Consider the following 57173-nt stretch of genomic DNA (forward strand, 5'->3'; position numbering starts at 1 on the left):
CGGTGGCGCCGGCCGCTACCGCGGCGGCCTCGGTTACGAGAAGCAGATCCGGATGCTCAAGGACGCCCACTTCATGTGCATCGCCGACCGCTCGATCCTCGCCTGCTGGGGGGTCAAGGGCGGCAAGGCCGGGATGCCGTTCAACGTCACCATCGACCTCGGCGGACCCGACGAGCGTGAGGTCGACGCCCTCGCCGACGCCGAGCCGGTCAAGGCCGGTCAGGTGATCCGCATCCGCACCACCGGTGGTGGCGGATGGGGCGACCCGCTCGAGCGCCCGTACGAGGACGTCGAACGCGACCTGCGCTGGGGCAAGGTGTCCTTCGAGGGTGCCCGCACGTCATACGGCGTCGTGGCGTCGGGGACCAAGGACGAACCCGTCATCGACAGGGCGGCGAGCGACGCGCTGCGCGACTCGATGCGCGCGGAGCGGCCCGACGCGGAGCCGTTCTTCGACCGCGGCCCGGGCTACGCTCGCCTCGCCGACGGCAGGACCGCCGCCGACGTCGACTGGCTCTGAGGACCGCTGTGAACGCACCACTGCACGACATCACCGTCATCGACCTGTCGCGCGCCCTGGCCGGGCCGCACGCGGCAATGATGCTGGGAGACATGGGCGCTCGCGTCATCAAGGTCGAGTCGCCGGGCACCGGCGACGACACCCGAGGCTGGGGCCCGCCGTTCGTCGGGCCCGACGACGACCCGATCTCGACGTACTTCCTGGCGGCCAACCGCAACAAGGAGTCGATCACCCTCGACCTCAAGTCCGACGACGGGCGCGACGTCCTCACCAGGCTCGTGCGGCACGGCGACGTCCTCGTCGAGAACTTCAGGCCCGGGGTCCTCGACCGGCTGGGGTTCTCCGCCGAGCGGCTGCACGAGCTCAACCCGAGGCTGGTGCTGCTCAGCATCAGCGGGTTCGGCCACGACGGGCCGCAGGGCGGGCGGGCCGGCTACGACCAGATCGCCCAGGGCGAGGCGGGGCTGATGTCGGTGACGGGGCCCGACGCCGACACCCCGCAGCGGGTCGGCGTCCCGATCGGCGACCTGCTGGCTGGCATGTACGGCGCTTACGGCGTCGTCACCGCCCTGCACGAGCGCCACACCACCGGAGTCGGCCGCGTGGTCCGCACCAGCCTGCTGGCTGCCCTCGTCGGCGCCCACGCCTTCCAGGGCACCGCCTACACCGTGGCCGGCCACGTTGGGCGCGCGCAGGGCAACCACCACCCGTCGCTGTCCCCCTACGGCCTGTTCCACTGCCAGGACGGCGACATCCAGGTCGCCTGTGGCAGCGAGTCCCTGTGGCGCAAGCTCGCCGAGGCGTTCGGCATCGACCCCGACACCCCGGGCATGTCCACGAACCGCGAGCGCACCGTCAACCGCGACCAGGTCACCTCGGCGCTCAACGCCGCCTTCGCGTCGCACCCCCTCGACGAGCTCCTCCCCCGGCTGGCGGCCCTGGGCATCCCGGCCGGGGAGGTCCGCACCATCGACCGCGTGTACGACTGGGACCAGACGCGCTCGCAGGGCCTGGTCCTCGGCGTGGAGCACCCCGTCCTGGGTCGCATCGAGCTGCCCGGGCCGCCGATCCGCTTCGACGACAACGGGTATGCCGGTGGGCGCGCCCAGCACGTCGCCCCGCCGACGCTGGGTCAGCACGACACGAGCATCCGCGCCTGGCTCGACGAGATGGACGCACTGCCGGACTGAGGCGCGGACGCGGCCGTACCATCGGTGAGGTGGGCGCGCAGCCGCGGGAGCCGAGGCAGGAGATCCGCTTCTGCCGCGCCCCCGACGGGGTGCGCATCGCGTATGCCGTGCACGGCAGCGGGCCGCCGATGGTCGTGGACTCCTGCTGGTTGAGCCACCTGCAGTACGACTGGCAGTCCCCGGTCTGGCGGCACTACCTGCAGGAGTGGGGTCGCGACCACACGGTGATCCGCTTCGACGAGCGTGGCCACGGGCTGTCCGACCGGGGCGTCACCGACCACAGCCTGGAGGCCCGGCTCGGCGACCTCGAGGCCGTCGTCGAGGACTCCGGGGTGGACCGGTTCGCGCTGCAGGCCATGGCCCAGGGCGGCCCGGTGGCGATCGCCTACACGGTCAGGCACCCCGAGCGGGTGTCCCGCCTGGTGTTCTACGGCAGCTACTGCGGCCAGCAGTCCAAGGACCCGACCGAGGCCGAGATGAACGACACCCTGGACAGCCTGATCAAGGTCGGCTGGGCCCGACCGGACTCGGCCTTCCGCCGGGTGTTCACCTCGCTGATGATCCCGCGCGCCACGGAGGAGCAGCACACCTGGCTCGACGAGCTGCAGCGGGTCGCCACCGACGCCGAGACCGCCCGCACCTCACGCCGGCAGCGGCTCGCTGCGGACAGCAGTGCGTTGATGGGTCGGCTGGAGCTGCCGACCCTCGTCATCCACTCCCGCGGCGACCGGATGAACGACTTCGAGGAAGCCCGGCACCTCGCAGCCGGCATCGAGGGGGCCAGGCTCGTGGCGCTCGAGAGCGACAACCACATCGTCCTCGAGGACGAGCCCGCCTGGGCGGTCTACTGCGCCGAGCTGCGCGAGTTCCTCGCGGGAGACGCTGAGCCCGCACCGACCGGTGTGAGCGCACCCTCGAGGGACACCGCCCAGGACGGCGCGACCGCCCTCGACCTGCTCTCCCCGCGGGAGGTCGAGATCCTGCACCTCGCGGCCGAGGGGCTCGACAACGAGGCGATCGCCGGCACCCTCACGCTCAGCGTGCGCACGGTCGAGCGCCACCTCAGCAACGTCTACGCCAAGCTCGACCTGCGCGGGAAGTCCGCCCGCACGGCAGCCGTCGCGCGCCTGCTCACCCGAGCCTGACGGCATACACGCAGGCGCGCAGCCGGACTCGGCCGGTGCGGCCGCGAGCCAGCCCCGAGATGGGTGACAGCACCGATGCCGGGCCACGCCGCCCGGACCTAGCGTCGTCGTCGCAGGGAACCACCATCACCACCACCAAAGGGGATCCAGCTCATGACCACACAGACCTCCGGGCCTGCCATCACCGACACCGCAGAGGACCGGGCCCTCAAGGGCAGGCACGCCGCCATGTGGGCGCTCGGCAACTACGCAGCCGTCGCCAGCGACATCATCGCGCCGCTCGGGCCGGTGCTCGTCGAGGCGGCCGGCATCACGGCCGGCCAGCGCGTGCACGACGTGGCTGCCGGCTCGGGCAACGTCGCCCTCCCGGCCGCCCGCACCGGCGCCGAGGTGGTCGCGACCGACCTCACGCCCGAGCTGCTCGAGCGCGGTCGCCAGGACGCCGAGGCGGTGGGGCTGTCCATCAAGTGGGTCGTCGCCGACGCCGAGGCACTGCCCTGCGACGACGGCGAGTACGACACCGCGGTGTCGTGTGTGGGCGTCATGTTCGCGCCACACCACCAGCTCGCAGCCGACGAGCTGGTGCGCTGCGTCCGCCCCGGCGGCACCATCGGGCTGCTGAGCTGGACGCCGGAAGGCTTCATCGGCCAGATGTTCGCGACCATGAAGCCCTATGCCCCCGCGCCGCCGCCCGGCGCCCAGCCCCCGCCGCTGTGGGGCCACGTCGACCACGTGCGCGAGCTGCTCGGCGACCGGGTCGAGGCCTTCACCGCCCGCCAGGCGGACCTCGTGGTCGACCAGTTCCCGACCCCCGAGGCGTTCCGCGACTTCTTCAAGACCAACTACGGCCCGACGATCGCTGTCTACACCGCGATCGCCGACGACCCCGACAAGGTCGCCGCCCTCGACCGTGACCTCGTGGCGCTGGCCGAGCGGTTCGACCGTGGCGAGGACCAGACCGTGCTCGACTGGGAGTACCTCCTGGTGACCGCCCGTCGCTGCTGACCGCACCGCAACGTGGCCCGCACCGCGACGCGGGCCGCACCGCGACGCGGCCAGCGCCGTCATACGGGGAGGCACAGACCGACGGCCCACGTCCTGGCGAGAGGAGGTGGGCCGTCGGCGTTCTGGGGTTGCCGCGTCAGCGGGCTGGCGATCCGCTCAGGCGGTACGGCGCGGGGCCGAGCGACGGAGCTTGCGCTTGACGCGCTTGCCCACGGCCTCGGCGGCGATGGCCACGCGGGTCCGGCCCGGCTGCGGGTTCGGCAGCGACAGGACGACGACCTGCTTCCAGGCCGAGGCGACCTGCTTGGGCAGCGGGCCCGTCGTGTAGGTCAGGCCGTAGCGCTCGCAGATCTCCTGGATGCGCGGGGCGATCTCCTTGTACCGGTTGCTGGGCAGGTCCGGGAACAGGTGGTGCTCGATCTGGTGCGACAGGTTGCCGGACATCAGGTGCAGCGCCCTGGAGCCGGAGATGTTGGCCGAGCCGAGCATCTGGCGCAGGTACCACTCACCGCGGGTCTCGCCGTCGATCGACGCCTTCGCGAAGGTCTCGACGCCCTCGGGGAAGTGGCCGCACATGATGATCGAGTGGGTCCACACGTTGCGCACCGTGTTGGCGACGAAGTTGGCGCCCAGGGTGTGGAAGAACGACGGCCCCGACAGGATCGGGTGGATCAGGTAGTCGCGCCGGGCCTGGCGGCCGATCTTGCGCAGCACCTTGTTTCCGTCCTTGCGGAACTCCTCCTTGGACTTGCCGCGTCCCTTGAGGTAGGCGCCGACCTCGAGGTCGTATGCCGCGATGCCGTATTCGAAGAACAGCATGTTGGCGAAGTTGTAGACCGGCTGGCCGAGGTAGGCCGGGGTCCAGCGCTGGTCCTCGTCGACGCGCATGATGCCGTAGCCGAGGTCGTTGTCACGGCCGATGACGTTGGTGAAGGTGTGGTGCAGCTCGTTGTGCGAGTGCTTCCAGAACTCCGACGGGGAGGCGTTGTCCCACTCCCACTCCTGCGAGTGGATGCGGGGGTCGCGCATCCAGTCCCACTGCCCGTGCATGATGTTGTGCCCGAGCTCCATGTTCTCGAGGATCTTGGCGACGGACAGACCGGCCGTCCCGACGAGCCAGGCCGGCGGGAAGATCGAGAACAGCAACACGGCGCGGCTGCCCACCTCGAGCCCGCGCTGCCACTTGAGGACCTTGCGGATGTATGCCGCGTCGCTGGCTCCGCGGGAGTCCAGGACCTCCTGGCGCAGCGCGTCGAGCTCGGCGCCGAGCGCCTCGATGTCCTCGGCCGTGAGGTGTCCGGCGGGGTCCGGCTTGCCGGACGCCTTGGGCGCGTGGGTGCGCTCGGTCGTGGCGACCGAGAGGCGGTTGTTGACCGGCTTGGTGCGCTGCGGTGCGCGCGGGGTGCCGGCGGCGGACCCGTCGATGGTGAGGTCGAACTGCTCTGCGGTGGCGGTCATGCGAACTCCTTGGTCAGAGGTTCAGGTCAGTGGTTCAGGGGGTAGACCGGCGGCGCTGCCGGTCAGAGGTCGATCTCGCAGGCGCCGGCAGCGGCCGACACACAGGTCTGGATGCGCACGTTGTCGCCCTCGGTGGCGACGGTCAGCTCGCCGTTGCGCAGGTCGCGGACAGCGCCCTCGCGGAGGGGGACGACGCAGCCGAAGCAGATGCCCATGCGGCAGCCGGACGGCATGAGGACGCCGGCGTCCTCGCCGGCGTCGAGGATCGGGGTGGCGCCGTCGGCGTCGACGACCTTGCCCTGCTTGCCGAAGGTGACCGTGCCACCCTCGCCCTCGGAGATCACGACGGGGCGGAAGCGCTCGGTGTGCAGGCGGTCGGCGAGTCCGGCCTCGGCATACGCGGCCTCGAAGGCGTCGAGCATGCCGGTGGGGCCGCACGCCCAGGTCTCGCGGAAGCGCCAGTCGGGGACGAGCTCGTCGAGGGTGTCGGGGCCGACCATGCCGTGGGCGTCGGTGTGCCGCTCGACCAGCGTGAGCCGGCCGTCGGCCGCGAGGGCGCGCAGCTCGTCGCGGAAGATCACGTCGGCCTCGGTGGGCGCGGAGTGCACGACCACGACGTCGCGCAGCTCGTCGAGGTGGTTGCGGAGCATGCCCATCACGGGCGTCACACCGGAGCCCGCGGTCACGAAGAGCGCCCGCGCGGGCAGCCTCTCCGCCATCGTGAAGTCGCCGGTGGCCTGGTCGAGGTGGATGACGGTGCCGGGCTGGAGGGCGCGGACGACGTGGTTGCTCACCTTGCCGTCCGGGATGGCCTTGACGGTGATGGAGATGAGGCCGTCGGGCGACTCGACGGGACAGGTGAGCGAGTAGGCGCGCCAGTTGCGCACCCCGTCGACGTCGACGCCGATGCGGATGTACTGGCCGGGCAGGTGCCCGCGCCACGAGCGGCCGGGCTTGATGCGGACCGTGGCGGCGTCGCGGGTCTCGGGAGTGACCGAGACGACGCGGCCCCGCAGGTCGGCGCCCGCACGCAGCGGGGCGACCAGGTCGAGGTAGTCGGCGGGCAGGACGGGGTGTGCCACGGCCTCGGCGACGCGCCACAGGGCAGCGCGCAGCGAACGCCTCGTGGGCGTGCCGGAGGCGGTGCGGAGTGGGAGAACTGCGGTCATGGTTCCATCATCGATGGTCGGGTAGTCTAATTTCCTGACCTACCCGAGTGAGACTCGCCGCTTCTTTTGTTCGCAAGGAACAGATATGACCATCGAACGCCCCACGGGCACCGCCCGTCCCGCCACGGCCCGAGCCGCCGGGCTCACCCTGGACCCGGAGGTCGTCACCCAGCTCAAGGATGCCCTGCCCGGGGTGGCCAGTCACGCCGTCGAGGCGATCATCGAGGAGGTCCCCAGCTACGCGAGCGCGCGGGACTACCTCGTGGGCAACATCGAGGCAGCCGTCCAGGTGGCCCTCGGCAGCTTCCTGACGATCGCCGCCCGCGCCGCCGACCCCAGCACCCCGCTCGGTCCGGCGCTGGAGGCCTCCTACCGCCTCGGCCGGGGCGAGGCGCGCAGCGGGCGCAGCATGGACGCCCTGCTGTCGGCCTACCGCATCGGCGCCCGCGTCTCGTGGCGTGGCCTGTCGCAGGAGGCCGTCCGCGCCGGCATGGGTGCCGACGTCCTGGCCCAGTTCGCCGAGCTGGTGTTCGCCTACATCGACGAGCTCTCCGCGGCCAGCGTCTCCGGGCACGCCGACGAGCTCGCCTCGGTCGAGCGCATCCAGCAGCGCCAGCTCGAGCGGCTGGCCATCGACCTGCTCCGCGGCTCGTCGGATGAGGAGGTCACCCGTCGAGCCGAGCGCGCCCGTTGGGAGCTGCCCAAGACCCTCGCCGTCCTGCTGGTCGCCGAGCGGGAGCTGCACCACGCCCGCTCGCTCGTCGACGCGAAGTCGCTCGTCCTCGCCGAGGACGTGCCGGGCGTCACGTCGGGCGAGGACGTCGTGGCCATCCTCGTCCCGCGGCTGACCGCAACCGCCCGGGCACGGCTGCTGCGCGGGCTGGCCGACCACGACGCCGTGCTCGGGCCCACCCGACCCTGGCGGGCGGTCGCGAGCTCGCATGCCCGCGCGCTGCGGGGGCGGGCCGCGCRCGGCCCGGGCGGCACGGCATACGACACCGAGGCGCACCTGGCCGAGATCGTGCTCGACGCGGACCGCGACGCCCTCGCCGACCTGCGCTCACGCGCCCTGGCCCCGCTCGACGACCTGACCCCGGCCACCCGCGAGCGGCTCGCCGAGACGCTGCGGCTCTGGCTGTTGCACCGCGGACGCCGCGAGGCCGTCGCCGAGGCGTTGTTCGTTCACCCGCAGACGGTGCGCTACCGCGTTGGCCAGCTGCGCGAGCTGTTCGGCGACGTCCTCGACGACCCGCGGTCGGTGGCCGAGCTGGTCATCGCACTCGGCCCCGGGCCGGCGCGCGAGGAGTCCGCGGGATCCTGACCCGGGCACACCCTGCCGTCGCTACGCTGCTCGCCTCGGACCCGGGGAGGTGTCATGACCAACGACGCGACCATGCCGCGCGCCACGCGCCGTCTCGGCGGCCTGGAGCTCGTCCAGACCGTGCTCGACACGGACAGCTGGGTCGGCTGGGACACCCCGCCGCCCGCCGTGGCCCCCGATGGGTCGCCGTATGCCGCGGAGCTCGCCGCCGCTGCCGAGCGCTCCGGCGCGGATGAGGCCATCGTCACGGGCGAGGGGCGGATCCGGGGCCGCCGGGTCGCCGTCATCGCCGGCGAGTTCGCGTTCCTCGCGGGCTCGATCGGGTCGACCGCGGCGGAGCGGATCGTGCTGGCCTTCGAGCGGGCGAGGCTGCAGGGGCTGCCGCTCTTCGCCGCCCCGGCGAGCGGCGGCACCCGCATGCAGGAGGGCACACCGGCCTTCGTGGGCATGGTCAAGATCAGCGCCGCTTGCGCCGAGTTCAAGGAGGCCGGGCTCCCCTACCTCGTCTACCTGAGGCACCCCACGACCGGAGGCGTCTTCGCGTCCTGGGGATCGCTCGGGCACGTCACGGTGGCCGAGCCGGGGGCGACCGTGGGGTTCCTCGGCGCGCGCGTCTACGAGGCGCTCTACGGGCACGCGTTCCCCGACGGGGTGCAGACGGCCGAGAACCTCTTCGAGCACGGCCTCATCGACGCGATCCTGCCGGCCGAGGCCCTCGCCGACGTGGCCGACCGCGCGCTCACGGTGCTCAGTGGCCCGCGCGAGGACCTGCCCGACGTCCCGGAGCTGCCCAGGGAGCAGCTCGCCGACGTCCCCGCCTGGGAGTCGATCACCCGCTCCCGCCGGCCCGACCGCCCCGGGGTGCGCGCCCTGTTGCGGCTCGGCGCGACCGACGTGCTCCCGCTGCACGGCACCGGTCAGGGCGAGTACGACCCGGGGATGCTCATGGCCCTGGCGAGGTTCGGCGGCGCTCCGTGCGTCGTGCTCGGCCAGGACCGCGACCGGCAGACGGTCGACGAACCGTTGTCCCCCAAGGGACTTCGCGTCGCCCGCCGCGGCATGAAGCTCGCCCACGAGCTCAAGCTGCCGCTCGTCTCGGTGATCGACACCGCCGGTGCGGCCCTGTCCCGCGAGGCCGAGGAGGGCGGCCTCGCGGGCGAGATCGCCCGGTGCCTCGCCGAGCTCGTCATGCTCGACGCACCGACCGTCTGCGTCCTGCTCGGCCAGGGCACCGGCGGAGGGGCGCTCGCGGTGATGCCGGCCGACCGGGTCATCAGTGCCCAGCACTCGTGGCTGTCACCCCTGCCACCCGAAGGCGCCTCGGCCATCCTGCACCGGGACACCACGCACGCCCCCGAGCTGGCGGCCTCGCAGCGGGTGAGGGCGCTCGACCTGCTCGACGCCGGGATCGTCGACCGGATCGTGGCCGAGCACCCGGACGCCGCAGACGAGCCCGAGGACTTCTGTCGCCGGATGTCGCAGGTGATCCAGCACGAGCTCGCCGTGCTGGCCCGCCAGGACCCGGCCCAGCGGCTCGCGGACCGGCTCGCGCGCTACCGCCGCCTCGGCTGACCGCCGCCTCGGGCTGACGGCCGCCTCGGCTGACCGTCGCCTCCGCCCACGGCAGACTTCTGCCAACGGGTGGTCGGCCATTGGGCAGGTCCTGCCAACGTCACGCGCGCACCCGGCTCCCTAGGCTCGCCGCACGACGACAGTGTTGGGAGGTGGCATGCGGGTCCTGATCGCCCTCGGTGGCAACGCCATGACCGGACCCGACGRCAGCGCCACCCCCGAGGCCCAGCGGCATGCCATCGGCGAGGCGATGCGACACGTCGCCACCGTTGTCGCGGCTGGCCACGAGGTGGTCCTCACCCACGGCAACGGCCCCCAGGTCGGCAACCTGCTCGTCAAGAACGAGCTCGCCGCCCAGGTCGTCCCGCCGGTCCCGCTGGACTGGTGTGGCGCCCAGACCCAGGGGACCATCGGCTTCACCATCCTCGACACGCTCGAGGCCGCCCTCGCCGCCCGGAGCCTCGAGCGACCCGTGGCCGCAATCGTCACCCGCACGCTCGTCGACCCGGCCGACCCCGGGTTCGCCACCCCCACCAAGCCCATCGGCCGGTTCCTCCCGCACGAGCAGGCGCTACCCCTCATCGAGCACGGCGAGACCTGGGAGGACCGCGGCGAGAAGGGCTGGCGCCGCGTGGTCGCCTCCCCCGAGCCCGTCGAGGTGCTCGAGACGCACACGCTGCTGACCCTCGTGGCCGCCGGTTACGTCGTGGTCGCCGCAGGCGGCGGGGGCATCCCCGTCGTCCGCGAGGCCGATGGCACGGTGCACGGCGTCGAGGCCGTCATCGACAAGGACCTCACGGCCGCGGTGCTCGCTCGCTCGGTCGGCGCCGACGCCCTCGTCATCGCCACCGACGTCGAGAACGCCGTCATCGGCTTCGGCACCGACCAGGCGCGAGCCCTCGGCCGGGTCTCCCTCGCCGAGATGGAGGCGTATGCCGCGGACGGCCAGTTCGCGTCCGGCTCGATGGGGCCGAAGGTCGAGGCAGCCCTGCGGTTCGTCCGCGGCGGCGGCAGCATGTCGATCATCACCGCCCTCGACCGCATCGCCGACGCGCTCACCGGCGAGGTGGGCACCGTGATGACCACCCGGCATACCGAATCGTCAACAAACACAACGTCATCGGAAAGGTGAACGAGCATGCCTGAACCCATCGAGGTCCGCAAGGTGCCGATCCACGGCGTCTCCGACGCGAGCGAGCTGGCCAAGCTCATCGACGACGGGGTGATGGATGCGAGCCGCGTCATCGCCATCATCGGCAAGACCGAGGGCAACGGTGGCGTCAACGACTACACCCGCATCATCGCCGACCGGGCCTTCCGTGAGGTTCTGGTCGCCAAGGGGGCTCCGGCCGATCAGGTCAGGCAGGTCCCGATCGTCTGGTCCGGCGGCACGGACGGTGTCATCAGCCCGCACGCCACCATCTTCGCGACCGTGCCTGCCGACCGGGCGGAGCAGTCCGACGACCTGCGGCTCACGGTCGGCTTCGCCATGAGCGAGCCGATCCTGCCCGAGGAGATCGGCTACACCGGCATGGTCGAGAAGGTCGCCGCCGCGGTCAAGGTCGCGATGGAGCGGGCCGGTATCACGGACGCCGCCGACGTCCACTACGTGCAGACCAAGACGCCCCTGCTGACGATCCACACCATCCGCGACGCCAAGTCCCGCGGCATGAAGGTCTGGACCGAGCACACCCACGAGTCCATGGACCTGTCCAACGGCACCACCGGGCTCGGCATCGCCGTCGCCCTGGGCGAGATCGAGATGCCCAGCAACGAGGACGTCATGCACAACCGCGACCTCTACTCGTCGGTCGCGTCCTGCTCGTCCGGCGTCGAGCTCGACCAGGCGCAGGTCGTCGTCGTCGGCAACACCCGCGGCATCGGTGGCCGCTACCGCATCGGCCACTCCGTCATGCGGGACGCGCTCGACGCGGACGGCATCTGGGCCGCCATCAAGGACGCCGGGCTCGACCTGCCCGACCGACCCCACAGCAGCGACCTGGCCGGCCGGCTGGTCAACGTGTTCCTCAAGTGCGAGGTCAGCCAGGACGGGCAGGTGCGCGGACGCCGCAACGCCATGCTCGACGACTCGGACGTGCACTGGCACCGCCAGATCAAGTCGTGCGTCGGCGGTGTGACGGCCGCGGTCACTGGTGACCCGGCGGTGTTCGTGTCCGTGTCGGCCGCCCACCAGGGCCCTGATGGTGGAGGCCCTGTCGCGGCGATCGTCGACCTCGGCTCGGGCGACCCCACCGGATACGCGGCTCCCGGAGCCCCCTGACCCTGCACACTGGGGCGCGTGACCGCGCCTCCCACCCGACGCCTCGACGGCCTGGACGCAGCCCGCGGCCTGGCCGTCGTGTCGATGCTCGTGGCACACCTGTGCCCGGTCGGTGGTCCGTTCACGCTGAGTGAGTACCTCACGGCGCCGCTGTTCGCGGTCGTCGTCGGCGTCTCGATGGGACTCGTCCTGCGCGAGCGCCGGCCGCGGCCTGCGAGCTTCCTCCGTGACCAGACGCAGCGCGGACTCGTGCTCGTCGTCCTGGGCCTGGTGCTCCAGCCGATGTACCGCCAGATCGACGTGGTCCTGCCCTACCTCGGCGTGCTCGTGATGGTCCTCGCGCCGCTCGCCCTGCTGCTCCACCGGCTGCCGAGCGTGGCCGTCGCCCCGGTCACGCTCGGCCTGGCCGCGGTGGTCGCGGCGGCAGGGCCCGCGGCGACGACGTGGGGGCGGGACGTCCTGGTCGAGCACCTCGAGACGTGGCCGCACTGGTGGCTGGACGTGCTGCGGTGGCTCGTCGCGGGCGGGTCCTACCGGGTCGTCTCGTTCCTGCCCATGGCGCTGGCAGGGCTCGCGCTTGCCGGGGTCCTTCGCCGGGCGACCCGGCCGGCCGTCGGGCTCCCCGTCGTGGCTGTCCTCGCGGTGGCGAGCGCGGCGTCATACCTCCTCGGCCGACGCACGGCCACGGGCTCCGCGCCCTACTCCGGGACGACGGCCGAGGTCGTCGGCGCCACCCTCCTGGCCGCAGCGGCCGTCATCGCCGCCTTCCTCGTCCTCGAGGTGGCCAGGCGGCTCCGGGTGGGCCAGGCCCTTGCGCCGCTGCTGTCCACGGGTCGGCTGGCCCTCACCGCCTACGCGCTGCAGGTCCTCGTCCTCGTGGGCCTGGGAGTCGCGCGGGGGCACGCCCGCGACGACTCGTGGCTCGTCCTCGGGGTGACGACGGTCGCCGTGGTCGGAGGGTGCTGGCTGCTGGAGCGGTGGCTGGGCACCGGTCCGCTCGAGTGGCTCCTGCGCCGGCTCCGCCCGGCCGACGACCGGGCTGCGCCCGAGGGGGCGCCGGTCGTCAGTGGGCGAAGTGCCGTGTCCCGGTGAAGTAGAGCGCCACCCCGGCCGCCTGCGCGGCCGCGATCACCTCGTCGTCGCGCACCGACCCACCCGGGGCCACGACGGCACGGACCCCGGCGTCGATGAGCACCTGCAGCCCGTCGGCGAACGGGAAGAACGCGTCGGAGGCCGCGACGGCACCGCGAGCGCGTTCGGCACCCGCGCGGGAGACCGCGAGGTGGCACGAGTCCACTCGGTTGACCTGGCCCATGCCGATCCCGACCGAGGCAAGGTCGCGGGCCAGCAGGATCGCGTTGGACTTCACCGCCCGCACCGCACGCCACGCGAACTGCAGGTCGGCCAGGGTCGCCTCGTCGGCTGCCTCACCGGTCACCAGCCGCCAGCGCGAGGCGTCGTCGCCACCGGGCACGTCGCCCTCGACCACGGCGTCCACCCGGTCGACGGTCTGCACGAGGACTCCCCCGCTGACCGCGCGGAACTCCACCGGGTCGGCGTGGTCGGCCAGGTCGGCGGGCAGTCTCAGCAGGCGGCGGTTCTTCTTCTCGCGGAGCACCTCGAGCGCGTCGGCGTCGAAGTCCGGGGCCAGGATGACCTCGCTGAAGGTCTCGTTGGCGGCGAGCGCCATCGCCCGGGTCACCGGGCGGTTGGTGGCGATGATGCCGCCATAGGCGGAGACGGGGTCGCACGCGTGCGCCGCGGCATACGCGTCCTCGATGGTGCCGCCGACGGCGATGCCGCAGGGGTTGGCGTGCTTGATGATCGCCACCGTCGGCTGGTCACCGTGGTCGTGGGCCGCCCGCACGGCGGCGTCGGCGTCGACGTAGTTGTTGTAGGACATCTCCTTGCCGTGCAGCTGCTCGGCCTGGGCCAGGCCAGGGCGCCAGTGGGCGTAGAGGGCGGCCTGCTGGTGCGGGTTCTCGCCGTACCGCAGCACGGCCTTGCGCTCCCAGGTGGCACCGATGAAGTCGGGAAACCCCTCCTGGGCGGGCGAGAGCTCCTGGGCGCACCACGAGGCGACGGCCACGTCGTAGGCAGCGGTGTGCGCAAAAGCCTGGGCTGCCAGGCGCCTGCGCTGAGCGAGGGTGAACCCGCCGCCCGCGACGGCAGCGAGCACGTCGCCGTAGGACGACGGGTCGGTGACGATCGCGACGCTCGGGTGGTTCTTGGCGGCGGCCCGGACCATCGTCGGGCCGCCGATGTCGATCTGCTCGACGCACTCGTCAGCGGTGGCGCCCGACGCGACGGTCTCGCGGAACGGGTAGAGGTTGACGACGACCAGCTCGAAGGCGGCGACACCGAGGTCGGCCAGCTGCTGGACGTGGTCGGGCTTGCGGGTGTCGGCGAGGATGCCGGCGTGGACCTTGGGGTGCAGCGTCTTGACCCTGCCCTCGAGGCACTCCGGGAACCCGGTGAGGTCGGCCACCTCGACCACGGGGAAGCCCAGGCCCTCGATCAGCGCGGCGGAGCCACCCGTGGAGACGATCTCGACCCCGGCCTCGTGCAGCCCGCGGGCGAGGTCGGCCAGCCCGGTCTTGTCGTAGACGGACACGAGGGCGCGCCGGATCGTGCGCTGGTCCTCGCTGGGTCCGGGCTTGCTGACGGTGCTCACGGAATGCTGGCCTTCCCATCGGTGACGGTGATTCCTTCGCGGGCCGCGCGACCCACGTACTCGACGAGCAGGGGGTGCTCGACGGCCTTGATGCGTTCGTGCAGCGACTCCTCGGTGTCGTCTGCGAGGACCGGCACCGTGGCCTGGGCCAGGACCGGTCCGGTGTCGACGCCGGCGTCCACGACGTGCACCGTGCAGCCGGTCTCGGCAGCGCCCGCCTCGAGCGCGTCCCGCACCGCGTGGGCGCCGGGGAACTCCGGGAGCAGCGCCGGGTGGGTGTTGAGGACGGTCCAGCCGCCCAGGACCGCAGGGCCGAGGAGCTTCATGAACCCCGCCGACACGACGAAGGCCGGACGGTGGTCGGCGATGCGTGCCGCGAGCGCCTGGTCCCACTCCGCGCGGGTGGAGTGGTCCTCGACGCGGCACACGAAGGTCGGGATGCCCGCCGCTGCGGCCCGGTGGAGACCGGTGATGCCGGCCCGGTCCGCGCCGACGGCGACGATGCGGACCCCGTATGCCGGGTCGGCCGACGCGTCGACCAGCGCCTGGAGATTCGTGCCCGACCCCGACACGAGGACCACGATCCCGGTCGGCTCAGGCACAGTCACGGCCGAAACGATACCGAGCCCGCGCGGAGCGACCGCAGCCGCGTCCGCCAACCGGTCCAGCCACGGGTCTTTGATGGATGTGCGACGTCAGGGCGTGGCAAGGCCATCAAAGACCCCGGTCGTGCGGGGTGGGGCCACCAGGGTCCGGGTCAGCGGCGGAGCTTCCAGCGGTCCCAGGCCAGCACCAGCCCGGCGCCGAGGCCGAGCTCCACGAGCAGGGCCAGGGTCAGCCAGCCGGCGGGGGCACCGATCGAGGACATGCGCCTCATGCCCAGCGACGAGCCCGCCACGACGTCGAGCAGGCCGATGGCCGCCGCGGCGACCACGACGGCCGAGGCGGTGACGGTCAGCTTGGTGCGGGTGGTCGACAGGCGGGCCACCGCCTTGAGCGAGCGCCACCCCACGATCGCGCCGACCGCCACGGGTACCAGGGCGAGCAGCGGCAGGTAGCCGGGAAAGGCCCCCGGCTCGGGCAGCGCGCCGAACCCCGGGACCATCGGGAGCAGGGTCGTGCGGCTGCCGGTCCAGGTGGCCGAGGCCCCCTCGACCGGCGAGAAGCCGGTGCCGGCCATGAACGAGACCGCCCAGAGGGCGACGTTGGGCAGCACGAGCACCTGCGCCAGCGCGAGGACCACCCCACCCACGAGGCCGGGCTCGAGCTGGCCCTGCAGGTGGCTGACCCGGTCGAAGTGCAGCGCCACCAGGAGGACGCAGGTGGCCGTGCCGAGGAACAGGAGCGCGGCCGCGCCCTCGAGCCCGGGACGCAGGCCCCGGTGCACCGCGCCCGGGACCCAGTCGGGCCGGCGGACCCGAGGACCGAGGAGCTCGGGTCGGCGGCGAGCCAGCCTGCCCAGCGCCAGCAGGGCAGCCGAGATCGGGACGACGAGGACGGGGAGCAGCAGGCTCAAGAGGACAGGCCTCGGCCCGGCCGCGCCGGCGACCACCGCCCACAGCGCGGCGCACGCGGCATACCCGGCCGTCCAGGCACCGAGGACGTGCGCGAGGCGGCGGTGGACGAGGTCTGCGACGAGGCGGACCGTGCGGTCGTCGGCCGCGTCGCGGGCGGCACGGACGGCCGCCCACGTCGCCCCGGCCACGGCCAACGCGAGGAACAGCAGCGGGACGACCGTGATGTCCGCAGCCCCCACGTGCAGGTGGGCCCCGGTGCCCAGCAGCCACAGGCTCGCACCCACGCCCAGGGACGCCGTCCACGAGACCGAGCTCTCGGGCGAGGCCACCCACACGACGAGGGCGGGGAGGACGACGGCACACGCGGACGCGGCGGCCGCACCGGCACCGGCGAGCCCGGACCGGACCAGCGTCTCCCGGTCCGGTCCTCCGTCGTCGGTCGACGTTCCCCCGCGCAGCAGCTCCATCACACTCATGTCCGTCCCATCGTCGCCGACTGCCGCGCCAGGACCGACGAGCAACGCCGGGCAACCGCCGAAAATGTCCGAACGCGCCGCAACCAGTCCCCCTGCGAGTGCGTCTGCTGCGGTGTGATGGCCTTGAGGAGCGCGGGCACTGAGCCCGAGACGCGTGAGGGTGAGGTGACGGTGGCAGGCACGCGCGGGCAGTCCGCGGAGGCGGAGTTCGACGCCTTCTACCGTGACACCGCCCGCCGCGTAGTGCACCTCGTCTACGCCTTCACGGGCGACCTCACCGTCGCCCAGGACGCCACGCAGGACGCGTACGCCAAGGCCTGGCAGCAGTGGTCGACGGTCCGGACGCACGACGACCCTCTCGCGTGGGTGCGCACGGTGGCCCGGCGCACCGCCATCTCGGGATGGCGCAAGCGCACCACCCAGGCAAGGGCCCACGAGCGACACGGCGCACACGAGACGACCGGGCCGCCGAACGAGGACCGGGTGGCGGTGGTCGCAGCGCTGCGCACCCTGCCCGAGCCGGTCCGCGAGGCCGTGACCATGCACTACATCGGCGACCTGTCGATCGACCAGATCGCCCACGAGACCAACACCCCCGCAGGCACCGTCAAGGCCCGCCTGCACCGGGGCCGCGCACTGCTCGCGCAGGCCCTGCAGCACCAGGAGAGCGACCATGGCTGAGCACGAGGACTGGACCGCGGCGGACGACGCCCGGGTCCGCGCTGCCCTGGGCTCGCTGCGCGTCGACGTGGAGTCCGCGCCCCTGCCCGACGTCCGCTTCGTCAGGGCAAGGGGTATGGCGCGTCGTCGCCGCCGGTATGTCGCGGTAGGTGCCGCAGCGGCTGCGGCGCTCGTCGTGGCGGGCACGGTGGGCTACGCCCAGCTCGGTCGCACCGACGCCGGGCCCGTGCTGCCAGCCACCCGCACGAGCGCGACGCCGACGCCGACGCCGACGCCGAGCGTCACCGGACCCAGCTCACTGCTCCCCTTGGCGGCTGACTGGGAGTCCGCCCTGGCATTGCCCACCGGTTCGGTCACCGTCACGCCGGTCACCAAGGGCGGCGGCGTCGAGTGTGGACCGGACCTCGGGACGCCCGTACAGCAGGACGAGATGCGCCAGGCCAACTCGCCCGTCAGCGGCTCGGGTGCCTACTGGATGGTGTCCGGCAACCCTGCCGCTGGAGAGCACGTGGCACGAGCGGCCATCGAGTCCTGCGAGGCCGGACCGGGATTCGTCGTCACCAAGGCACCCACCACCGAGTACCCGATCTACTCGTACGCCACCCCGCAGGCTGGCTCTGGCTGGTTCGCGGTGGTCACCGGGCGCGCCGGGGTGGCCCTGCTGCAGCTGGTCGACCCAGCCTTCAACGACGTGAAGTCCGGCGGCTTCACGCAAGACCAGATGCTGGCACTGGCGCGAGCCACGCACGCCCACCTGGCTGCGGGGCCGCCGTCGGCCAACACCGGTTCGGCGACGTCGACCACCACCCAGCCCACCTACTCCGGCCCCAAGGCGCTGAACGAGGACATGACCGTCACCGGACCCGATTCCGTGCCGTCCTCGAAGCTGTTCGTCGCCGCCTCACAGTGGGCCTCCGAGGGGCTGACGAGTGGGGCGAAGACCTCCGACGGTCCAGGCGCGCTCGAGGGGTCGACGGCGGTCGCCAGCTGCGAGACCGACGACCAGCAGGCCGGCATCGGGGGCCGGGTCGGGGTGGTCTCCATCCGCACCGGCAGCGGCACGACGGGCTACCTCGGGCGGCAGCGCGTCCAGCTCGACGACGCCACGGACCCCGCCATCCAGGCGGACTACGTGGCCGCCCGGCTCGTCGATGCCGAGGCGCTCTACGGCAAGGGCTGCAAGGGGTCCAACTACACGGTGAAGTCGACCTCCGGACCGACGGATGGGACCTTCCGCCTCGACACCGTCTTCACCGACGGGTCGCCCAGCCTCTCCGAGTGGGTCGGCGTCACCGCCCAGCGCACCCCCGGCGCGATGAGCACCGTCGTCCTCACCAAGGTGGCCGCCCCCAAGCAGGGCTTCGCCGAGCTCGACCGCCTGCTCGCCCTCGCCCGCCAGAAGTAGCCCTCCCTGAGGCGAGTCTTTGATGGGTTGACCACGCCCTGGCGTGGTCAACCCATCAAAGACTCCCGCTCACCACGGCACACCGCGGACGCGCGACGGCCGCCACCCACCAGGGTGACGGCCGTCGCGAACCTCGTTGCGGCAGAGGCTACTTCTGCAGGCCCTGCATGATCTCGCGCATCAGGTCGGCCGCTGCGGACGGCGTCTTTCCGACCTTGACCCCGGCGGCCTCGAGGGCCTCCTGCTTGGCCGCCGCGGTGCCCGCGGAACCCGACACGATGGCGCCGGCGTGACCCATGGTCTTGCCCTCGGGCGCCGTGAAGCCCGCGACGTAGCCGACGACCGGCTTGGTCACGTGCTCCTTGATGTAGGCCGCAGCCCGCTCCTCGGCGTCGCCACCGATCTCGCCGATCATGACGATGGCGTCGGTCTCGGGGTCCTTCTCGAAGGCCTCGAGGCAGTCGATGTGGGTGGTGCCGATGATCGGGTCACCACCGATGCCGACGGCGGACGAGAAGCCGAACTCCCGCAGCTCGTACATCATCTGGTAGGTCAGCGTGCCCGACTTGGAGACCAGGCCGATCCGTCCGGCGCCCGCGATGTTGGCGGGGATGATGCCGGCGTTGGACTTCCCGGGGCTGATGAGGCCGGGGCAGTTCGGGCCCACGATGCGGGTCGCCTTGCCCTTGGAGTAGTTGTAGAACTCGGCGGTGTCCTTGACCGCGATCCCCTCGGTGATGACGACGGCCAGCGGGATCTCGGCGTCGATCGCCTCGACCACGGCGGACTTGGCGAACGCCGGCGGCACGAAGATGACCGACACGTTGGCGCCGGTGGCGGCGACCGCGTCAGCCACCGTGCCGAACACGGGGACGCTGGTGCCACCGTCGAAGTCGACCGTCGTGCCCGCCTTGCGCGGGTTGACGCCGCCGACGATCTGGGTGCCCGAGGCGAGCATGCGCTGGGTGTGCTTCATGCCCTCGGAGCCGGTCATGCCCTGGACGATGACCTTGGAGTTCTCGTCGAGAAAAATAGCCATTGGTATGCCGTTCCTTCGGTCAGTTCGTCGCGGCCGAAGCCAGCTCGGCGGCCTTGCGGGCCGCGCCGTCCATGGTCTCTTCGATGGTCACCAGCGGGTGGTTCGCCTCCGCGAGGATGCGACGACCCTCCTCGACGTTGTTGCCGTCCAGCCGCACCACGAGCGGCTTGGTGGCCTCGTCGCCGAGCGCGTTGAGGGCGCCCACGATGCCGTTGGCCACCGCGTCGCACGACGTGATGCCGCCGAAAACGTTCACGAAGACCGACTTCACCTGCTCGTCGCCGAGGATGATGTGCAGCCCGTTGGCCATCACCTCGGCCGACGCGCCACCACCGATGTCGAGGAAGTTGGCCGGCTTCGGCTGACCCGGGAACTCCTCGCCGGCGTAGGCCACGACGTCGAGCGTGGACATGACCAGCCCCGCGCCGTTGCCGATGATGCCGACGGAGCCGTCGAGCTTGACGTAGTTGAGGTCCTTCTCCTTGGCCGCTGCCTCGAGCGGGTCGGCCGCGCCCTTGTCCTCGAGCGCCTCGTGGTCCGGGTGGCGGAAGTCGGCGTTCGCGTCGAGGGTGACCTTGCCGTCGAGGGCGACGATGTCGCCGTCCTCGGTCTTGACCAGCGGGTTGACCTCGACGAGCGTCGCGTCCTCGTCGCGGTAGACGGTCCACAGCGACTGCAGGACCGGGACGATGGCGGCACCGGTCTCGTCGTCGAAGCCTGCCGCGCCGACGATCTCGCGCGCCTTGGCCTCGTCGATGCCGGTGTTGGGGTCGACCTCGATGCGGGCCAGCGCCTCGGGGCGCTCGACGGCCAGGGTCTCGATGTCCATGCCGCCCTCCTTGCTGCACATCGCGAGGTAGGTGCGGTTCGCCCGGTCGAGCAGGATCGAGAAGTAGTACTCCTCGGCGATCCGTGCGCCCTGGGCGATCATCACGGTGCCCACGGTGTGGCCCTTGATGTCCATGCCCAGGATGGCCTCGGCGTGCGCTTGCGCCTCGTCGGCGGTCTTGGCGACCTTGACGCCGCCGGCCTTGCCTCGACCACCGGTCTTGACCTGCGCCTTGACGACGGTCACGCCGCCGCTCTTGGCGCCGATCTCCTCGGCGGCCGCGCGGGCCTGCTCGGGGGTGGTGGCGGTGGCGCCGGCGAGCACGGGCACGCCGTGCTTCTCGAACATGTCTCGGGCCTGGTACTCGAACAGATCCACGTCTGACGTCCTCGTCTACGGATGGGTGTGGTTCGGGCCCGAGACTAGTCCTGTCGACGACGGCTGGCTCCCCCGGGTGGTGGCCGGTGGGAGCAAGATCACCACGCGCGTCCGTATGCCGGATGGCCGGCTCACGGAGTGGGCGTGCCGACCGGGTGGCCGGCTCACGGAGTGGGTGTGCGCCCCGCGAGGACGGTCACCAGGATGTCGGCGTCGCAGTTGCCGCCCGTCAGCACGGTGGCGACCCGCCGACCGGCGACCCGGTCCCGCTCGGACAGCAGACCCGCGAGCGCGATGGCGCCGGAGGGTTCGGGCAGCTGGTGGGTGGTGCGCAGCATGACCCGCATCGCCTCGGCAGTCTCGTCCTCGGAGACCGTGAGGACACGGGCGGCGCCGGCGACGATCTGCTCGACTGCCTCGGCCATCGGCGCCCGGCAGGCGACCCCGTCGACGAACGTGTCGGCCGTCGCGGTGTCGACGACCTCGCCGGCCTCGAAGGACAGGGCCGTGGCGGGCGCCCGGTCGCTGACGACGCCGACGACCTCGGTGGGCAGGCCGAGCAGGTCGCGGGTGGCGATGAGGGAGCAGATGCCCGAGCCCATGCCGACCGGCACGTACACCGTGTCGAGCGCTCCCGCGGCGTCGAACAGCTCCTTGGCGTAGGTCGCGACCCCCGCCACGAGGTCGGGGTGGAAGGGCGGCACCGGCTCCAGCCCGAGCTCCTCCCCCAGCCCCATCGCGTGCTCGCGCGACTCCTGGAAGTCCCGGCCGTGGACGATGAGCTCGGCGCCGAACCCCTCCATGGCCGCGTTCTTGTCGGGGCTGTTGCCCTCGGGAACGACGATGACGACGCGCAGCCCGGCCGCTCGCCCGGCATACGCCAAGCTCTGGCCGTGGTTGCCGCGGGTGGCGGAGACGAGCCCGCGCACGTGCGGGCGTTCGCGCACGAGGCGGTCGGCGTAGACCAGCCCACCGCGCACCTTGAACGCCCCCGTGGGGGTCTGGTTCTCGTGCTTGACCCACACCTGCGCACCGACCTCGCGGCCGAGCAGCGGCCACTCGAACTGCGGGGTTGCCGGGAAGTGGCGGCGGACGACGCCGGTCGCCGCGTCGAGCTCCTCACGGGTCAGCGTCATGCCACGCAGTCTGCCCCAGCCGTGCGCCCCCGACTGCTCAGCGGCACCGCGACCGGTTCCCACCCACCGCAGCGATGAGGTCCGTGACCACGCGGGGGTTGTCGCCGGTCCCGAAGCGGGTCGTCCCTCCCCGGGACTCGATCTCGTAGTGGAACGCGTCGGAGATGTCGTCGTCGACGGTCGGGGTGCGTCCAGGGCGGCTCCGCGCGGCGAGGTCGGCGAGCTCCTCGAGATCGGTCGCGCTGAGCCGGCAGCTGCCGGCGGGCCCCTTCCTCGTGCTGAGGGTCACGTCACCGGTGGCCGTGACGACCGCCCGGTCGTCGACCCCGGCGATCCCGCCCGTGCGGCGCACGGTGACGGGGAAGATCGCCGCTGTCCCGGCCTCGGTGCGGGGGTCGCTGCCGCGTGCCCACACCGCCGCGACGGCTGCTGCCGCCACGTGGGCGAGGACGACCAGCACGACCCCGGCGACCTTGGATCGGGGGTGCAGGAGTGAGGTATCGGTCACCTCTGGACCCCCGATCCGAAGAGTGCGAGTGAGGTTGTGGCGGTGAGGCGGGGCCGGAGGTTCCCCGGCTCACCGCCACGGTCTGGGTGTCCTCAGCTGGTGGCCAGGGACGTGTCGTCGACGACGAACGACGTCTGCAGCGTGGAGTCCTCGTTCATGAGGAACTTCACCGAGATCGTCTTGCCCTTGTAGGCCGTGACGTTGAACGACTTCTGCGTGTACGTCGCGTTGGTGCCGACGTTCGAGTAGGTCGCCAGAGTGGTCGTCGTCGCGCCGTCGACCACCTGGACCTTCATCGTGTCGTAGGCGGTGCTGCCGGACTCAGCGGTGTCGGTGCGGAGCCAGAACGACAGGGTCGCAGCCGTGACCGTGGACGGGATCGTCACGCTCTGCTGGACCGTCTCGGTCGAGGTCGACCCGTTGCCACCGAGCCACGCCTTCCAGGTGCCGGTACGCGCCGGACGGCTGGCGTTGTTGGTGATCGGGCCCGCAGTCCCCGTCCAGTTCACCGCGCCCGACTCGAAGCCCGGGTTCTGCAACAGGTTGCCGCCGGTGGGCGGGGGCGTGGTGCCGCAGGTGGCCGAGCCTGCCGGGACGGCGATGGCGGTGAAGGCCGCCTCGACCGACTTGCAGGTCTGGCTCGTCGCACCGTAGAGCTCGATGGCGGAGTTGATCGCCCCGTTGCGTGCGGCGGCGTAGTTGCTGTTGCTGGTGAGCTTGGTCGACAGCGTGCGGTACCAGACCTTCTCGATGTTGGCCCGGCCGGCGCCCGTCACGGCTGCGGCGGTGCCGCACACGGGGCTGTTGTAGCTGACGCCGTTGATGGTCTTGGCCCCGCTGCCCTCGGAGGCCAGGTAGAACCAGTGGTTGAGCGGGCCCGAGGAGTAGTGCGGGTTGAGCTGGCCGAGGGTCGAGGACCAGCAGTCCTTGGACAGGCCGTCCTTGCTCGGCTTGTCCATGTAGCGCAGCGGCGTCCCATTGCCGTTGATGTCGATCTCCTCGCCGATGAGGTAGTCGCCCGGGTCGCTGGCGTTGGCGGCGTAGAACTCGACGGCGGTGCCGAAGATGTCCGACGTCGCCTCGTTGAGGCCGCCCGCGTCGCCGCTGTAGACGAGCCCCGCGGTGTTCTCGGTGACACCGTGGGACATCTCGTGGCCGGCCACGTCGATCTCGGTCAGCGGGGCCGCGTTGCCCGCGCCGTCGCCGTAGGACATCTGGGTCCCGTCCCAGAAGGCGTTCTCCATCGCGTTGGCGAAGTGCACTCGGGACGGAGCGCCGCGACCGTCGTTCCAGATGCCGTTCCGGCCGAGGACGTTCTTGTAGTAGTTGAACGTCGTGGTGGCGCCGTAGTGGGCGTCCACGGCGGCGGAAGCGCGGTCCGAGACCGCCCCGTTGCCCCAGACGTCGTCGGAGTCGACGAACAGGACACCCGCAGGGCCGACGCCCGTGTTGGGGTCGCCCTGGTTCTGGGCGTCGCGGGTGTTGTTGCCGTGGGTGTCGGTCAGCTCGTAGCCGCCGCCGGTGTGCGCCTTGGTCTCGAGGGAGGCGTTGTAGAAGATGCCGCTGCCCGTGCCGGTCTGCACCTCGTCGTAGCTGATGAGGACCTCACCCGACTTGGCGTCCACGAGGGTGTGCATCCGCGACGGCACCTGGTCGGCCCGGACGCTCTTGACCAGCACGTCGTAGGCCAAGACGGGCTTCGCGCCACCGGCCCAGACCACCAGCTCGCCGGACGGGGACTCCGTCTGCCGCCCGGCCGACTTGCCCTCGGACAGGGCCTTGGACTTCGTCACCGTCGGGGTCGTCGATGCGACAGCGACCTTTCCGCTGGCGTTGTAGTGGACGTCCTTCTCCTGACCGGCCGCGGTCCTCGCGACGATGAGGTCGCCTCCCACGACGCGCAGGCCCTTGTACGTGCGGTCGTAGCGGACGTGCTGGGTGCCGTCACCGTCTGTGAGGGTATTGCGGACCACGAGCTTCTCGTCCTTGGACAGGCCCAGGGCCGCGTGGTCCCGGTCGGCGTCAGCCGAGGCCGCCGCCTGTGCGTGGCTGGGCGCGGCGACGGGTGCAGCTGTTGCGGCAGACAGTGGGGTTGCCACTGCGGCCGCGACGGCGACGCCCAGAGCGGCGCCGGTGGACAGTCGGAACACGACTTACCTCTTCTCGACAGGGTTGCCCACGGGTGGTGGCAACCTGGGATTGGCAGACGTCGAGCCCCCTCCAGTGCGGCACGGACAGCCACGGGTTTCGGCGCGTCCTGACCCAACCCTCGGCGGTTGCACCGGGTCAACCAAACTGGCCAAGACTTTGCCAAAACAGGGCAACCTGCGGGGCTGGAACGTTCCGACCCGTGGTTTCTTCAGCCATTTGCCAAGCGCTGGTCAACATTTCGCTGCGTAACCCGCCTCCGGTGCATCTCGTTGAAGGGGTACAGGGCGCAATGACGTAGGTCGCGCCACCCCGTCAGTGCACCGGAGGTGCACCTCCAGGAGGACTCAGTGCCGAGCTCCGTCGCACCCCGCCCCGGCCGATCCGTCGTGGTCGCCCTGACCACCCTCGCCCTCGGGGCCGTCGTCCTCGCCACCGCCGGCTCGGCCAGCGCCGCCAGACCGGGACCGGCCGCCGACGCGCTCGACACCGTCGACACCTTCACCGGCCTGACCTTCACGGTTCCCGCCGGGACGAACGACCTGGGGCAGCCGCAGACCTGCACCATCGACGCCGACCTGTACAAGCCGCACCGGGCCTCGCCGTCCGCGCGCGTGCCGGCGATCCTGACCACCAACGGTTTCGGCGGCAGCAAGGACGACCAGGCCGGACTGGGCCGTGCCTTCGCCCAGCGCGGCTACACCGTCCTGTCGTACACCGGTCTGGGCTTCCCCGACAGCGGCTGCAAGATCTCGCTCGACGACCCCGGTCGCGACGGCATCGCGGCCACCTCGCTGGTGACGTACCTCGGCGGTGGCGGCGCGACCGCATACGACTCGGCGCTGGTGGGCGGCGTGCCCCGCGGCGCCGGCGAGCTGACGGTGGACTTCACGGTCCTCGACGATGCGGCCACCCACGACCCGCGCCTCGGCATGATCGGAGGCTCCTACGGCGGCCAGATCCAGTTCGCTACTGCTGCAATGGATTCGCGCGTCGACACCCTCGTGCCGCTCATCACGTGGAACGACCTGCGCTACTCGCTGGCGCCGAACAACACGAGCCTCACGACCGGTGTCACGTATGCCGGGTCCAACCCCGGCACCGAGAAGATCGGTTGGGCCGGGCTCTTCTTCGGCGTCGGGATCGCCGACGGAGTCCAGGGTGCCGCGATCGACCCCGCACGCAACGTCGGCTGCCCGAACTTCGTCGTCGAGGCGTGCACGGCCAAGGCCACGCTGGACACCCTGGGCTATCCGACGTCGTCCACCCTGTCGCTGACCGACCGGGTCTCGGTGGCGCACTACCTCGACAAGGTGACGGTGCCGACCTTCCTCATCCAGGGCGAGAACGACACCCTCTTCAACCTGCAGGAGGCCGTGGCGACCTACCGCGGGCTCAAGCAGCGTGGCGTCCCCGTGACGATGGCCTGGCAGTCGTGGGGACACTCCGGCGGCGCGAACGGGGCCAGCGGCGCTGCCCCCGGCGAGCTCGACCTCAGCGGCGAGCACATCGAGGACACCTACCTCGGGCTGCGCATCAAGAACTGGTTCGACCACCACCTCAAGGGGTCGTCGGTGGGCACCGGCCCGGAGTTCGCCTACTTCCGCGACTGGGTGGGCTACTCGGGCAGCGCCGCCCCCGCGTACGCGAGCGCCTCGTCCTACCCCGTGGGCTCCGGCCGGACCTTCTACCTCTCGGCGGCGGACCAGCTGGTGACCTCACGCACGAGCGTCCAGCCGGGCAGCACGACCTGGACCAACCCGGGCGCCGGGGCGCCGGCCTCCTACTCCGAGGTCTCGGGGCTGGAGGGCCAGGTGGACCTGCCCGACGGTGTCACCACCCCCTACGACACCCCCGGGACCTTCGGCGCGTGGACGACCCCGGCGCAGACCAAGCCGCTCACCGTGGTCGGGTCGCCCACGCTCGACGTCCGGTTCGACTCCCCCGCCGTGGCGCTCACCCAGAAGGCCGGTCCGAGCGGTCAGCTGCAGGTGTTCGCCAAGCTGTACGACGTGGCTCCCGACGGCTCGAAGACGCTGGTGCACAAGCTCATCAGCCCCGTGCGGGTCGCTGACGTCACCCAGCCCGTCCACATCGAGCTCCCCGCGGTCGTCCACCGCGTGGCCGCCGGTCACCGCTTGCAGCTGGTGCTGGCCAGCACCGACGCCGCCTACAAGAACGCGTATGCGGTGCAGCCCGTGACGGTGCACACCTCACCCGCCGCGCCAGCGGTGCTCCGGGTCCCGGTGGTGATGTAGCAGACAGTCCACGACGCCTCCCGGCAGGACGAAGGGCCCTGTCCGGCCGACCGTCCCGGTTCGAGCATGGAAGTGCACACAACCGGGCCGTCCGGCCCACATAGGAGGACGCAGTCATGACAACGATCCAGCGCCACCCCCAGCTCGATGTGCTCGTCGAGCACGACGTGGTCACCCACTCCACGGCCCGCAGGGCGCTTGCGGTGCTGCGGGTCGCCTTCGGGCTCACGTTCCTGTGGGCCTTCTTCGACAAGCTGTTCGCCCTCGGCTTCCACACCGGCGTCAACGCTGACGGCGTGACCGACCGCTTCGGTCCGGCCGCGTGGATCCACGGTGGCAGCCCCACCACGGGGTTCCTGAAGTTCGGGGTCCCGGAGAACAACCCGTTCCATGGCTTCTTCAACGGCATGGCCGGCCAGGCTTGGGCTGACTGGATGTTCATGGCCGGCCTGCTGGGCATCGGTCTCGCACTCACGGTGGGCATCGGCATGCGGATGGCCGCAGCCGCCGGCGCCCTGCTCTACGCGCTGATGTGGACTGCCTCGCTGCCGCTGGAGAACAACCCGGTCATCGATGACCACATGATCGGCGCCGTCAGCGTCGTCGTCCTGGCACTCCTTCTCGCCGGCGACACCTGGGGCTTCGGCCAGCTGTGGGCGCGTACCGGGATCGTCCGACGCCACGCCTTCCTGCGGTAGCGCGGACGGGTGACCGAGGGGCCGGGCAGCACGCCTGGCCCCTCTCTTGCGCCTACTGGGGGGTGACGTTGCCCCGGACCCACTCGACGATCTCGGTCGTGGTGGCGCCGGGGGTGAAGACCTTGGCGACGCCGATCTTCTCGAGCTCGGGGATGTCGCCCTCGGGGATGATGCCGCCGCCGAAGACGACGATGTCCGTCGCGTCGCGGGCTCGGAGGAGCTCCATGACCTTCGCGAAGAGGGTCATGTGGGCACCCGAGAGCACCGAGAGGCCCACGGCGTCGGCATCCTCCTGGATCGCCGCCTCGACGATCTGCTCGGGCGTCTGGTGCAGGCCGGTGTAGACGACCTCCATGCCCGCGTCACGCAGTGCGCGGGCGACAACCTTGGCGCCACGGTCGTGTCCGTCGAGCCCGGGCTTGGCCACGACGACGCGCAGGGGAGAGTCAGTCATGGCCGCAGACTAGCCAGTCCGGAGCGGTGCCCGGCACCACGGGTGACTGCGCCCACACGCGGCAACACGCCGAATCGTGACGTACGACACTCGATTGTGGTCGTTTCAACGACTAGGTTCGCGGTGTCATGACGTTGAGCGTCCCGCGCCCTCGCCGACCCGTCGCACCGCAGCGGCCAGTGTCGGGGGAGCCCGCGCGTGCAGGGGACCTGGTCGCCCGTACCGTCGGTGGGGCCGCCGCCTCGGTCGCCACCCGGGTGTCCCGGGCAGGTGGGGCCGCCGGCGACATCGTCGGGGGTGCGATCAAGGCGCTCGCCACGCCGACCGGTGTGGTCGGGGCAGCCGTCGAGGCGGCCTGGCTCACGACGCACCTCGCGCTCTACCCCTGGGGTGTCCTGGGCCGCCACGGACGCGACAGCGCCCTCGGGTTCCGGGTCGAGCACCTGCCCCCGATCCAGCGCGGGCTGGTCATCTCCGACGTCGAGGCCGCGGGGACGCCGATCCTGCTGGTGCACGGGATGGTCGACAACCGCTCCATCTTCACGCTGCTGCGCCTGGGGCTGCGCCGGCGTGGCTTCGGCCGCGTGACGAGCATGAACTACTCCCCGTTCACCGCCGACGTGCGCGTCGCGGCGGCTCAGCTCGCCGAGGAGGTCGAGGCGCTCGTGGCCGAGACCGGCTACGAGCGGATCCACGTGGTCGGTCACTCCATGGGCGGCCTCATCGCGCGCTACTACGTGACGCGGCTCGGGGGCGACGAGCGGGTCCACACCCTCGTCACGCTCGGCACGCCCCACCAGGGCACCTACACGGCATACGGCTGGCACAGCCAGCTGACCCGGCAGCTGCGCCCGGGCAGCGGGCTCATGCGCGAGCTGGAGCAGCCGGTCCCAGGCTGCCGGACGCGATTCGTCGTCTACTGGTCCGACCTCGACCAGATGATCTTCCCCCAGCGCAACGCTGCGCTCGAGCACCCCGATCTCTCGGTCCGCAACATCGACCTGCACGGTGTAGGACACATGTCCCTGCCCATCATCGGCAGCGTCGTCCACGGCATCTCGTCCACGCTCGCCCTGCTGGACTCCGAGGGTCACACCGTCACTCCCGGAGTGACCGAACTGCGTAGAAAGGGCTCCTGACCAGCGTGGTTTTGTATAACGAACAGATCACGCTACCCTCGTGGCTTCCGTGTCCCCCCGCACGTGAGGCATCTACTCAGTGAGCTCACCTTCCTACGAGGGCCGTCACCGCGCCCCCGGCCGTCACCGCGCGCCCAWGCGGGGACCCCGCTTCCCCGTGGCGCTGCGCAGTGGCTTCGTGCTGCCCAGCGCAGCCGCGGCCGCGCTCGTGGTGACCGCGACCGGCGCGACGGTCGCCGAGTCGGCACCTGCCGCCTTCGACCTCACGGCGGCGAGCAAGGCCTCGGAGGCCCGGCAACGCAGCTCCGCGCAGGCCGAGCGGGCGCTCGTCGAGACCGAGCAGCAGCGTGCCGTGCAGGCAGCGGGCCGGGCCCGCGCCGCCGAGGCCCAGCGCGTGGCCAGGAGCGCCGAGCGCGCCGCCGTCGCCAAGAAGACGGCCGCAGCCGCCGCCCTCCGCAAGGCCGAGGCCCAGCGCAAGGCCCGCGAGAAGTGGGTCCAGCCGATCAAGGGCGCCGCCTTCACCTCCGGCTACGGCTGGCGCTGGGGGCGGATGCACGAGGGCAACGACTTCGGCACTCCCGTCGGCACCCCCCTCGCCTCGATGTCGACCGGCACCGTGGTCTTCGCCGGCTACGAGGGCGGCTACGGCAACAAGCTCGAGATCGAGTACTGGGACGGCACCGTCTCCGTGTACGGCCACATGAGCTCGATCTCGGTGAGCGTCGGCGACAAGGTCGCACCCAGCGAGATCGTCGGCCTCTCCGGCAACACGGGCCACTCGACCGGCCCCCACCTGCACCTCGAGATCCACCCCGACGGCGGGTCGGCCATCGACCCCGCCCCCTGGCTGCACGCGCACGGCCTGCAGTAGCCAGACCTGGTCCTGTGAACGACTGAGCCCCCGCGGATTCCGCGGGGGCTCAGTCGCGTCCAGGCCCCCGCTCGGGGCCAAGCGCTCCAGGACCGGCGTCCGGACCGCTTCGGAGCCGCGTCAGAGCTTCTCGAGGGGGGCGTAGCGCAGCAGGAACCGCTTGACGCCGGTGTCACCGCCGAAGTCGACGTGGGCCTGGGTCTTGTCGCCCTCGCCCTCGGTCTTGACGACCGTGCCGAGGCCGTAGGAGTCGTGCGTGACCTTGTCGCCGGGGTGCAGCGCGATCAGCGGGCGGTTGCCGGGGGAACGGACGCCCGGACGCGCCGCCAGCGTCGCGACGGCGGGCAGTCCGGGGCGCCGCGAGGTCGTCGCGGCCTCGGCCCGCTGCCAGCCGACCAGCTGCGGCGGGATCTCGTCGAGGAACCGGCTGGCCGGGTTGTACTGCGGCGCGCCCCAGGCCGAGCGGACAGCGGCCCGCGAGAGGTGCAATCGTTCGCGGGCCCGGGTGATGCCCACGTAGGCCAGCCGCCGCTCCTCCTCGAGCTCCTTGGGGTCGCCCAGCGCCCGCAGGTGCGGGAAGGTGCCGTCCTCCATGCCGGTGAGGAACACGACCGGGAACTCCAGCCCCTTGGCGGTGTGCAGCGTCATGAGCGTGACGACGCCCTGGTCCTCGGCCTCCTCGGAGTCGGGGATCTCGTCGGCGTCGGCCACGAGCGACACCTGCTCGAGGAAGTCCTCGAGCGAGGCCACCTCGCCGGTCGTCGCCCGGGTCTCGTCGAACTCCTGGGCCACCGCCACGAGCTCGGCGAGGTTCTCGATGCGGGTCTCGTCCTGCGGGTCGTGCGAGGCGCGCAGCTCGGCGAGGTAGCCGGACTTGTCGATGACCGCCTCGAGCAGGGCGCCGACCCCCTGCTCGTCGTCCGCGTGCACCCGGCCCAGCTCCTCGAGCAGGCCGGTGAAGCCCTTGATCGCCGCCACCGACCGCGTCGCGATGCCCGGGGCGTCCTCGGGTCGGCCCAGGGCGGCGATGAACGGGATGCGCTCGCGCTCGGCCAGTGCCGCCACACAGGCCTCGGCCCGGTCGCCGATGCCGCGCTTGGGCACGTTGAGGATGCGTCGCAGGTTGACCGTGTCGGTGGGGTTGGAGATGACTCGTAGATAGGCCAGGGCGTCCTTGACCTCGCGTCGCTCGTAGAACCGCGTGCCGCCGACGACCTTGTAGGGCAGGCCGACGCGGACGAAGACCTCCTCGAGCGCCCGGGACTGGGCATTGGTGCGGTAGAAGACCGCGACGTCCTTGGGCTTCACGCCGTCGGAGTCGCCGAGCTCGTCGATGGTCTTGGCGACGAAGGACGCCTCGTCGTGCTCGTTGTCGCCCACGTAGCCGACGATCAGGGGGCCGTCACCGCTGGCGGTCCAGAGGTTCTTCTTGCGACGCTCGGGGTTCTTGGCGATGACCGAGTTGGCCGCCTGGAGGATCGTCTGGGTCGAGCGGTAGTTCTGCTCGAGCAAGATCGTGCGCGCGTTGGGGTAGTCCTCCTCGAACTCCACGATGTTGCGGATCGTGGCGCCGCGGAACGCATAGATCGACTGGTCGGCGTCACCGACCACCACGAGCTCGGCCGGCGGCACCTGGGGGCCGTCGCCGACCGGCATACCCGCCGTGCCGGTGGCACCACCCACGAGCTCGCGCACGAGCTGGTACTGGGCGTGGTTGGTGTCCTGGTACTCGTCGACGAGGACGTGCCTGAACCGGCGACGGTAGTGCTCGGCCACGTCGGGGAAGGCCTGCAGGATGTTGACCGTCGTCATGATGAGGTCGTCGAAGTCCAGGGCGTTCGCCTGCCGCAGCCGTCGCTGGTAGCCCGTGTAGGCCTCGGCCAGCATCCGCTCCTGGTGGGTGCCCTCGACGACCTGTGACGCGTAGGTCTCCTCGTCGACGAGCTCGTTCTTGAGGTTGCTGACCTGGTGGCTGAACGAGCGGGGCGGGTAGCGCTTGGGGTCGAGGTCGAGGTCGCGCATGACCATCGCCATCAGCCGCTGCGAGTCGGCGGCGTCGTAGATCGAGAACGTCGACTTGAGCCCGACCTTGGCCGCCTCGCGTCGCAGGATGCGCACGCACGCGGAGTGGAAGGTCATGACCCACATCGCCTTGGCGCGCGGGCCGACCAGCGCGGCCACCCGCTCGCGCATCTCGGCGGCCGCCTTGTTGGTGAACGTGATCGCGAGGACCTGCCCCGGCTGGACGCCTCGCGCCGCGAGCAGGTAGGCGATGCGGTTGGTGAGCACCCGGGTCTTGCCGGACCCGGCTCCGGCGACGATGAGCAGCGGGCTGCCCTCGTGGAGCACCGCCTCACGCTGCTGCGGGTTGAGGCCCTCGAGCAGGGTCTCGGGGTCGGTGTGCCGGCTGCCCGCCTCGTCGGGGCCGTGCCCCTCGGCGGCTGCCTGGGCCCACGTCGGGACCCCCCGCTCGTCGACCGCCGTCGCCCGCGCCGCCGCAGCGCTCGGTCGGGTGCCGGGAGGAGGCGGATCGTGGGGGCCGTGCTCGTGGAAGGGCAGGTCATCGAAGAGCGTGCTCATGTTGGGCCCCAGCCTACGTGGCGCGAACGACAGGCAGGGCCTCGCGTCACCCGCGTAGCGTGGTCCCGTGAGCGCCGTCGACCCGCACCCGGTCACGGGCGACCTGTTCGAGTCGCCGGTGCTGCCGGGGAGCGGCTGGCCAGGCGACCCGGCGACCGCCTCGACGCCCGTCGCGCGCAACCGCGCCCAGACCGACGCGCTCGCCTGCACCTCCGGTGACGTGGCCGAGCTGGACGCCCGCATCTCGGTGTGCCGCGCCTGCCCGCGCCTGGTGCAGTGGCGCGAAGAGGTCGCCACACAGGGGCGGCGGGCCTCGTTCGCCGACGAGCCGTACTGGGGTCGACCCGGACCCGGCTTCGGCGACCCGACCGCCGAGCGCCTGATCGTCGGGCTGGCACCCGCCGCCAACGGCACCAACCGCACCGGCCGCATGTTCACGGGCGACCGGTCCGGTGACTGGTTGTATGCCGCGCTGCACCGCGCCGGGTTCGCGAGCCAGCCGCAGTCGTGGGCGAGCGGCGACGGGCTGGCGCTGCACGGCATACGGATCGTCGCGGCGGTGCGCTGCGCCCCGCCGGCCAACAAGCCGACCACCGTCGAGCGCGCGACCTGCGCGCCCTGGCTGGACCGTGACCTCGAGCTGGCCGAGCCGCGGCTGCGGTCGGTGCTGGCCCTCGGGGCGATCGCGTGGGACGCGACGCTGGCGGCGGCGCGCCGGGTCGGCTGGACCGTGCCCCGTCCGAAGCCCGTGTTCGGTCACGCCGTCGAGACGGTCCTGACCACGGCTGACGGGCGCGAGGTGCGGCTGGTCGGCAGCTACCACGTCAGCCAGCAGAACACCTTCACCGGCAAGCTCACCGAGCCGATGCTCGACGCCGCGATCGCCCGGCTGGGCTAGGGCGGCCGGCGCCGGGGCAGCGTGCTAGAGCCGCTCGGTCAGCACCACGGTGACCTCCTCACCGGCCTCCTTGCCGATGGCCCTGCGGGTGGTCGCCTTGACGGGCAGCTTGTGGTTGCCGTCGCCGAGCGCCATGAACGAGCTCTCGAACGGCTCGCCGTCGACGGTGCCGCGCACCTTGACCAGGCCTCGGGTCCCGAAGTACTCGGCCGACCGCGGCCACACGACATACGTCCAGCCACCCTTCTCGGGGCTCTTGACCAGCTCTGCGGTGAACTCCTCGTTCATCGTCGTCTCCCTTCGTCCACCGATTCTGACTCGCCCACCGGCCCGAAGTCATCGGTCGACAACGGCTCCGGCGCCCCGCATACAGTGAGGCGCATGACCACCGCGCGCGCACTCACGGTCCCCCGCCACGGCGACTCCTCGGTCCTGGAGGTCCAGGAGGTCCAGGTCGGCCCGCCCGGCGACGGCGAGGCACAGGTCGAGGTGGCGGCGGTCGGCGTCAACTTCATCGACGTCTACCAGCGGCAGGGCGTCTACCAGGTCCAGACGCCGTTCGTCTCCTGCTCCGAGGGGGCGGGCACCGTCGTTGCCCTCGGCCCCGGGGTGACGGACCTCGCCGTCGGCGACCGGGTCGCGTGGGGGCAGGGCCTGGGGGCGGCCGGGTCCGTCGTCAACCGGCCCGCCGAGTCGCTCGTGCCGGTGCCGGACGGGCTCGACCTCGAGGTCGCCGCCGCCGCGATGCTCCAGGGCATGACCGCGCACTACCTGGTCAACTCCACGTATGCCGTGGGGCCCGGGACGGTGGCGCTCGTCCACGCCGCTGCCGGTGGGGTCGGCCAGCTGCTCGTGCAGATGGTCACCGCCAAGGGGGGAACCGTCATCGCGACGGCCGGCTCCGACGCCAAGCTGGAGATCGCGCGGGGGCTGGGTGCCTCGGCCGCGATCAACTACCGGGCTGCCGACGACCTGGCCGCCGAGGTGCGAAAGGCCAACGGGGGCAACGGGGTCCACGTCGTCTACGACGGTGTCGGAAAGTCGACGTTCGACGCCTCGCTCGCCTCGCTGCGCCCCCGCGGCACCATGGTGCTGTTCGGCGGTGCCAGCGGTCAGGTGCCGCCGTTCGACATCCAGCGCCTCAACAGCGGCGGGTCGCTCTTCCTCACCCGGCCGACCCTCGGGAACTACACGGCGACGCGGGAGGAGCTGCTCGAGCGCGGCACCTCGGTCCTCGGCGACATCGCGGCGGGCCGGCTGGCGCTCGAGATCGGCGGGAGCTACCCGCTCGAGGACGCGGCCACGGCATACGACGACCTCGAGGCCCGCCGCACCACGGGCAAGCTGATCCTCACCCTCTGACCCCCATGCGGCCCTGGGTCCTGCACGTCGACCTCGACCAGTTCATCGCTGCCGTCGAGATCCTGCGCCGTCCCGAGCTGGCGGGGCTGCCCGTCATCGTCGGGGGGCGCGGCGACCCGACCGAGCGGGCCGTCGTGTCGACCGCGTCGTACGAGGCGCGCGAGTTCGGGGTGCGGTCCGGCATGCCCCTCAAGCTCGCGGTGCGCAAGTGCCCCGAGGCCGTGGTGCTCGCCGTGGACGCCCCCACCTACGAGGCCGCCTCCGCCCAGGTCATGGAGGTGCTGCGTGGCATGCCGGGTGCCGTCGTCGAGGTGCTCGGCTGGGACGAGGCGTTCGTCGGGGTGACGACCGACGACCCGGTCGGGTACGCCCACTCGATCCGCGCGGCCGTCCTCGCGGCCACGGACCTGCACTGCTCGGTCGGCGTCGGCGACACCAAGGTGCGGGCGAAGATCGCGACCGACTTCGGCAAGCCCCGGGGCGTGTTCGAGCTGACCCGGGACAACTGGTTCGAGGTCATGGGCGAGCGGCCGACGATCGCCCTGTGGGGCGTCGGGCCCAAGATCTCCCAGCGCCTCGCGGCCCACGGTTACGAGACGGTGCAGGACCTCGCCGACGCCGACGAGGCCACGCTCGTCGCGGAGTTCGGGCCGACGATGGGCCCCCACTACGGAAGGCTCGGGCGGGGCGTCAGCTCCGCCACGGTGGACGACACTCCCTGGGTCGCGCGCGCCCACGGCCGCGAGACGACATACCAGACGAACCTCCTCGACCCGCAGGAGATCTCCGGCGCCATCCACTCCCTGGCCGCGCAGGTCGTGGAGGACATCCGGCGCGAGGGCCGCGCCTGCCAGCGGGTGTTCCTCAAGGTGCGGTTCGCGCCGTTCTTCACCACGAACCGCGTCCGCAAGCTCGGTGAGCCGACCTTCGACGCCGAGGTCATCGCCGACACCGCACTGGTGCTGCTGCGCGGGCTCGAGGACGACCGACCGATCCGGCTGCTGGGGGTGCGCGCCGAGATGGTGCCGCCCGACGGCGGCTACGACGACCCGCGCAGCACCGGGCGCGGCGGGCCCAGCGCCCGGGCGGCCGGCACCGGCGGCGCGTCCGAGTAGCCGCGCGGTACGTAGCCGCCGCCGAGGAGCCGCGGCCGAGGTGGCGCGGGGCGCGAATTCGTGGCACTTCTGCCACGAGTCAACCCGGCCGCGGCGACCGGAGGCTCATTCGTGCCACTTCCGCCACGATTCACCGCAGGGTATGGCGAGGGCTCGCCTTGGCGGCCACCGGCCTGACCACGGCGCTCACCGAGCGGCGCGTCAGAGCAGCCGGCGGCCCATCGCCCAGGCGGTGATCTCGTGGCGCGAGGACAGCTGCAGCTTGCGCAGCACCGACGACACGTGCGTCTCGACGGTCTTGACCGAGATGAACAGCTCCTTCGCGACCTCCTTGTACTGGTAGCCGCGGGCGATCAGGCGCATGACCTCGCGCTCGCGCGCCGAGAGGCGGTCCAGTTCCTCGTCGACCTCCGCGATCTCACCGGCCGCGGCCCCGAAGGCGTCCAGCACGAAGCCGGCGAGCCGCGGCGAGAACACGGCATCGCCGTCGGCGACCCGCTGCACGGCGCGGGCGAGGTCGGTCGCGCTGATCGTCTTCGTGACGTAGCCCCTTGCACCTGCCCGGATGACCGCGATGACGTCCTCGGCGGCGTCGCTCACCGACAGCGCGAGGAACCGGACGGGTTGGCCGTCCTCGGTCTCGAGGCCCCGGCAGCCGTGCAGCACGTCGACCCCGCCGTTGCCGTTGCCCCCGGGCAGGTGGACGTCGAGGAGGACCACCGGCGGGCGGGTCTGCCGGATGACGGCGATGGCCGTGTCGACGTCGGGCGCCTCACCGACGATCGACACGGCGGATCCCAGCTCGGCCTTGACGCCGGACCGGAACATCCGGTGGTCATCGACGAGGACGACGGCGACGGGCTTGGTGTCAGGCGTGTTCACGGGAGTCCTCCGGGGACGGCGGTGCGGTGGTCATGGGTGGCTGGTCGGTGGAGATGGGGGGCAGCGACAGCGACACCTCGGTGCCCTGCTCGAGGCGGCGGACGCGGGCCTCGCCACCGTGGCGCGACATCCGACCCAGGATCGACTGGCGCACGCCGAGGCGGTCCTCCGGGACGTCGTCGAGCTCGAAGCCGGGGCCGTGGTCGCGGACGAACGCCTCGACCCCGGAGGGTCCCACCTCGAGGTAGAGCGAGACCGGCGGGGCGCCGTGGCGGACGGCGTTGAGCAAGGACTCGCGGACAGCGCGCACGAGCGCTGTGCCCCCGTCGTCGAGGGGACGGTCCCCCGTCGACACCACGTCGATGGCGGTGGCGTGCAGGTCCTCGACCTCATGGGCGGCCTCGGCCACCGCGGCGGCCAGGGTGGCGTCGGACCCGACCGGGCCGGCATACAGCCACGCGCGCAGCTCGCGCTCCTGGGCGCGGGCCAGCTGCGTGACGGAGGACGGGTCGTCGGCCTTGCGCTGGATCAGCGCCAGCGTCTGGAGCACGGAGTCGTGCAGGTGCGCGGCGATGTCGGCGCGCTCGGTCGCGCGGGCCCGCTCGGCCTGCTCGTGGCGCAGGTCGGACCAGAACCGCAGGCCCCAGGGTGCCGCGATGAGTGCCACACCGATGAGGACCGCGATGACGGCCGCCCCGATGTCCCAGATGGCCGCGAGCGACCGGCCGCGGGTCGCCATGATGACCAGCCCTGCGAGGGCGAGGACACCACCGAAGATCAGCCGCGCCAAGCTGAACCGCCTTGCGCCAGAACTGGATCCGAGCCAGCGGCCACGCTGCGAGTCGTCGAGCTGGGACCAGGCCAGGACCGCGCCGGCGGCCACGACGAGCAGCGGCACGAGGATGCCGAGGCGGGCGTTGAGCCCGGCGTTCTGCGCGACCACGACGAGGCCGAGCCCGAGCATCAGGCCGCCGACGAGGAGTACGCGGGTGGCGTCGCGCTCCCCCGTCGCGGCCACGACCTGGGTGGGGGTGCCACCGGCAGCGGCCACGGCCTGCGCGTCGGCCGGGTCGACCCGGCGGCGTTCGTCGTCACGGTCGGGGTGGGAGGTCAGGGCCCAGAGGAAGACGTAGGCGACCAGGCCGGCCCCCGTCGGGATCGAGGCGACGACGAACATGAGCCGGATCCAGCGCACCGACCAGCCCAGGTGCTCGGCGAGCCCCGCGGCGACACCGGCCACGACCTTGCCCTCGCGGGGTCGCGTGAGGGTGGGTCGCGCGGCGCGGCGGTCCGCGGCCAACGTCTCCGCTGGGGGGACGGGCCGCTCGTAGGGAGTCGGCATGTCCTCATCCTCGCCTACGCCGAGCCCGTTTCCGAGCGGAATCAGGGTGCGTGGGAGCCCCTTCAGGGTCGGTTCAGGGTCGACCCTCATGGCAGCGGACCCGTGGGGCAGCCAGCATGGGTGACATGACGCAGATCCCTGGGCAGACCACCGCCCCCACCCACTCCACCGGCCTCGACCGGTTCTTCGACTGGCTGAGGTCTATCGACCTGCGCCGTGACGGCGAGGACAAGTGGCTTGCCGGCGTGTGCTCCGGCATCGCCACCCGTCTCGGTGTCGACCCGATCGTGATCCGTGCGGTCCTGGTCGCCCTCGTCGTGATGGGCGGTGTGGGCATCACGGTGTACCTCATCGCCTGGGCCTTCCTGCCCAACGACAAGGAGACGATCGTGGCCGAGCGGGCGATCCGCGACGGCGACGTCCTCGGCATCATCCTGCTGGTGGTCGTCGGGTTGTCGCTGGTCGGCGGCACGGGTGCGGCTGGCGACTGGGGCGGCCTCGGCTGGCTCTGGTGGGTGGCGGTCCCCGTCGGCCTCGTCGTCTGGCTGGTGATGCGCAACAAGCACCCGGGCCAGGTCCGGCAGGCAGCGGCGCAAGCCGGCACCTGGACCGCCGACACCAGCACCCGCGTGGCCGAGGCCAGCGCGGACCTCGCCCAGCGCGCGTCGACCAGCGGTCAGCCCCCGTATGCGGGGACGGCCCCCTACGCCGGGACGGCCCCTCACTCGCCCCAGACCCCGTATGCCGCGACTGGCCCCCAGGCGCCGATGGCGCCGTACGGCTCGGGCTCGGTCCCCCCGGTCCCGCCCGTTCCCCCGGTCCGACGTCCCATCGCGCCGCGCCCCCCGCGTGCCCCCCGTCGTCGTGGAGCCGGCTTCGTCGGCGCCCTGCTCGTCAGCGGGCTGGCCCTCGCGGCGTACGGCACCACGCTGTGGCTGCACGACGCGAACAACTGGTCAGGCAGTGACGAGGTCGTCGCGATGGCCGCGGCCCTCGGGGTCTTCGGCGCCGGCATCCTCGTGATCGGGCTGCTCGGACGTCGCGCCACCCTCACCGCCTTCATCGCCGTGATCCTCGCGATGGTCACGTGGTCCGCCTCGGTCGTCCCCAACCTCACCTTCGGAGGCGGGATCGGCGACCGCGTCTGGCGCCCGACGGCGACCGACACCACGGACCGCTACCGGCTCGGCCTGGGCCAGGGCGAGCTCGACCTCACCCAGCTGCCGGACAACCCCGGCACGGCCCGCGAGATCGACGCCGGCGTGGGCATCGGCGAGCTGAGGATCCGGATCCCCGACAACCTCACGGTCGAGGTGCGCAGCTCGGTCGGTGCCGGTGACATCTCGCAGGCCGACCCGGGCACCGTGATCGACCAGCTGCCCGCCCTGCCCGGCAACAACGACGTCTTCGACAACCCGCAGACCAACCGCGACGGCACCGACATCAGCACGAACCAAGTCTTCGGCACCGGGACCCCCGACGTGATCGTGAACGCCCACGTCGGCCTCGGCCAGATCCTGATCGGCAAGGAGTAACCGTGACCACCCCAGACAGCCCCATGGACCCCCAGGACCGGGACGTGCAGGACCCCACCCGCGCCGTCGAGGAGCGCCCGTCCACACCGGGCACCGACGACACGGCCGTGATCGAGGACGAGGCGACCCAGCAGGTTGAGACGGCCGCGGGCACCACGTGGGCGCCCGCGGTGGCCGCGAGCCCCGTACCAGCCGCGAGCCCCACACCAGCCGCGAGCGCCGCGCCCTTCGCGAACGCCGCACCAGGCGCCAGTGCAGAGCCGGCGGACGAGCCGGCGACGGTGGCTGAGCTGCCCAGGCCGAGCGGCCCGCACGCCCCCGCCATCGTGCTGGGCATCGTCTGCCTGGCCATCGCCATCCTCGTCATCGCGCAGGAGGTCGGCTCACTGAAGGTCGACTGGGGTGACGTCGGCCCGCTCGGGATCGTGGCGGCCGGGGCCATGCTGGTGCTGTTCGGCCTGCTCGGGCTGCTGACCTCGCGGCGCAACCAGGGCTGACCGGCCCAGCCGGGCTGACCGGCCCAGCCGGGCTGACCGGATCAGCCGGCTGACCGGACCAACCGAGGGTGGCCGGCCCGGCCGGGCTGACCGGCCTAGCCGGGCGGGGTCGAGAGCCAGCGCTGCAGGTGTGGCGCGAACGACTTGCCGAGGTGGTAGGTCCGCACCTCCTCCAGCGGGACCCAGCGCACCGCGGCAGTCGACCCACCCACGTCGTGCACGACCGGGTCGGTCGGATGGGGGCACCACGCGGCATACACGATCCGCACGGCGTGGAAGTCCTCCAAGCGCCCGCTGGGCGCCCGGCCGACCCAGTGGGAGGTGTGGGCCTCGAGCAGCCGGACCTGGTCGATGACCTGGCCGCTCTCCTCCCACACCTCGCGGTGCAGGGCGGACAGCGGCGCCTCGGCGTCGTCGAGGCCACCGCCGGGCAGGGTCCACCGACCGGGTGCGGAGGTGAGCTCGGACAGCTCGGTGAGCAAGAGGCCGCGTTCGCTCGTGACGACCCCGTAGGCCGCCGTGCGCTGGTACGGCTCGGCGCGCTCGCCGGGCTCGACCACGAGGTCTGCGTCGGTCGGCACCTCGTGCTCGACCGGGCTCGACGGGGAGGACGGGCTCACCGCGAAGGTGAGGCGCAGCGAGCCGTCGCCCTCGCGGGCTGCCTCCAGCAGGTGGGGGCGACCCCAGCCGAGGCGGGCGAGCTCACGCACCGGGTCGGCGCCGTGCACCAGGACGAACTGCGCCACCGTGCGCTCGGGCCCGGAGTGCGCGTGGACGTGGATGGGGCTGGTCACGAGACAGCGCCCGCCCGTCGGTACTCCGCCTCGGCAGCAGCGGCGACCGCGTCCCACGTCTGGGCCGGCGGGATGGCGTTGGCGGCGGTCATGCGGGCGCGCAGGTCGTGGTTGCCGACGAGCTCCGCGAGCCCGCGCGCCAAGGCCTGGTCGTCGGCGCCGAGGACCCCGTTGTGGCCGTCCACCACGAAGTCGCCGACACCGGTGTCGCGCCGCGCCAGCACGGGGAGCCCGGCTGTGCGTGCCTCGAGCGCCGCGATCCCGAACGCCTCGAGCCGAGCGGGCGTGAGGTAGAGGTCGGACTCCCAGTAGCGCGCGCGCAGCTCGTCGCGGCTGACGCGTCCCGGGAGGCTGACCCAGTCGTGCAGGCCGTGCTCGGCGACATACCTCTCCAGGCGGCGGCGCTCCGGGCCCTCGCCGAAGAGGGTCAGCTCCATCCGCGTGCCCGCGGGTACCAGGGCCCGAGCCGCCGCCGCGATCTCGAGGACCGCCACAGGTCGCTTGCGGGCGGCGAACCGCATCGCCGCCACGACCCGCACCGGCGCGCCCTCGCTGCGCCGTCGTCGCTGCGGCGGGCAGGACCAGAGTGAGGCGTCGATCCCGTTGTTCAGCACGTGCACCGGCGACCCCGCGCCGACGACCGACTGGACGTTGGCCGCCGCCACGCTCGACACCGCGGACAGGGCGGCACCGCGCCGACCCCAGCGGCGGGCGTGGCCGAGCACGCGGAACACCGGCCTGGACCGCTCCATGAGGCAGTGCCAGGTGATCGCGGTCGGCAGGCCCGCCCCGAGGGTCACCCCGGCCAGGTCCGTCGCGAAGGGGCTCACGACGCCCATGTGCACGTGGGCCACGTCGAAACCACCGGCGGCGAGGCGGCGCCGCACCTCCGGCGGGGCCAGCGGGTTGACCGGCAGGTCCCACGGCAGCCTGATCGCCATCCGGTGCACGGTGATGCCGTCGACGACCTGCGTCGTGCCGTGCCGCTGGCCCTGCTCCCCCGGGGTCGCGGTGAAGACCTCGACCTCGTGGCCACGCGCTGTCAGCTGCGCAGCCAGGTCGTGCGTCTGGACCTCGATGCCGCCCAACCGGGGCAGGTAACAGTCCGTGAGCAGGGCCACCTTCACGAGCCTGAGCCTGCCATGCGACAGGATGGCGGTGATGACCCCCACGCTCGTGGCTTTCCACGCCCACCCCGACGACGAGGCCCTGCTCACGTCCGGGACCTTGGCGCGAGCGGCCGCGGAGGGCCACCGGGTGGTGGTCGTCGTCGCCACCGACGGTGACCTCGGACTCGCCTCGCGGGAGTATGCCGCCGACGGCCGGCTCGGGGCCCGTCGCCTCGAGGAGCTGCGCCGGTCGGCCTCGGTGCTGGGCGCGGCCCGCGTGGTGTACCTCGGCTACGCCGACAGCGGGCAGGGGCCCGAGCTGCTGCCCGACCCGCCCGACCGGCTGCGCTTCGTCAACGCACCGCTGGACGAGGCAGCCGGGCGGCTGGCCGAGATCCTGCGCGAGGAGTCGGCCTCGGTGCTGCTGACCTACGACCGCAACGGCGGCTACGGGCACCGCGACCACGTCCGCGTGCACGAGGTCGGCGAGCGGGCGGCATACCTCGCGGGGACCCCTCGCGTCCTGCAGGCGACGGTCCCGCGCGACACCATCGCGCGCGCCGTCGACCTCGCCGCGCGTGTCTACCGGTTCCCGCCCGAGTTCGACCGCGAGTCCTTCACCCGCGCCTTCAGCGCGCGGGCCGAGATCACCCACCGGATCAGCGTGTGGCGGTATGCCGCCGCGAAGCGGGCCTCGATGCGCGCCCACGCCTCGCAGTCCAGTGCCGACGACGGGGACCGGACGCTGGCGGCCTTCCTGCGCATCCCCCGGCCGCTGTACGACCTCGTGTTCGGCCGCGAGTGGTTCGTCGACCCGGCGCGCCCTGCCGGGCAGCCCGTGTCGCACGATGTCTTCGAGGGCCTGCGATGAGCACCGCGTCGGCGCAAGGACCGCGCGAGCACACCCCACACAACCGCCTCCGGCACGGGATCCAGGCGGCGGTCGGCCTCACGCTCGCCCTCGTGCTGATCGTCTACGTCCTGCCCCGGCTGGCCAAGACGAACTGGTCCAGCGTCTGGTCGGTGCTGGCGGACGTGCCGGCCTCGACGTTCCTGCTGCTGCTGTGCGGCGTCGTGGTCGGGCTCTGGTGCTACACCTTCACGCTCACGGGGTCGCTGCCGGGCCTGCGGCACTGGCAGGCGCTGATCGTCAACGTGGCGGGGTCGTCCGTCGGCAACCTGCTGCCCGGAGGTGGCGCCGCGGGTCTGGCCGCGACCTACACGATCTGCCGGACCTGGGGTTTCTCCAGGCGCGACATCTCGACGTCGGCGATCGTCACCGGTGTCTGGAACGTGCTGTCCCGGGTGGCCCTGCCACTCATCGCGATCGTGGCGCTGTTCGCCGGGCGCGACTCCGACGTGCCTGGCCCGCTCGAGGATGCCGCCGTGGCCGGGGCGCTGACGGGCTCCCTGATCCTCGTGGCGTTCGTGTCGATCCTGGCGTCCGAGCGAGCGGCCATCGCCATCGGCCACGGGATCGACCGGGTGGTCGGCCGGCTGTGGAGGCGACGTTCGATGAGCGTCAAGGCCCTCGTCATCGACCTGCGCAGCCGAATCAACGAGGTCGTCCGCACCGGGTGGCTCAGCATGACCCTGGGGCTCGCGGGGTTCTTCGGCGTCTACTACCTGGTCTTCCTCGCCTGCATGAAGACGACCGGCGTCGACCTGTTCTATGGGCAGCTGTTCGCGGCCTACGCGATCGGGCGCCTGCTCACGGCGGTCGGCCTCACGCCTGGCGGGCTGGGCATCACCGAGTCCGGCACCGTGACCGCCCTGGTGGCCTGGGGAGCGGTGCCGACGGACGCGCTCGCCGGGGTCGTGCTGTTCTCGTTCTTCACCCACCTCATGGAGATCCCGCTCGGCGCCCTCGGCTGGCTGGCGTGGTGGGCCAGCCCCAAGTCGGCGCCCGCCGAGCAACCCGTGGAAACTCCCGACCGACCCAGTCACGAGCCGCTGACGTAGACGGGCTCGGGGATGCGGGCCGTCCCTGTCGGGTTCAGGCGGGCCTTCAGTGCCATGACCCACGGGCGAAGGCCCTCGCGGTGACCACGCAGCCAACCAGGGCTGTGAGCCCGGGCAGGACCCACAGCCAACCGAAACCGCTGCCTTCGTGGGCGCCCGAGAGATGTGCCGCCGCCCGTGACGCAGCGGCGGCACACACCACGGCAGCGGCGGGCACGAGGAGCAGCCTCCCGGCGAGCGCGCGCCTCCGCTTCCTGTCGGCGCCCAGGTTGACCAGGTCCCGGCGCAGCCGCGCGCTGGCCGTGACGAGCCCCGCTCCCCCGGCGCTGACGACAAGGGCTGAGATGGCCGCTCCGGCGAGGGCCGCGAAGGCTCCAGTGGATCGTTGCGCCGAGGCCAAAGAGTCGGGCTGGTCCTCGGAGATCTCGGACGTGGGGGCTGTGGCCTGGACGAGGTAGCGCACCTTGGCCTGTTCGGCAGCCCCGAGTCGCGCGAAGTCGAACAGGGCGACCAGCTGTTGCCCCGAACGCGTGAGTCCCAGGTCCCCGGCCAGGTCCGAGCCCTGGTGGATCACCGCACCTGGCATGTTGCCCCCCAGGCGGGGGTCGGGGACGGCGTCGGCGACCCGCGAGTCGATGACCTGGCCCGTCTGCGAGTCGAAGGTGATGAGGCCGACCCTGCCGCCCTCGACCAGCGCCGGATCTGCGGTGACGGTTGCGTTGGTAGCCGATGGTGTGGCCGGAGCCTCGTCCGACACGGTGACCGTGTTGAGAGGGCTGGCCGTGCCAGTGGGGTAGCACTCTGGGGGGATATCAGACGCCGTGCTGACGCTGCCACGTGACATGCACTGCACCAGACCCGGGCTCGAGACTCGCACGTTCGTCTCAGTCTCGTCGGGGAGGTCAACGACCAAGGACCCTGACCCGCCTTGTCCCTCAAAGGCGTCCCTGAGCACCGTCGCGCTGCGAAGTCCCACATTGTTGACAAGGAACGAGCCGCGCGGCTGCACGCGAGGGCTCAGTGACTCGGTCACCAACGCGCCGTGCGCATTCCACGCTGCCGCCATGCCCGTCGCGAATACGATCACTGCCAGGGCCACCGCGAGCGGCATGACGCGCTTGGCCACCATGACGAAGAACCGTCTGCTGACGGGCGCCATGCCGGCCGCCAACACCTTCGGAGCAATCACCGCAGCCGCCACCACGATGACCATCCCCATCCAGCCAGCCGCCTCGTAGATGTTGGAGGACAGGATGAGTGACACCGTGATGCCGACCGCGAGGCCGACCACCGCAGACCTGACGTTGCGCCTTCTGGAGACCGAGACCACACGTTCGAGGTGAGTGGTTGCTGCGGTCACCACGATGGCGCACGCCACCAGGGGTATGAGGGCGGCACCCGTGAGCGAGGCAAGGGGCCGGATCGCCGGGGCCGTCCAGTACTGCCCCAGAGCGGCCGACAGCGGTTCCTTCGCGAGCCAGAGCACTGACGCCCCCGTCAGGGCGCCCAGTACGGATCCCGCCAAGGCCGCCGTCAATCCCGTGAGCGCGACCAGACGCCACGATGACGGGCGGGCGAGGCCCGCCGCCTCCAACCCCGTCACGCTGTCCCCCACCGCCCGACGGAGCTGGACGAGGATTCCGGACACGAGCAGGACACCAACCAGGAACACCAGCTCAGGCAACAGACGCAGCCACCGGAGGAAGCTGGAGTCTGCGACCTCGACCCTTTCGTCGGCCAGGACGGCGACCGTTCGCACAAGGACCTCGCGCGACTCGATGGCACGCGACATCGACGGCTCGGAGCTCGGCCGCGTGTCGCTCACCCAGATCGACGCCCGCGCGGCGGCGTGGGGTGAGACCGCACTGGCGAACTGGTCATCGCGGGCGGCGGGGTGGATGGCGATTCCCACGATCCGCGCCACGGTGCTTCGGCCAGACTCCTTCAACTCGACCTGGTCGCCGAGCCTGACGCCGAGAACCTCAGCCGTGTGGCGACTCACGACCAGCTCACCTGGGTGTGACGGGGCAGCACCAGTCAGGAGATCGGCAGGCAGGTCGCCCCCCGTGCTCGTCGTGCTCAGTGTCAACTCCACCGCGCGATCGCCGCGAGTCACCGTGGCCTGGGAGACTGCCACGGGTCTGGCAGATCGCCACGAGCGCACGATCTGGGCTGCTCGTGCCGTCGCGGGCTGGAGGACGAACCCGGCGTGAGAACTCGTCGCATGCACGGAGTCGCTGACGGCTGCACGCGCGGACGCGCCGAACCCCACGACCAGGACGAACGAGGCCGCCAACGCGGCACAGGTCAGCGCCAAGGCCGCAGCCTGAGAACGCCGGAACCGCAGCAGACGAAGAGCGAGGAAGGCCCACGAAGAGGGACACGGGCCGATGGGGCCGCTCACCTCAAAGCCACACGGTGCGTCATGCGATCGGCGATGCCGGGGTCATGCGTCGCCACGACGACCTGTACCCCCAGCCCCGCGAGCCTGATCAGCGACTCCGCGACGACACGACTGTTCTCGTCGTCCAGTGCGCCCGTGGGCTCGTCTGCCAGCAAGACGCGGCAACCCGACGCCAGGGCGCGGACCAGTGCCACACGTTGTTGCTGCCCACCCGACAGCTGCCCGGGCAGCCGGGCCCCCAGACCGTCCAAGCCGAAGGCCTCCATGGCGTCGCTCAGCTGGCGTTCACTCCAGTCCCGGGCTCGCAGCTCGGCCGCGAGGAGCACGTTCTCTCGCACTGTCAGGAAGTCCACGAGGCGGTAGTCCTGGTGCACCATCGCAACCCGGCTGTCCATCTCAGGATCGGCCGGGTTGTGACGCACGGGGATGTCATCGATCAAGACCCGGCCGCTGTCCGGCGCCTGGATCCCAGCGATGACCCGAAGCAGGGTGCTCTTGCCTGAACCGCTGGGCCCCACCACCGCGACGGGTTGGCCTTCGAGCTCGAAGGACAGACCATGGAAGGGGAACACCTCCGCGTCCCCATCTGGGTACCGCACAGTCAGGGCCTCGCAACGGAGCACGCTTCTCCTCGGTCGACCAGGCTGGGGCGGGCACCGTGGACCCGCCCCAGCGTTGTGGCTTTCTCGACGACGGATCTACCTGTTCGTCAGCTCGAGTCGTGTCCCTTGGTAGTCCCAGGAGAACATCTGCCGGTACGAGCTGTAATAGCTCTTGTTGATGGTGGTGAACCATGCCGTGTGGCTGTCTGTCGCCTCATTGACCATCAGCACCCCGCGCGCCTTGCTGTCCCCGCCGAGGCTCGTGCAGGCGGCCCCCACCCGGTAGGCGTCCGGAGCCCCGCTGATTGCCGCCTTGTTTACCCAATGTGTGCAGTTCCCCGATACGGCATCCGCGGGGGATGCCATCGCCAGCCCACCCAGCACCGCGACGAATGCCGCAGCGCCTGCACTCAAGACACTCTTCATCGTTCTCCCCTTGACTTCTCTGCCCATCGAACCGCCAGACTGGCGGCGCTCTTGGCCCCAGCCCGACCTTCAACACATCAGTCGGCGGGGTATCCCAAGAGTGGGACGTCACGCATCCAGAACGGTGACGCGGCCCATGGTGGCCGCCTGGCGAGCAGGGTGCGGCCAAGGTCAAGGACGCCCTCGACGGGCTGGAAGGCGAGGACGACGACATCAGCTGACCCCCGACCCACCATGACGTTCGGGCTGCACGGCTCGGGCGACATCGCGACGGCGGTGGCAGGATTGGCCCTGCTCCACGGAGGAGGGTCATGGGTGACGAGAGCGATGCACGGGAGCGGGCCGACTACCACGTCCGCAAGCAGCAGGAACGCCGCGCCCGAGAGTCCGCGAAGGCCCAGGAGCTGCTCGACGAGTTCGTGCGCACCGCCCTCGACCGGGGACTGCCCACCACCGAGCTGACCGCCCGGACGTGGAAGGGCAGTGGCCGTTACGCCACCGGCGTGCGGGGTTGGTACCTGCGCCTCGACCGCTCGCTCGGGGTCGACCCCGACGGCCGCTACTACTCGCTGCTCGTGCCACCGCGGCCGATGGCAAGGTTCCGGGGCGTCGAGGTGGCGCCGACCGACCCGCCGCTGCAGGTGGGCGAGGGTGCCCGCGACGGTGAGTCCGTCGCGTTGAAGGAGCTGCTCAGGCTGCGGCTCGAGGCTGGTCCCGACTTTCCCTGAGGGACCGGCTTGACTTGCTAGCGCTTGACGAGCCGTCGCACCTGGCGGTTGCGGGCCTCGTCGGCGATGGCGTCGTCCTGGGCCACCGGCTCGAAGGGTCGCCCGGTCGCCTGCTCGGCGGCCAGCGCGATCAGCGCGTCGGCGAACACGGGGTTGGCGGGCAGGATCGGCCCGTGCAGGTAGGAGCCGACGACGTTGCCGGTGCGGGCGCCCTCGGTCTGGTCGGTGCCGTTGTTGCCGAAGCCCGAACGCACCTGGCCGAACGCCGCCTGGCCCGCGCCCAGGGTCGTCGAGCCGGAGTGGTTCTCGTAGCCGACGACGTCGCCGAAGTCGGTCGAGAGCACCACGGGCCCGATCATCCGCTTGGCGTTGCCCTGCGTCGTGACGTCGAGGATGCCGAGACCGGGCAACCGCTTGCCGTCGACGGTGATGAACGCATTGCCGAACAGCTGGTACATCCCGCAGATCATCAGCATCGGCACGCCGTCGGCCGCCAGGCCTCGGAGCCGGTCGGCGATGGCCTCGAGGTCGGCCTCGACGCGCACCTGACCCGAGTCCTGCCCACCCCCGCCGACGACGAGGTGGGCCTGCTCGGGGAACGGGCTGCCGGGGTGGTGCTGGTGCACGACGGGGCTGTAGCCGTGCCGCCGGATGCGCGCGGCCAGCGTCCGGGTGTTGCCGAGGTCGCCGTAGATGCTCATCTCGCGCGGGTAGAGGTGCACGACGTGGATCGCGCCCTTGCCGGCGCGGTCGGCATCGGGGACGAGGGCGGAGCCCGCCGGCTCGCCGGGGATGTGGACGTCCTGCGGGTATGCCGCGGAGTCACCGGGGGTGGTCATGACGCCTCCTCGCCGATGTCGGGCAGGTCGTAGCGGGCGGCGAGCGTGCGGCGCAGGGCCATCATCGCCGTGTAGGTGCAGAAGATCCGCTTGGGCTGGTCGCCGTGGCCAGCGAGGAACGCGTCGAGGGCCGCGTCGAGGTCGGGGTCGACCGCGCCGACCGGAACGTCGTCGTACTGCAGCCGCAAGGCCATGTCGTACCCGCGCACGCCCGACGTGATCGCGACCCCGCGCTCGCGCAGGCTCTCGAAGCTCACGTCGTAGAGCCAGGAGACGTCGCGGCCGTCGGCGTAGTTGTCGTTGATCGCGATCATCGTCGCGACGGGCGTCGAGCCGTACGTGCCCAGCGCCACGGTGAACCCGGCTGGGTTCTTGACGAGCACCAGCTCGAGAGGCTGGCCGTCGACCATGACCACCTCGCCGCGGCCGAAGGGAGGGGTCACCGCCCGCAGGGCGCGCTCGGCTGCGGCCGGGTCGAACGCGTCGCCGAGCAGCATCCGGGCCGTGGAGGCGGCGGCAGTCGCGTTGATCATCGCGGCGAGCCCGCGCTGCTGGAGCTCCAGCGGCCCCACGGTGCCGCTGCCCGCAGCGCCGTCGCCGAACACCACCTCGAAGGAGCGCTCGTCCGACGGCTTCAGCAGACCGTCCTGCGGCCCGGCCACCGGCGGGACGAAGTCGTCGTCGAACCGCACGTCCTGCTCCTGCAGCTCCGGGAGGCGGTCGGCGATCGAGGCGTCGACGCCGAAGTACCGGACGGCCACCCCGTCGCCCACCCGGTCGCGGATCCGCGAGACGAAGGAGTCATCGAGGTTGAGCACCACGCCCTGGGTCGTCTGCTCGGCCAGCGACGCGAGCAGCTTGGCCGTGTGGTCGATCTCGGCGAACCGGTCGAGCTGGTCGCGGGCGACGTTGAGCAGCAACGAATGTGTGGGCCGGACGGCCGCAGCGAACTTCAGGGCGTGCGCCTCGTCGAGCTCGAGCACGGCCATGTCGGCGTCGAGCCTGCCGCGCAGCGGGAGCTCGCCCAGCATCGACGAGATGACCCCTCGGGTGAAGTTCGAGCCGGTCGGGTTGGTGAACACGCGTCGCCCGTGCTCGCGCAGCACGGCCACGAGCATCTTGGTCGTGGTCGTCTTGCCGTTGGTGCCGCTGACCACCACGATGCCGCCGGGCACTCCGGCCAGGGCGTGCGCGAGGAACCCGGGGTCGACGCGTTCGGCGACCAGACCCGGCAGGGCCGACCCGCCGCCGCGCAGGCGGGAGGCCGCCCGCGCCGCCTTGCCTGCGACCACCGCTGCTGTTGTCCGGAGCACGGCACAAACCCTAACCGCCCGCCCGGGGGCGGCGGGCACACGGCATACGTGCGCAGCAGCCTGACCTCGGCGAGTGGCTGCGCGTCCGGCGTCGCCTGCAGCACAATCGCGGACGACGTCGTTCGGGCGTGGAGGGGGTGGGGTGCAGGTGGGAGCCATGGATACCGGCGGTCGGTATGTCGGGACGCCAGCCCCTCGTCACGTGCCCGGCTTCGCGCAGGCCCGCGATGCGGGCCGCACCCCGCGCGTCCCCGGCACACCGCCTCACGTCGAGGTGCACCCGACGGCCCGGAAGGCCTTCCTGCGGGTGAGCGTGATCACCGGCGTCCTGGTGATCGCGCTGGTCGCGGTGTTGCTCGGCTCTGCAGGCGACGGCCGGCTGGACGCTGGCGAGCTGGCGGCGCTCCTCGGCGTCGCGGTGGTTGGCACGGTCGCGCTCGTCGTGGGGGTTCGCGGCTGGCGCCGCGTGCAGCTGGCCGAGCTCCAGCGCGGTTACACGACGTGGACGTTTGCGCTGGGCCGGTTCTGGCTGGGGTCCACGCCGAACGGGCCGGTCACGAACGGCTGGGTCGGCTGGCGGTGGGACGCCACCTGGGTGCTCGGGTCGGACGGCCGGGTGGTCTCGTCGCCCTCCGGCGACGGCGACCCTCCGGGGCTGTACCCCTCACCGCGGGAGGACGGCGCCCTGGAGCTGTGGACGGGCAGCCAGTGGACCGGCTACCTGACCCGGGATCGGCGCAGCGGGCTCAGTCCTCGAGCTGTGGGCGGTGGCCCGACGAGGCCTCGACGGAGTCGTTGATGTCGGATCCGCCCTGCTCGACGGGCTCCGCGAAGAGCCGACCACGGACGACCAGACCCTCCCGAACCGTGAACTGGGTGATCGCGCGGAGGTCGAACGGCTCACCCTGCTCGGTCGTGCCCCACCAGTGCCACTCGCTCCACACCACGTCCCCGTCCTGCACCGACGCAGGGACCTCGGCGCGCAGGTCGGGGACGCCGGTGAGGATCGCGCCCCAGTTCGCCTTCATCTGAGCCCGACCCCCGAAACCGCGGGCCGGATGAAACGGCTGTTCGCTCTGGTAGTCCTCATGTATCAAGGCCGCCATACCCTCGAGGTCGTGGGCGTTGGTCCGCTCGACCAGCTGCCGGATGACCTCCACGCCGGTTGCTGCCACGTCCCGCTCCTTGCTCCTCGGCCCCTCACCCCTCCCTGACAAGCGTCCCACTGCGAGCCGGGCCGGACCACACCTGAGCGCACGGGGTCGACCGTTGCGCCGGCTGGCAGCGGTATGACCCCGTTGCTGCCGGTGCGTTGGACGAGCGGATCGTTTTGAAAGCGTCTACTCCGGCTCGGGTGAAGTGGGCCCATCGGGATGCCTGGTCGGGTCGAGTCGTGCCGACTGCTCGGGGGCCAAACCCTCCCCCGGCTGCACCTCGCCCCGGCCGCGCTGGACCCGCCAGGCACTGAACAGCGCAGTCATCGCTGCAGTCCAGGCTCCGCCGAGGATGAACCCCGCCACGACATCGGATACGTAGTGCGCTGCCAGGGCGACCCGTGAGAAGCCGATGGCCACCACCATGAACGCCGCGATCACGACCGCCGCCCTGCGCCATCGCGGTTCGAGGACCGGCAGGAATACGAGCAGCAGCACGCCGTAACCGGTGACCGCGGCCTGCGCGTGGCCGCTCGGGAAGCTGGCACCGGGAGGGTGCAGCAGAGGGTGGTCGACCAGGGGACGGGGCCGGTTCACAGCGGCCTTCACCGCGGTGTTGAGCAGGGAGGACCCGAGTCCCGTCACGACGACGAACGCGGCGAGTCGCCAGAGCCGCCTCCACAGCAACCACAGCGTCACCAGGCCCAACCCGACCTGCCAGGCGAGAGACGATCCTGAGTCGCTGAAGAACCGCATCGCTGTGACAAAGGCGGCGTGAGAGAGCGCGTACTGGTGCAGAACATCGCGAGCGCTCTGGTCCGCCTCGGCGAGCGGCCCCCACTTGTCCTCGACGAGCACGAGAAGCAGGACGAACGGCACGGCCACGGCCGCCAGTGAGGCGCCCAACAGCAACAGCCGCGTCTGCGGGTGCCGAGCATCGGAGCCCGCCGCATCCGATTCGAGGGCAGCGGTCACGGGTTCGCCCTTCCGTGGCGTCGGGCGTCTGATGTCGGCCCGGGTACCCAGTCAGTGCCCCGCGGATGACCCGCGCAAACGAGGTGCGGTGAGCGTCGGGCGCCGGCGCACTCATGAGCCCGGGACGTGGGTTGATCCTGCCCGCCATCGGGCGGCGGCGGTGACGCCGCATCCACCGCGGTGGAGAGGGCGCACCACCCACCGGACGCTAGGGGTGGCTGGACGTGACTGCCAGGCCGAGCCTGAGCTCGGAATACTGCCCGGCCGGGTAGCCGCCGAGGCCGACACCCCCGTAGGCGAAGACCAGGTTTGGTTCTTCCGCGCCAGCGAAGGCTTCCATTCGTTTGGTGGCAACCCGCGTGATCCTGACACTGCTGGGTGCGGGCCGACCTGACCAGGTGCTGGAGGTGACGTCGGTGGACTCATGCCAGGACTTGAAGGGCGCTGGCCCCCACAGCCGCGCGATGACGCTGACGCGAGCGGTGTGCCGTGCTGTGTCACCCGGCAGGTCTTGGACGCAGACCACGGTCTGTGCTGGGGAGGGTGCGTAGTCCCGGTGAGGCATCGGTGCGGTCATCCGCCAGCGACTGACCAGACCGCGGGGCCAGAACTCGCGGCTGAGCAGCCGGAAGTTGGCTGGTGTCCGGGGGGTTCGCTGGCGCGTTTGTCCGACATCCAGCGACGCACCCGTCGGACACGTCTGGATGACGCTGATGGTGGCGCCGACCACGTCGCCGTAGCTGACCGTCGTAGCCACGATCGTGCGTACCCGGACGGTCGTGGCAGCCTGCGCGGGGGCCATCGGCGCCCAAGCGGTCACGGAAAGGGCGAGCGCCATCGCAGCGAGCCGAATCTTGCGGGCAGGGGGTCTGGCGGACGTGACCATGGTTCACTCCTTGCTGGCGGACCCGGCCAGCCCTGGTGGATATGCCACATCATCCTCGCCAGACCGCGGGCAAACACCAGCAAAGGGACTAGTCCGCACGCATGCGGTATATCGGCATCGCGCAGCGAAGCGAGCGCCGGCGCGGAGCAGAGTCGACTGTCGGGCTTGGTGCTGTCACTTCTCTGGGCACTCGCTCCCGGTTTCGCGGGACGTAACATCCGGGCTGCAGCGTCGGGCGCCAGATCGTACGCTTCAGCCGGGGCAGCCGACCTGGCCTGAGCGGGTGAGTGGAGCACGGCCACGGCCAGGCAAGGACGTCGGCCGGCTCCAGTCGGGAGGGACCAGAGTGCGGATCTTCATCGCCAGTGCGACCGCGGACTTGCAGTGGGTCGACGATCTTCGGCTGCTCCTCGCCACGACTGAAGAGCCAACGTGGCAGGCACTACCGCCCATTGGGCCGCACCCAGACTGGCAAAACCACGCGCGCGAGGCCATCGAAACCTCCAACGCCCTGTTGTTCGTCACCTCGAGCCGCTCGGTCGGCTCACCCCACTGCGCCTGGGAGCTGGCAACGGCACAAGAATTGGGAAAGCCCTGCTACCAATGGGTGGTCGAGGCGGTTTCTGGCCCGCACGTAGCCTCATGGCTTCCAGTCTTGGGCACGGGCGCATCAGATGACGCGCCTCGGTGGCAGTTTGCGAGCTGATCAAGCACCAAGGCCCGTGGCGTGACCCTCTGTTGCAGTCTGCGCGGCCTTACGCATCACCTCGCTCCAGGACAGGCTCTCCCGCTCGAAGGCCGTCTCCACCTTTCCGACCAGATCAACCAGGAGTTCGGTTCGCCCGCGTTCCTCCGGCGTCTCTTGGATCCACTGGATCCACGCATCATTGACCTCGGCAATCGCCCTGTCGTAGCCCGCCATCTGCAATTTGTTGAGGCCCCTTTCCCGGCTGAACGCGAACACGGTCGAAGCCAGTACAAGCACAGCAACCCAAGCCGCAAACCGAGTTGTCACAAGCGCCATCGCGACGGACGCCGCGACCGCGCCCGCCACGGCGATGAACCACTCACCTCTTCGTCTGTTTCGGGCCGCCTTGACGAACCAAAGGAGTTGCTGCTCCAACCTGCGCTTCTGGTAGATCCTCGGGCTCAGAGGCTCGAGCTCATCATGGTCGATGTTGGCGGGCCTCCCCCGGATCAACCCGGGGGGACTCTCGGCCAAGCCCACATCGGCGCGTATCGCCTCGTCGTCCACCACGTGCAAGACCGCCGACAGGCGCCCGGCGGCTTCAGGGTCGTTTGCCGCGCAGTGGGATCGGTACCGATAGATCTCGCGCTTGAGCGTCTCAGCAGAGGCCCGAACAGTCCTCCACTTGGCTTGGGACCCCGAGAAGTTGCCGAGCGCAGCCGCCACCGCGATACCGAGAGGGAGGGCAAGCACGACCCACTTCGAAACCGTCAATGCGGCAGGAAGCACCATGTCCAGCCAGGCAGGTCCTGCACCGGGTCTCACGGAGCCGTCGGGGTTGAGCCAGCCGAGAGTGGTGAGCTGTACCGTGGCGGTGATGGCCACCAGAAGGATCGACGAAAGCCCGGTGAGCATCCAGCGCGACCTCTGAGCGGAACGCTTCAGCTGCTCGGCTTTACGGTCATACGCCCCGAACGTGCCCCAAGCGGATTTCAGGAGCTCGTCATCATGCAGTCGCCAGGCAAACTGCCTGCGAACGACCGCGGGATCATCTCCCAAGGTTTCGACATCGGCTTGGTGCAGGTCGCCCCATTGTGAGTCGTGACGGTCCGCCCTGGCTGCCTTGATCAGGTTGTCAGCAGCCTCCCCAGTCTTCCCAACGGCCATGATCGGCCACCCGCCGCGCAGGAAGCGGCGCGCCTCCTCGAACGAGACGGGTCCGCCGTTGGCAAGCACCACCACCCCCGGAGCGGTGCCCCCCGTCAGTGTCTCAGCGAGGTGGAAGAGAAACTCGGTCTCAGAGCCCCATCGGGATCCCCCGGTGAGCACGGCTGCGGAATGGTTGTCGTCGAGCACTGCCTCGGACTTGTCGCCTTGGACCTTCGAGGCCGGGACCACCCCGATGACAGCAGCCGCCTCGTGCGCCAAGAGCTCGCCGGCCATCTTCATGACGCCCGCCGCGGTGCCCCCGGTGAGAACCACCGCGTTGCGGTCCCTCACGACGGGCCGCAGGGCGTCTGCGAAGGTGCTCTCGATCAGGTCCCGATACCTCTGCACCCGTGGGTCGAGTTCGGCATCGCCATCAAGGGGCGGGTCGAGCCCAGCTGCGCCACCGATGACAACGACCACGGGAACCGGAATTTGAAGGCTCAAGGCGCCCGGTAACGACGGAAGTTGGCTCTCCATGAAGAGGAGAGGACCCCCGCTGTCTGCCTCGGCCACACGACGATGATCGCCCCCGCTGCCAATGGCAGGGGGTGCGACACGCAGGGCAACGCTGTCTGAAGAGAGCCTCCCGGATGGCCGGAATTACGTTCGCGATAGGGCAACGGCCGACAGCGCGGCAAGGGACCGCTGCTCTCGTGCGCCCTCGCGGCGCTAAGACGTAGGTAGATTCCGCCCTCGGGGGAGCCTTCTTCGTAGCATCTGCATTCACCCGCCGAGCATGCGTGACGATATCAGGGCCGCTCGTGGCCAGCGGTGGATACCTCGCTCGCCTTCACTCGCCGGTCCTTCTCGAGGCTCGCCACAAACCATGCCGCTATCGAGGCAGTAACCGCCCCCACCAGCGCGATGCCCACGATCATCAGAGCAACCGCTATGACCCGTCCGGTGGTGGTGACGGGGTATCGATCTCCGTAGCCGACCGTTGTCACCGTGGTCGAAGCCCACCAGAGCGCATCGCCAATGGTGGTGATGTTTGCACCCTTGGCGTCCTGCTCGACGTCGAGGACTGCGACCGCTCCGAGGCCGACTGCCATCACGGCGGCCCCGATGACATAGGAAGTGACGCGGCCGGCGAGGTTGCCTACGGCACTCCGCTTGAGGATCCGGAGGAAGGCCAACAGGCGCAGCAATCGGAGAGGTCGCAGAATGGGCAGGGCGATCAGGGCCACGTCGTACCAGTGCTGGAGGGCGTAGTGCGGTCTGTCCTGGGCAAGCGCCAGCCGCACCGCGAAGTCGAGGGCGAAAGCGGCCCAGACGGTCCAGCTCACGTAGTTGAGAAAGACATCGAGAGTCGGGTCCAGTCGCGGGTCAAGGACCGGCCATGCGTAGGCCACAAGGAACGCTAGAGCCAGCAGCAGTAGTGGGACCTCGACTCGCCGCTCCCAACGCTCAACAGACATGAGTGGAGCGTATGACGAGGCAGTGGCGGAAGAACGCCTCATGTAGCAGTTTGGTGCATGTCTCGGCATACGTAGACCAACTCGGCTACCTTTCTCACGGGTGGAGCCTTCAGGTTCCTTGGTGGCTGATCGCTATGAGGCGTGAACCACGTGCCGGGCAGGATATGAGCAAGCCGAGTGCGACAAGTCGAGAGAGATCGACATGTCTGACTGCTCAAAGATCCATTACCCCAGCCGAGGGGCCGCCATCCGTGCGATGCGTGCCATCGCCCGCAGGTACCGCGACCGAGGGCGTCCGTGCGAGGCCGGCGCCTACTTCTGCAGCGCGTGCCGCGGCTGGCATCTGACCGCGAGGTCGGGAATCCAAACCCCTCCGTGGGCGAAGGGAGAACGCGTCGAAAGAGCCTGAGTGGACGTCCCGTACCCCGTACGAAGTCGCGGCGGTATGAAGCATCGGGATCAGACCCACACGAGGCCGCACAGGTCGCCCCCTCTGACGGGCAGTTCTCCGACGTCGACCGGAGGTCGAGCCGTGGTCTAAAGGCCTCTTGCGCCTCCGACAGCCTCGCCGCGGGACCCGAAG

Annotated in this window: 52 protein-coding genes (1 of these 52 cut by a window edge); 25 read left to right on the forward strand and 27 right to left on the reverse strand. The window is 71.4% G+C overall.

From position 1 onward, the window contains the following. From AC1DV7_RS06735 to AC1DV7_RS06750, 4 genes are all read left to right on the forward strand, one after another. A protein-coding gene (locus AC1DV7_RS06735; RefSeq protein WP_477595847.1) for a hydantoinase B/oxoprolinase family protein crosses the window boundary here: on the forward strand, positions 1-520 show its final stretch. The gene continues 1409 nt to the left of window position 1, outside the view; 520 of the gene's 1929 nt are visible here — the last part of the coding sequence; the start codon falls outside the window, past its left edge; the stop codon is at positions 518-520. 8 nt (positions 521-528) lie between these two features. Beyond that, on the forward strand, positions 529-1710 hold the full coding sequence (locus tag AC1DV7_RS06740; protein ID WP_477595849.1) for a CaiB/BaiF CoA transferase family protein: 1182 nt from the start codon (positions 529-531) through the stop codon (positions 1708-1710). 29 nt (positions 1711-1739) lie between these two features. Further along, complete coding sequence (locus AC1DV7_RS06745; protein WP_477595851.1) at positions 1740-2855, forward strand: alpha/beta fold hydrolase; 1116 nt, start codon at positions 1740-1742, stop codon at positions 2853-2855. Positions 2856-3008: 153 nt separating this feature from the next. Beyond that, positions 3009-3860, forward strand: coding sequence for a class I SAM-dependent methyltransferase (locus tag AC1DV7_RS06750; RefSeq protein WP_477595853.1), 852 nt, complete (start codon positions 3009-3011; stop codon positions 3858-3860). Positions 3861-4016: 156 nt separating this feature from the next. On the opposite strand, the gene AC1DV7_RS06755 is transcribed toward AC1DV7_RS06750, so the two are convergent. Next, entirely contained in the window at positions 4017-5318 is a 1302-nt protein-coding gene (locus tag AC1DV7_RS06755) for a fatty acid desaturase family protein (protein WP_477595855.1), read from the reverse strand. A 62-nt stretch (positions 5319-5380) separates the two neighbouring features. After that, on the reverse strand, positions 5381-6487 hold the full coding sequence (locus AC1DV7_RS06760) for a ferredoxin reductase (protein WP_477595857.1): 1107 nt from the start codon (positions 6485-6487) through the stop codon (positions 5381-5383). An 85-nt stretch (positions 6488-6572) separates the two neighbouring features. On the opposite strand from AC1DV7_RS06760, the gene AC1DV7_RS06765 reads away from it, so the two are divergent. From AC1DV7_RS06765 to AC1DV7_RS06785, 5 genes are all read left to right on the forward strand, one after another. Further along, complete coding sequence (locus AC1DV7_RS06765; protein ID WP_477595859.1) at positions 6573-7808, forward strand: PucR family transcriptional regulator; 1236 nt, start codon at positions 6573-6575, stop codon at positions 7806-7808. 54 nt (positions 7809-7862) lie between these two features. Continuing rightward, positions 7863-9380, forward strand: a complete 1518-nt coding sequence (locus AC1DV7_RS06770; protein ID WP_477595860.1) for a carboxyl transferase domain-containing protein — start codon at positions 7863-7865, stop codon at positions 9378-9380. A gap of 157 nt (positions 9381-9537) precedes the next feature. After that, positions 9538-10512, forward strand: a complete 975-nt coding sequence (locus AC1DV7_RS06775; protein WP_477595862.1) for a carbamate kinase — start codon at positions 9538-9540, stop codon at positions 10510-10512. A 6-nt stretch (positions 10513-10518) separates the two neighbouring features. Next, a complete protein-coding gene (gene bar / locus AC1DV7_RS06780; RefSeq protein WP_477595864.1) occupies positions 10519-11661 on the forward strand; it encodes a barbiturase in 1143 nt (380 codons plus the stop codon). A gap of 18 nt (positions 11662-11679) precedes the next feature. Further along, entirely contained in the window at positions 11680-12753 is a 1074-nt protein-coding gene (locus tag AC1DV7_RS06785) for a DUF418 domain-containing protein (protein ID WP_477595866.1), read from the forward strand. Here the strand turns inward: AC1DV7_RS06785 and purH are convergent. From purH to AC1DV7_RS06800, 3 genes are all read right to left on the reverse strand, one after another. Further along, positions 12725-14335: a bifunctional phosphoribosylaminoimidazolecarboxamide formyltransferase/IMP cyclohydrolase gene (purH, locus tag AC1DV7_RS06790; RefSeq protein ID WP_477595868.1), complete on the reverse strand. Its 1611-nt coding sequence runs from the start codon at positions 14333-14335 to the stop codon at positions 12725-12727. The two genes, AC1DV7_RS06785 and purH, sit on opposite strands and share 29 nt — an antisense overlap. Continuing rightward, entirely contained in the window at positions 14332-14943 is a 612-nt protein-coding gene (gene purN / locus AC1DV7_RS06795) for a phosphoribosylglycinamide formyltransferase (RefSeq protein WP_477595870.1), read from the reverse strand. The genes purH and purN overlap by 4 nt, the downstream gene beginning before the upstream one ends. Positions 14944-15092: 149 nt before the next feature. Further along, entirely contained in the window at positions 15093-16328 is a 1236-nt protein-coding gene (locus tag AC1DV7_RS06800; protein ID WP_477595872.1) for a cell division protein PerM, read from the reverse strand. Positions 16329-16445: 117 nt separating this feature from the next. Between AC1DV7_RS06800 and AC1DV7_RS06805 the strand changes: the two genes are divergently transcribed. After that, a complete protein-coding gene (locus AC1DV7_RS06805) occupies positions 16446-17009 on the forward strand; it encodes an RNA polymerase sigma factor (protein WP_477595874.1) in 564 nt (187 codons plus the stop codon). Beyond that, positions 17002-18414, forward strand: coding sequence for a hypothetical protein (locus tag AC1DV7_RS06810; protein ID WP_477595876.1), 1413 nt, complete (start codon positions 17002-17004; stop codon positions 18412-18414). Before AC1DV7_RS06805 ends, AC1DV7_RS06810 begins: the two co-directional genes overlap by 8 nt. Before the next feature lie 148 nt (positions 18415-18562). On the opposite strand, the gene sucD is transcribed toward AC1DV7_RS06810, so the two are convergent. From sucD to AC1DV7_RS06835, 5 genes are all read right to left on the reverse strand, one after another. Continuing rightward, positions 18563-19453, reverse strand: a complete 891-nt coding sequence (sucD, locus tag AC1DV7_RS06815) for a succinate--CoA ligase subunit alpha (RefSeq protein WP_477595878.1) — start codon at positions 19451-19453, stop codon at positions 18563-18565. A gap of 19 nt (positions 19454-19472) precedes the next feature. Further along, the gene (sucC, locus tag AC1DV7_RS06820; RefSeq protein ID WP_477595880.1) at positions 19473-20660 is read right to left on the reverse strand and encodes an ADP-forming succinate--CoA ligase subunit beta; all 1188 of its coding nucleotides are present in this window, start codon (positions 20658-20660) and stop codon (positions 19473-19475) included. 164 nt (positions 20661-20824) lie between these two features. Next, positions 20825-21796, reverse strand: coding sequence for a threonine dehydratase (locus AC1DV7_RS06825; RefSeq protein WP_477595882.1), 972 nt, complete (start codon positions 21794-21796; stop codon positions 20825-20827). A gap of 37 nt (positions 21797-21833) precedes the next feature. Beyond that, positions 21834-22304: a hypothetical protein gene (locus tag AC1DV7_RS06830; RefSeq protein WP_477595884.1), complete on the reverse strand. Its 471-nt coding sequence runs from the start codon at positions 22302-22304 to the stop codon at positions 21834-21836. 92 nt (positions 22305-22396) lie between these two features. Further along, positions 22397-24454, reverse strand: coding sequence for a M4 family metallopeptidase (locus AC1DV7_RS06835; RefSeq protein WP_477595886.1), 2058 nt, complete (start codon positions 24452-24454; stop codon positions 22397-22399). A gap of 348 nt (positions 24455-24802) precedes the next feature. Here AC1DV7_RS06835 and AC1DV7_RS06840 point away from each other — a divergent pair, with 348 nt between their 5' ends. Both AC1DV7_RS06840 and AC1DV7_RS06845 read left to right on the forward strand, forming a co-directional pair. Next, a complete protein-coding gene (locus tag AC1DV7_RS06840; protein WP_477595888.1) occupies positions 24803-26710 on the forward strand; it encodes a CocE/NonD family hydrolase in 1908 nt (635 codons plus the stop codon). Positions 26711-26826: 116 nt separating this feature from the next. Next, entirely contained in the window at positions 26827-27408 is a 582-nt protein-coding gene (locus AC1DV7_RS06845; RefSeq protein WP_477595890.1) for a hypothetical protein, read from the forward strand. A 52-nt stretch (positions 27409-27460) separates the two neighbouring features. On the opposite strand, the gene AC1DV7_RS06850 is transcribed toward AC1DV7_RS06845, so the two are convergent. Continuing rightward, positions 27461-27862 (reverse strand): cobalamin B12-binding domain-containing protein, encoded by a 402-nt coding sequence (locus tag AC1DV7_RS06850; RefSeq protein WP_477595892.1) that lies wholly within the window; start codon positions 27860-27862, stop codon positions 27461-27463. Positions 27863-27990: 128 nt separating this feature from the next. Here AC1DV7_RS06850 and AC1DV7_RS06855 point away from each other — a divergent pair, with 128 nt between their 5' ends. Both AC1DV7_RS06855 and AC1DV7_RS06860 read left to right on the forward strand, forming a co-directional pair. Next, positions 27991-29001 carry an alpha/beta fold hydrolase gene (locus AC1DV7_RS06855; RefSeq protein ID WP_477595894.1) on the forward strand — a complete coding sequence of 337 codons (1011 nt, stop codon included), beginning with the start codon at positions 27991-27993 and terminating at the stop codon, positions 28999-29001. A 79-nt stretch (positions 29002-29080) separates the two neighbouring features. Further along, positions 29081-29872 carry a M23 family metallopeptidase gene (locus tag AC1DV7_RS06860; RefSeq protein WP_477595896.1) on the forward strand — a complete coding sequence of 264 codons (792 nt, stop codon included), beginning with the start codon at positions 29081-29083 and terminating at the stop codon, positions 29870-29872. A gap of 120 nt (positions 29873-29992) precedes the next feature. On the opposite strand, the gene pcrA is transcribed toward AC1DV7_RS06860, so the two are convergent. Continuing rightward, on the reverse strand, positions 29993-32452 hold the full coding sequence (gene pcrA / locus AC1DV7_RS06865; protein ID WP_477595898.1) for a DNA helicase PcrA: 2460 nt from the start codon (positions 32450-32452) through the stop codon (positions 29993-29995). 67 nt (positions 32453-32519) lie between these two features. On the opposite strand from pcrA, the gene AC1DV7_RS06870 reads away from it, so the two are divergent. After that, the gene (locus AC1DV7_RS06870) at positions 32520-33350 is read left to right on the forward strand and encodes a uracil-DNA glycosylase (RefSeq protein WP_477595899.1); all 831 of its coding nucleotides are present in this window, start codon (positions 32520-32522) and stop codon (positions 33348-33350) included. Positions 33351-33374: 24 nt separating this feature from the next. Here the strand turns inward: AC1DV7_RS06870 and AC1DV7_RS06875 are convergent, their stop codons facing one another. Further along, entirely contained in the window at positions 33375-33638 is a 264-nt protein-coding gene (locus tag AC1DV7_RS06875) for a DUF1905 domain-containing protein (RefSeq protein ID WP_477595901.1), read from the reverse strand. Positions 33639-33731: 93 nt separating this feature from the next. Here AC1DV7_RS06875 and AC1DV7_RS06880 point away from each other — a divergent pair, with 93 nt between their 5' ends. Then, on the forward strand, positions 33732-34712 hold the full coding sequence (locus AC1DV7_RS06880) for a quinone oxidoreductase family protein (RefSeq protein WP_477595903.1): 981 nt from the start codon (positions 33732-33734) through the stop codon (positions 34710-34712). Positions 34713-34717: 5 nt separating this feature from the next. After that, complete coding sequence (locus AC1DV7_RS06885) at positions 34718-35827, forward strand: DNA polymerase IV (protein WP_477595905.1); 1110 nt, start codon at positions 34718-34720, stop codon at positions 35825-35827. Positions 35828-36028: 201 nt separating this feature from the next. Here the strand turns inward: AC1DV7_RS06885 and AC1DV7_RS06890 are convergent, their stop codons facing one another. Both AC1DV7_RS06890 and AC1DV7_RS06895 read right to left on the reverse strand, forming a co-directional pair. After that, a complete protein-coding gene (locus AC1DV7_RS06890) occupies positions 36029-36709 on the reverse strand; it encodes a LuxR C-terminal-related transcriptional regulator (protein ID WP_477595907.1) in 681 nt (226 codons plus the stop codon). Next, positions 36696-38051 carry an ATP-binding protein gene (locus AC1DV7_RS06895; protein WP_477595909.1) on the reverse strand — a complete coding sequence of 452 codons (1356 nt, stop codon included), beginning with the start codon at positions 38049-38051 and terminating at the stop codon, positions 36696-36698. The genes AC1DV7_RS06890 and AC1DV7_RS06895 overlap by 14 nt, the downstream gene beginning before the upstream one ends. A gap of 125 nt (positions 38052-38176) precedes the next feature. On the opposite strand from AC1DV7_RS06895, the gene AC1DV7_RS06900 reads away from it, so the two are divergent. Both AC1DV7_RS06900 and AC1DV7_RS06905 read left to right on the forward strand, forming a co-directional pair. Further along, complete coding sequence (locus AC1DV7_RS06900) at positions 38177-39586, forward strand: PspC domain-containing protein (RefSeq protein WP_477595911.1); 1410 nt, start codon at positions 38177-38179, stop codon at positions 39584-39586. A gap of 2 nt (positions 39587-39588) precedes the next feature. Next, positions 39589-40083: a hypothetical protein gene (locus AC1DV7_RS06905; RefSeq protein ID WP_477595913.1), complete on the forward strand. Its 495-nt coding sequence runs from the start codon at positions 39589-39591 to the stop codon at positions 40081-40083. 95 nt (positions 40084-40178) lie between these two features. Here the strand turns inward: AC1DV7_RS06905 and AC1DV7_RS06910 are convergent, their stop codons facing one another. After that, positions 40179-40877, reverse strand: coding sequence for an NUDIX hydrolase (locus tag AC1DV7_RS06910; RefSeq protein WP_477595915.1), 699 nt, complete (start codon positions 40875-40877; stop codon positions 40179-40181). Further along, the gene (locus tag AC1DV7_RS06915; protein WP_477595917.1) at positions 40874-42004 is read right to left on the reverse strand and encodes a glycosyltransferase family 4 protein; all 1131 of its coding nucleotides are present in this window, start codon (positions 42002-42004) and stop codon (positions 40874-40876) included. The genes AC1DV7_RS06910 and AC1DV7_RS06915 overlap by 4 nt, the downstream gene beginning before the upstream one ends. Before the next feature lie 34 nt (positions 42005-42038). On the opposite strand from AC1DV7_RS06915, the gene AC1DV7_RS06920 reads away from it, so the two are divergent. Both AC1DV7_RS06920 and AC1DV7_RS06925 read left to right on the forward strand, forming a co-directional pair. Beyond that, positions 42039-42857, forward strand: coding sequence for a PIG-L deacetylase family protein (locus tag AC1DV7_RS06920; RefSeq protein WP_477595919.1), 819 nt, complete (start codon positions 42039-42041; stop codon positions 42855-42857). Then, a complete protein-coding gene (locus AC1DV7_RS06925; protein ID WP_477595921.1) occupies positions 42854-43948 on the forward strand; it encodes a lysylphosphatidylglycerol synthase transmembrane domain-containing protein in 1095 nt (364 codons plus the stop codon). Before AC1DV7_RS06920 ends, AC1DV7_RS06925 begins: the two co-directional genes overlap by 4 nt. Before the next feature lie 46 nt (positions 43949-43994). Here AC1DV7_RS06925 and AC1DV7_RS06930 read toward each other — a convergent pair whose 3' ends face one another. The 3 genes from AC1DV7_RS06930 to AC1DV7_RS06940 all read right to left on the reverse strand — a co-directional run bounded on the left by AC1DV7_RS06930 (position 43995) and on the right by AC1DV7_RS06940 (position 47380). Next, positions 43995-45860, reverse strand: coding sequence for a hypothetical protein (locus AC1DV7_RS06930; protein WP_477595923.1), 1866 nt, complete (start codon positions 45858-45860; stop codon positions 43995-43997). A gap of 488 nt (positions 45861-46348) precedes the next feature. Beyond that, the gene (locus AC1DV7_RS06935; protein WP_477595925.1) at positions 46349-46975 is read right to left on the reverse strand and encodes an ABC transporter ATP-binding protein; all 627 of its coding nucleotides are present in this window, start codon (positions 46973-46975) and stop codon (positions 46349-46351) included. A gap of 75 nt (positions 46976-47050) precedes the next feature. Further along, on the reverse strand, positions 47051-47380 hold the full coding sequence (locus AC1DV7_RS06940) for a hypothetical protein (RefSeq protein ID WP_477595927.1): 330 nt from the start codon (positions 47378-47380) through the stop codon (positions 47051-47053). Between the two features lie 311 nt (positions 47381-47691). Here AC1DV7_RS06940 and AC1DV7_RS06945 point away from each other — a divergent pair, with 311 nt between their 5' ends. Beyond that, the gene (locus AC1DV7_RS06945; RefSeq protein WP_477595929.1) at positions 47692-48108 is read left to right on the forward strand and encodes a hypothetical protein; all 417 of its coding nucleotides are present in this window, start codon (positions 47692-47694) and stop codon (positions 48106-48108) included. A gap of 17 nt (positions 48109-48125) precedes the next feature. On the opposite strand, the gene AC1DV7_RS06950 is transcribed toward AC1DV7_RS06945, so the two are convergent. Both AC1DV7_RS06950 and AC1DV7_RS06955 read right to left on the reverse strand, forming a co-directional pair. Continuing rightward, the gene (locus AC1DV7_RS06950; RefSeq protein ID WP_477595931.1) at positions 48126-48947 is read right to left on the reverse strand and encodes a type 1 glutamine amidotransferase; all 822 of its coding nucleotides are present in this window, start codon (positions 48945-48947) and stop codon (positions 48126-48128) included. Then, positions 48944-50260, reverse strand: coding sequence for a MurT ligase domain-containing protein (locus tag AC1DV7_RS06955; RefSeq protein WP_477595933.1), 1317 nt, complete (start codon positions 50258-50260; stop codon positions 48944-48946). The genes AC1DV7_RS06950 and AC1DV7_RS06955 overlap by 4 nt, the downstream gene beginning before the upstream one ends. Before the next feature lie 157 nt (positions 50261-50417). Between AC1DV7_RS06955 and AC1DV7_RS06960 the strand changes: the two genes are divergently transcribed. Then, the gene (locus AC1DV7_RS06960) at positions 50418-51059 is read left to right on the forward strand and encodes a hypothetical protein (RefSeq protein WP_477595935.1); all 642 of its coding nucleotides are present in this window, start codon (positions 50418-50420) and stop codon (positions 51057-51059) included. Here the strand turns inward: AC1DV7_RS06960 and AC1DV7_RS06965 are convergent. The 3 genes from AC1DV7_RS06965 to AC1DV7_RS06975 form a co-directional block, all read right to left on the reverse strand. Next, entirely contained in the window at positions 51007-51435 is a 429-nt protein-coding gene (locus tag AC1DV7_RS06965; protein WP_477595937.1) for a nuclear transport factor 2 family protein, read from the reverse strand. The genes AC1DV7_RS06960 and AC1DV7_RS06965 overlap by 53 nt on opposite strands. A gap of 165 nt (positions 51436-51600) precedes the next feature. Next, the gene (locus AC1DV7_RS06970) at positions 51601-52389 is read right to left on the reverse strand and encodes a phosphatase PAP2 family protein (RefSeq protein ID WP_477595938.1); all 789 of its coding nucleotides are present in this window, start codon (positions 52387-52389) and stop codon (positions 51601-51603) included. 208 nt (positions 52390-52597) lie between these two features. Further along, positions 52598-53275, reverse strand: a complete 678-nt coding sequence (locus tag AC1DV7_RS06975) for a hypothetical protein (RefSeq protein ID WP_477595940.1) — start codon at positions 53273-53275, stop codon at positions 52598-52600. Between AC1DV7_RS06975 and AC1DV7_RS06980 the strand changes: the two genes are divergently transcribed. Further along, a complete protein-coding gene (locus tag AC1DV7_RS06980) occupies positions 53274-53981 on the forward strand; it encodes a toll/interleukin-1 receptor domain-containing protein (RefSeq protein ID WP_477595950.1) in 708 nt (235 codons plus the stop codon). The two genes, AC1DV7_RS06975 and AC1DV7_RS06980, sit on opposite strands and share 2 nt — an antisense overlap. Here AC1DV7_RS06980 and AC1DV7_RS06985 read toward each other — a convergent pair whose 3' ends face one another. After that, a complete protein-coding gene (locus tag AC1DV7_RS06985; protein WP_477595942.1) occupies positions 53982-55685 on the reverse strand; it encodes a DUF4231 domain-containing protein in 1704 nt (567 codons plus the stop codon). It lies immediately after the preceding gene. A 236-nt stretch (positions 55686-55921) separates the two neighbouring features. Beyond that, positions 55922-56590, reverse strand: coding sequence for a potassium channel family protein (locus AC1DV7_RS06990; protein WP_477595944.1), 669 nt, complete (start codon positions 56588-56590; stop codon positions 55922-55924). Between the last annotated feature and the right edge of the window lie 583 nt (positions 56591-57173).

The sequence above is a fragment of the Pedococcus sp. P2_E4 genome (genome assembly GCF_056403935.1).

Bases quoted from the DNA above. Each gene is read 5' to 3' on its own strand.
- AC1DV7_RS06750 (WP_477595853.1), top strand. From the start codon at position 3,009: ATGACCACACAGACCTCCGGGCCTGCCATCACCGACACCGCAGAGGAC.
- AC1DV7_RS06755 (WP_477595855.1), bottom strand. From the start codon at position 5,318: ATGACCGCCACCGCAGAGCAGTTCGACCTCACCATCGACGGGTCCGCC.
- AC1DV7_RS06760 (WP_477595857.1), bottom strand. From the start codon at position 6,487: ATGACCGCAGTTCTCCCACTCCGCACCGCCTCCGGCACGCCCACGAGG.
- AC1DV7_RS06770 (WP_477595860.1), top strand. From the start codon at position 7,863: ATGACCAACGACGCGACCATGCCGCGCGCCACGCGCCGTCTCGGCGGC.
- bar (WP_477595864.1), top strand. From the start codon at position 10,519: ATGCCTGAACCCATCGAGGTCCGCAAGGTGCCGATCCACGGCGTCTCC.
- AC1DV7_RS06800 (WP_477595872.1), bottom strand. From the start codon at position 16,328: ATGAGTGTGATGGAGCTGCTGCGCGGGGGAACGTCGACCGACGACGGA.
- AC1DV7_RS06805 (WP_477595874.1), top strand. From the start codon at position 16,446: ATGGCCTTGAGGAGCGCGGGCACTGAGCCCGAGACGCGTGAGGGTGAG.
- AC1DV7_RS06810 (WP_477595876.1), top strand. From the start codon at position 17,002: ATGGCTGAGCACGAGGACTGGACCGCGGCGGACGACGCCCGGGTCCGC.
- sucD (WP_477595878.1), bottom strand. From the start codon at position 19,453: ATGGCTATTTTTCTCGACGAGAACTCCAAGGTCATCGTCCAGGGCATG.
- AC1DV7_RS06825 (WP_477595882.1), bottom strand. From the start codon at position 21,796: ATGACGCTGACCCGTGAGGAGCTCGACGCGGCGACCGGCGTCGTCCGC.
- AC1DV7_RS06845 (WP_477595890.1), top strand. From the start codon at position 26,827: ATGACAACGATCCAGCGCCACCCCCAGCTCGATGTGCTCGTCGAGCAC.
- AC1DV7_RS06850 (WP_477595892.1), bottom strand. From the start codon at position 27,862: ATGACTGACTCTCCCCTGCGCGTCGTCGTGGCCAAGCCCGGGCTCGAC.
- AC1DV7_RS06855 (WP_477595894.1), top strand. From the start codon at position 27,991: ATGACGTTGAGCGTCCCGCGCCCTCGCCGACCCGTCGCACCGCAGCGG.
- pcrA (WP_477595898.1), bottom strand. From the start codon at position 32,452: ATGAGCACGCTCTTCGATGACCTGCCCTTCCACGAGCACGGCCCCCAC.
- AC1DV7_RS06875 (WP_477595901.1), bottom strand. From the start codon at position 33,638: ATGAACGAGGAGTTCACCGCAGAGCTGGTCAAGAGCCCCGAGAAGGGT.
- AC1DV7_RS06880 (WP_477595903.1), top strand. From the start codon at position 33,732: ATGACCACCGCGCGCGCACTCACGGTCCCCCGCCACGGCGACTCCTCG.
- AC1DV7_RS06885 (WP_477595905.1), top strand. From the start codon at position 34,718: ATGCGGCCCTGGGTCCTGCACGTCGACCTCGACCAGTTCATCGCTGCC.
- AC1DV7_RS06895 (WP_477595909.1), bottom strand. From the start codon at position 38,051: ATGCCGACTCCCTACGAGCGGCCCGTCCCCCCAGCGGAGACGTTGGCC.
- AC1DV7_RS06900 (WP_477595911.1), top strand. From the start codon at position 38,177: ATGACGCAGATCCCTGGGCAGACCACCGCCCCCACCCACTCCACCGGC.
- AC1DV7_RS06920 (WP_477595919.1), top strand. From the start codon at position 42,039: ATGACCCCCACGCTCGTGGCTTTCCACGCCCACCCCGACGACGAGGCC.
- AC1DV7_RS06925 (WP_477595921.1), top strand. From the start codon at position 42,854: ATGAGCACCGCGTCGGCGCAAGGACCGCGCGAGCACACCCCACACAAC.
- AC1DV7_RS06940 (WP_477595927.1), bottom strand. From the start codon at position 47,380: ATGAAGAGTGTCTTGAGTGCAGGCGCTGCGGCATTCGTCGCGGTGCTG.
- AC1DV7_RS06945 (WP_477595929.1), top strand. From the start codon at position 47,692: ATGGGTGACGAGAGCGATGCACGGGAGCGGGCCGACTACCACGTCCGC.
- AC1DV7_RS06950 (WP_477595931.1), bottom strand. From the start codon at position 48,947: ATGACCACCCCCGGTGACTCCGCGGCATACCCGCAGGACGTCCACATC.
- AC1DV7_RS06960 (WP_477595935.1), top strand. From the start codon at position 50,418: ATGGATACCGGCGGTCGGTATGTCGGGACGCCAGCCCCTCGTCACGTG.
- AC1DV7_RS06980 (WP_477595950.1), top strand. From the start codon at position 53,274: ATGGTTCACTCCTTGCTGGCGGACCCGGCCAGCCCTGGTGGATATGCC.
- AC1DV7_RS06975 (WP_477595940.1), bottom strand. From the start codon at position 53,275: ATGGTCACGTCCGCCAGACCCCCTGCCCGCAAGATTCGGCTCGCTGCG.
- AC1DV7_RS06990 (WP_477595944.1), bottom strand. From the start codon at position 56,590: ATGTCTGTTGAGCGTTGGGAGCGGCGAGTCGAGGTCCCACTACTGCTG.